Source organism: Pseudomonas palmensis, from assembly GCF_049942755.1.
GTDB classification, from domain to species: Bacteria; Pseudomonadota; Gammaproteobacteria; order Pseudomonadales; family Pseudomonadaceae; genus Aquipseudomonas; species Aquipseudomonas palmensis.
Genome location: NZ_CP187958.1, coordinates 1,829,288 through 1,885,710 on the forward strand (window position 1 = coordinate 1,829,288; position 56,423 = coordinate 1,885,710).

Below are 56,423 nucleotides of genomic sequence, written 5' to 3' on the forward strand. Positions count from 1 at the left end.
CACCTGCCCGCCGAATTTCTGCGCGTGCACTCCCCTTCCGCCGAGGTCCAGGGCCACGGCAATCCGATCTTACAATTTGGCAAGCTCGGCGTCGGCCTGAGCCAGCTCGAGCCCGCCGGGCAGTACGCGCTCAAGCTCACCTTCGACGACGGCCACGACAGCGGCCTGTTCACCTGGGAATACCTCGAACAGCTGTGCCTGCGCCAGGACCAGCTGTGGGCCGAGTACCTCGACGAGCTGGCCAAGGCCGGTAAATCCCGCGACCCTTCCGAGTCGATCGTCAAGCTGATGCTCTAGCCCGGCACTCCGGCGTTTTAGAGCGCATTTTCTAATTCTATTTGCTTGAATGCCCGTGCGCCGGCCAGCGATTGGCCGGCTTGCGCATTCCATGAAAGTCGGGTAACCAATGGATATGGCAAGTACCCTGCATGGGCGGGTTGATGCAGGGTCTGGCCGGTATGCCGAGGTCGCGAGCGAAAGCAGGTTGTCTTCACACGCATAAACCCGCAGGGCTCATCACCGTCGCGCATCCGGTCGCAGGACCGCAGTTCGTTATCACTGGTCACCCGAGCAGTAGTACCGGGCATTCGTCTGTGCAACGCCCACAGCCCAGCCGGTACTCGTCTCAGGACAACGGAGCGTCGTAGATGAGTAACAAGAACAACGATGACCTGCAGCGCCAAGCCTCTGAAAACACCCTGGGCCTGAGCCCCATCATTGGCCTGCGCCGAAAGGATTTGCTGTCTTCGGCCCGGATGGTGCTGCGTCAGGCCATCAAGCAACCGCTGCACAGTGCCAAGCACGTCGCGCATTTCGGCCTGCAGCTCAAGGACGTGATCTTCGGCAAGTCCGGCCTGCAGCCGGAGGGCGACGACCGCCGCTTCAGCGACCCGGCCTGGAGCCAGAACCCGCTGTACCGCCGCTACCTGCAGACCTACCTGGCCTGGCGCAAGGAACTGCACGACTGGATCGGCAACAGCAACCTGTCGGAGCAGGACATCAGCCGCGCGCACTTCGTCATCAACCTGATGACCGAGGCCATGGCCCCCACCAACAGCGCGGCCAACCCGGCAGCGGTCAAGCGCTTCTTCGAAACCGGTGGCAAGAGCCTGCTCGACGGCCTGTCGCACCTGGCCAAGGACATGGTGCACAACGGCGGCATGCCCAGCCAGGTCAACATGGACGCCTTCGAGGTGGGCAAGAACCTGGCCACCACCGAGGGCGCCGTGGTATTTCGCAACGACGTGCTGGAGCTGATCCAGTACCGCCCGATCACCGAGCAGGTGCACGAAAAGCCGCTGCTGGTGGTACCGCCGCAGATCAACAAGTTCTACGTCTTCGACCTCAGCCCGGAAAAGAGCCTGGCGCGCTTCTGCCTGCGCTCCACGGTGCAGACCTTCATCGTGAGCTGGCGCAACCCCAACAAGTCCCAGCGCGAGTGGGGCCTGTCGACCTACATCGATGCGCTCAAGGAGGCCGTCGACGTGGTGCTGGCTATCACCGGCAGCAAGGACCTGAACATGCTCGGTGCCTGCTCCGGCGGCATCACCTGCACCGCGCTGGTGGGCCACTACGCGGCACTGGGCGAGAAGAAGGTCAATGCCCTGACCCTGCTGGTGAGCGTGCTCGACACCACCCTCGACACCCAGGTGGCGCTGTTCGTCGACGAGCAGACCCTGGAATCGGCCAAGCGCCATTCCTACCAGGCCGGTGTGCTCGAAGGCCGCGACATGGCCAAGGTGTTCGCCTGGATGCGCCCCAACGACCTGATCTGGAACTACTGGGTCAACAACTACCTGCTCGGCAACGAGCCGCCGGTGTTCGACATCCTGTTCTGGAACAACGACACCACGCGCCTGCCCGCCGCCTTCCACGGCGACCTGATCGAAATGTTCAAGAACAACCCGCTGGTGCGCCCCGGTGCACTGGAAGTGTGCGGCACGCCGATCGACCTGAGCCAGGTCACCACCGACATCTTCAGCGTGGCCGGCACCAACGATCACATCACCCCATGGAAGTCCTGCTACAAGTCGGCGCAGCTGTTCGGCGGCAAGGTCGAGTTCCTGCTGTCCAACAGCGGGCATATCCAGAGCATCCTCAACCCGCCGGGCAACCCCAAGTCGCGCTACATGACCAGCAGCGAGATGCCGGCCCAGGCCGACGACTGGCAGGAGAACTCCACCAAGCACACCGATTCCTGGTGGCTGTACTGGCAGGCGTGGCTGGCCGAGCGCTCCGGCGCACTCAAGCCGGCACCCGCCAAGCTGGGCAACAAGGCCTACCCGAGCGCCGAAGCGTCGCCCGGCACCTACGTCCACGAACGCTGAAAACACCCGGCGCCGCCGCAGGCAAGGCGGCGCTGCTACTCACGACAGGGCTCGCGCATGCCGCAACCGTATCTCTTCAGAACCGTCGAGCTCGATGGCCAGTCCATCCGCACGGCCGTTCGCCCCGGCAAGCCGCACCTCACGCCGCTGCTGATCTTCAACGGTATCGGCGCCAACCTGGAGCTGGTGTTCCCGTTCATCGATGCGCTGGACCCGGACCTTGAAGTGATCGCCTTCGACGTGCCCGGCGTGGGCGGTTCGTCGACACCGCGCCGGCCCTACCGCTTTCCCGGGCTGGCCAAGCTGACGGCGCGCATGCTCGACTACCTCGACTACGGGCAGGTCAATGCCATCGGCGTGTCGTGGGGCGGAGCGCTGGCCCAGCAGTTCGCCCACGATTACCCCGAGCGCTGCAAGAAGCTGGTGCTGGCGGCCACCGCCGCCGGTGCGGTGATGGTGCCGGGCAAGCCGCGGGTGCTGTGGCTGATGGCCAGCCCCAGGCGCTACATACAGCCGTCCCATGTGATCCGCATCGCCCCGGAAATCTACGGCGGGGCCTTTCGCCGCGACCCGAACCTGGCCGCGTCGCATGCGGCCAAGGTGCGTTCCTCGGGCAAGCTGGGCTATTACTGGCAGCTGTTCGCCGGCATGGGCTGGACCAGCATTCACTGGCTGCACAAGATCCAGCAGCCGACCCTGGTGCTGGCCGGCGACGACGACCCGCTGATCCCGCTGATCAATATGCGCCTGCTGGCCTGGCGAATTCCCAATGCCCAGCTACACATAATCGACGACGGTCACTTGTTCCTGATCACCCGGGCCGAAGCCGTTGCCCCGATCATCATGAAATTCCTGCAGCAGGAGCGCCAACGCGCCGTCATGCATCCACGGCCCGCCCCGAGCGCTTGAGCACCTCTATCGCTTGCACCCCCGGCAGGAGCGCCGGGGCATGTCAGCGCCAGTTCGGGTTGGTGTCGCTCTTGCATTGAAACATTGGTTGATGGCCTGACGACGGAGTGTTGCCTGGATGAAAGACAAGCCCGCGAAGCCCGGGGTACCGACCCCCGCTGCCTATCTCAACGTGCGCAGCGCCATCAGTGGCCTGCGCGGTCGCGACCTGCTGTCGACGGTGCACCAGCTGGGGCGCCACGGCCTGCGTCACCCGCTGCACACGGCGCGCCACCTGCTGGCGCTGGGTGGCCAGCTGGGGCGCGTGATGCTGGGCGATACCCCCTACCAGCCCTCGCCACGCGACACCCGCTTCAACGACCCGGCCTGGCAGCTCAACCCGCTGTACCGACGCGGCCTGCAGGCCTACCTGGCCTGGCAGCAGCAGACCTGCCAGTGGATCGACGAGAGCCAGCTGGACGACGATGACCGCGCCCGCGCACACTTCGTGTTCTCGCTGCTCAACGATGCAATGTCGCCCAGCAACACCCTGCTCAACCCGGCGGCGGTCAAGGAGCTGCTGAACTCCGGCGGGCTGAGCCTGGTGCGCGGCTTGAACCACCTGCTCGACGACCTGCGCCACAACGACGGCCTGCCACGCCAGGTCAACCCGGACGCCTTCGAGGTGGGCAGGAACCTGGCCAGCACCGCCGGCGCGGTGGTGTTTCGCAACGAGCTGCTGGAGCTGATCCAGTACCGCCCGATGAGCGAAAAACAGTACGCCCGGCCCCTGCTGGTGGTGCCGCCGCAGATCAACAAGTTCTACATCTTCGACCTCAGCCCGACCAACAGCTTTGTGCAGTACGCCCTCAAGAACGGCCTGCAGACCTTCATGATCAGCTGGCGCAACCCCGACGCCCGGCATCGCGAATGGGGCCTGTCGAGCTACGTGGCGGCGGTCGAGGAAGCCATGAACGTGTGCCGCTCGATCACCGGCAGCCGCGACGTCAACCTGCTTGGCGCCTGTGCCGGCGGGTTGACCATCGCGGCCCTGCAGGGTCACCTGCAGGCCAAGCGCCAGATGCGCCGGGTGCACAGCGCCACCTACCTGGTCAGCCTGCTCGACAGCCAGTTCGACAGCCCCGCCAGCCTGTTCGCCGACGAGCAGACCCTGGAGGCGGCCAAGCGCCGCTCCTACCAGCAGGGCGTGCTGGAGGGCCGCGAGATGGCACGGGTGTTCGCCTGGATGCGCCCCAACGACCTGATCTGGAACTACTTCGTCAACAACTACCTGCTGGGCAAGGCGCCCCCGGCATTCGACATCCTGTACTGGAACAACGACAACAGCCGCCTGCCGGCCGCGCTGCACGGCGATCTGCTGGACTTCTTCAAATTCAACCCGCTGACGCACGCCGACGGCCTCGATGTATGCGGCACGCCGATCGACCTGAACAAGGTCACGGTGGACAGCTTCCACGTGGCCGGCAGCAACGACCACATCACCCCGTGGGACGCGGTGTACCGCTCGGCCCTGCTGCTGGGCGGCGAGCGGCGCTTCGTGCTGGCCAACAGCGGGCATGTGCAGAGCATCCTCAACCCACCGGGCCACCCCAAGGCGCATTTTGTCGAGAACCCCAGGCTGAGCAGCGACCCGCGGGCCTGGTACCACGATGCGCAGAAGGTCGAGGGCAGCTGGTGGCCGCAGTGGCTCGACTGGATACAGGCGCGCTCCGGTGCGCAGCGCGAAACCCGCCTGTCGCTGGGCAGCGCCAATTACCCTCCCATGGACCCCGCACCCGGCACCTACGTGCTGGTGCGCTGAGCAAGAAGAACGGATGAAGACCCGCGACCGTATCCTGGAGTGCGCCCTGCACCTGTTCAATCGTCAGGGCGAGCCGAATGTCTCGACGCTGGAAATCGCCAACGAGATGGGCATCAGCCCGGGCAACCTGTACTACCACTTCCACGGCAAGGAGCCGCTGGTGCTGGGCCTGTTCGAGCGTTTCGAGGAGGAGCTGACGCCCCTGCTCGACCCGCCCCTGGAGGTGCGCCTGGATGCCGAGGACTACTGGCTGTTCCTGCACCTGATCGTGGAGCGCATGGCGCAGTACCGCTTTCTGTTCCAGGACCTGTCCAACCTTACCGGGCGCCTGCCCAAGCTGGCGCGGGGCATGCGCACCCTGCTCAATGCGCTCAAGCGCACGCTGGCGGCATTGCTGGCGAGCCTCAAGGCGCATGGGCAGGTGACCAGCGATACCCGCGCACTGGGGCAACTGGTGGAGCAGATCAGCATGACCTTGCTGTTCTCGCTGGACTACCAGCGGATTCTGGCGCGCGAGGGCGAGGTCGGGATCGTGGTGTACCAGGTGATGATGCTGGTGGCGCCGCACCTGGAGGTGGAGTCACGCCTGGCGGCGGAGCAACTGGCCCTGAGGTACCTGGAGGGCTGAGGGTCCCATCGCGGAACAAGCCCGCGCCTGCAAGGAAGGCAGTGATCCCTGTGGGAGCGGGCTTGACCCGCGATGAGGCCAGCACAGGCACCCCACATAAAAACGCCCGGCACACAGGCCGGGCGTTTTCTGTACAGCTACCTCGAGTCAGGCCTGGCTGGCCGGGCTCGAAGGTGCTGGTGCTGCCGACGCGGCTGGCGCCGCAGTGGCCGCCGGGCTTGGCGCCGGTGCCGCACTGGCACTTGGCGCTGCCGGTTTGGCCGCTGCGGGCTTGGCTGCAGCAGGCTTGGCCGGGGCTTTCTTCACCGCTGGCTTTTTCGCTGCTGCCGGCTTGGCGGCAGGTTTTGCGGCAGGTTTGGCCGCCGCTTTCGCTGCAGGCTTGGCGGCTGCGGTTTTCGCCGCGGCCGGCTTGGCTGCTGGCTTGGCTGCTGCCGGTTTGGCCGCCGCAGTTTTGGCCGCAGGCTTGGCCGCCGCTTTCGGTGCTGCCTTGGCCAGTGGCTTGGCCGGCGCCTTGGCCGAGACCGACTTGACCGAGGCACCGGTCAGTTTCTCGATCTGCTTGGTCAGGGTGTCGACCTGCTGGTGCAGTGCCTTGACCTCATTGCGGCTGGGCACGCCCAGGCGCGAGATGGCACTGTTCAGGCGCTTGTCGAAAGCCTCTTCGAGTTCGCTCCACTTGCCCAGTGCGCGGTCTTTCACGTCGCCTACGCGCGAGGTCGCAGACTTGGCACTGGCCTTGGCCGAGTTGACGCTGCCCTTGGCCTGCTTTTCAGCTTTCTCACCGTCCTTGACCAGGGTTTCGAAAAGCTTGCTGCCGTCCTGATCGATCTTGGAGTAGATACCCAAACCAGCCAGCCAGATCTTGCGGGAATACTTTTCGATCCCCCCGACCCAGGAGCTGCTCTCTTTCTCAGTTGTCTTTTTGCCAGCCATCCCGCTCTCCTTATTGTTTGCGTGCGACACGATCGAGCAACAGCGTCAGCTCTTCGAGCTTGGCAGAAAGTGCCTCCACGTCATGTTTAGACGGAATGCCGATGCGATTCAAGGCGCTGGCGACCCGTGTGTCGAAAGCCTTTTCGATTTTATCCAGCTGAACTTCGACCTTGCCCTTCACGCTGCCCAGTTCCTGCCTGGCGGACTGGATCTCGCTGTTGGCGGCATCGAGTTCGTGGTCGAGGCGTTTCTTGCCTTTTTTCTCCACGGTTTCGCCGGCCTTGACCAGCTCCTTCAGGTACTCGGCACCCTCCTGCCCGACCCGGGTGTAGGCCCCCAGGCCTGCCAGCCAGATCTTGCGCGCGTAGCCGCGCACCTCGCCCAGGGCCTTGCCCGGGGCGTCGTCGATTTTCTTCAGGGTCACTTTGGCCATGCTCTGCACCTCACGCTTGAACGGAAATGGAGTTACGCCCGTGAAAGTTGGGCTTGGGCACAAAGGTAGGGGGAAAAATTAGAATCCTCACCCTAAGGGCAGGATTTGCTGTGCAGCGAAGGCCCCTGTCGCGGGTCAAGCCCGCGCCCACAGGGCCTGCAGTGAACCTGCGGAAGCCGCTTGACCCGCTACAGCGGTTTCAGGCCAGGGCCTTGTCCAGGGCCCGCTCGATCTCGGCCTTGATCGTGCCGCCCATCATCGACAGCATCATCCCGAGCTTCAACTCCACCCGGATGCTGTCGTCGCCGATATCGATGCTGCCATTGGCACCGCTGCGCCTGACCTCGACCCGGTCACCGTTCCACTGCGCCTTGAGGTCGTACTCGCGGGTCAGCTTGTCCACCAGGGCTTCGGCCTTTTCCCGGGCCGCTGCGCGCCCCAGGCTGTGTTTGCGTTCGACGCTGATCTGGGTCATTCAATCAATCCTGGCTAGAAGGGCATACTCCCATTATGCCCCTGCCTCCGCCTGCGACACACCCCGCCAAGACAAATGCAGCCGCACGCCCTAGAATGGCCAGTAATTTTTTCCGGTGAAGCGATATGAACGACCAGCGCAAAGGCGAACACGCCGAACCCACCACCCACTTCGGCTACAAGGATGTCCCCGAAAGCCAGAAGGCCGAGAAAGTCGCCGAAGTCTTTCACTCGGTGGCCGCCAAGTACGACCTGATGAACGATGTGCTCTCCGGCGGCATGCACCGCCTGTGGAAGCGCTTCACCATCGAGCTGTCGGGCGTGCGCCCTGGCAACCGCGTGCTCGACATCGCCGGCGGCACCGGCGACCTGGCGCGCAAGTTCTCGCAGCTGGTCGGCCCCACCGGCCAGGTGGTACTGGCCGACATCAACGCCTCGATGCTCAAGGTCGGTCGTGACCGCCTGCTCGACAAGGGCGTGGCCGGCAACATCGAGTTCGTCCAGGCCGACGCCGAGAAGCTGCCCTTCCCCGACAACCATTTCGACTGCGTGACCATCGCCTTCGGCCTGCGCAACGTGACCCACAAGGACGACGCGATCCGCTCGATGCTGCGCGTGCTCAAGCCGGGCGGCCGCCTGCTGGTGCTGGAGTTCTCCAAGCCGACCAACAAGCTGATGTCCAAGGTCTACGATGCCTACTCGTTCGCCTTCATGCCGCTGGCCGGCAAGCTGATCACCAACGACGCGGACAGCTACCGCTACCTCGCCGAATCGATCCGCATGCACCCCGACCAGGAAACCCTCAAGGCCATGATGGTCGACGCCGGTTTCGACCGCGTCACCTACCACAACATGACCAGCGGTATCGTGGCCCTGCACCGCGGTATCAAACCCTGATGTTGCTGGCCGGGCTGCTCGCCAGCGTCGAACACGGTCTCAACCGTGTGTTGCGCATGGACAGCACTGCGCTGCCGCGCCTGGCTGCGCTCGAGGGCAAGATCATTGCCATCGACTGCCGCCAGCCGGCGCTGCAGTTGTACATCCTGCCCGGCGATGATGGCCTGATGCTCGCCAGCCACTGGGAAACCGAGGCCGACTGCACCCTGCGTGCACCGGCCAGCAGCCTGCTGCAACTGGCCCTGAGCCAGGACAAGCCGGCGGTGCTGCACAGCCCGCAGGTGGAACTCGAAGGCGACAGCGCGGTGCTGCTCGACCTGGTCGGCGTGCTGCAGGACCTGGAGCTGGACTGGGAGTACGAACTCTCGCGCTGGCTCGGCCCGGTCGCCACCCAGCTGATCGGCGGCCACCTGCGCAGCCGCGCGCGCTGGACCCGCCAGGGCCTGGCCAGCCTCAACCAGAACCTTGGCGAATACCTGGCCGAAGAGGCCCGCACCCTGGTCGGCCAGCGCGAGGCCGAAGCGCGCTTCGCCGAGCTCGATGCCCTGAAAATCGATGTAGAACGCCTCGAGGCACGCATTGCGCGCCTTGCCCGATCCCTTGAATCCAGCGATAACGCATGAAGCTGCTTGCCGTCCGCCGTCTGTTGCGCATCCAGCGCGTCGTGATCCGCTACCGTCTCGATGACCTGCTGTTCGACCTGCCCCTGCCCTGGTGGCTGATGACCCTGCGTTTCGCCATGCCCTGGCGCTGGCTGCCGCGCAAGCCGTCGCCCCTGAGCCGTGGCGCGCGCCTGCGCCTGGCGCTGCAGGACCTGGGCCCGATCTTCATCAAGTTCGGCCAGCTGCTCTCCACCCGCCGTGACCTGCTGCCCGCCGACATCGCCGACGAGCTGATGCTGTTGCAGGACCGCGTGCCGCCCTTCGACCCGCAAAAGGCCGTGGCGCTGATCGAATCGCAGCTCGGCGCCAAGGTGGGCGAGATCTTCAGCCGCTTCGACGTCGAACCGCTGGCCTCGGCCTCGGTGGCCCAGGTGCACGCGGCGCGCCTCAAGAGCGGCGAGGAGGTGGTGGTCAAGGTGGTGCGCCCAGGCCTCAAGCCGATCATCGCGCAGGACCTGGCCTGGCTGTTCCTGATCGCCCGCGGCGCCGAGCGGGTGTCGGCCGATGCCCGCCTGCTGCACCCGGTCGAGGTGGTCAACGATTACGAGAAGACCATCTACGACGAGCTCGACCTGCTGCGCGAGGCGGCCAACGCCAGCCAGCTGCGACGCAACTTCGAAGGCTCGGAGATGATGTACGTGCCCCAGGTGTACTGGGACCTGTGCCGGCCCAAGGTGCTGGTGATGGAGCGCATCTATGGCGTGCAGGTCACTGACCTTGCCACCCTGGCCGACCAGCGCACCGACATGAAGCTGCTGGCCGAGCGCGGCGTCGAGATCTTCTTCACCCAGGTGTTTCGCGACAGCTTCTTCCACGCCGACATGCACCCGGGCAACATCTTCGTCAGCACCGTCAAGCCGTGGAGCCCGCAGTACATCGCGATCGACTGCGGCATCGTGGGCAGCCTCACCCCCGAGGACCAGGACTACCTGGCACGCAACCTGTTCGCCTTCTTCAAGCGTGACTACCGCCGCGTGGCCCAGTTGCACATCGACTCGGGCTGGGTACCGGCGCAGACCAAGCTCAACGAATTCGAGGCGGCGATCCGCACCGTGTGCGAGCCGATCTTCGAAAAACCGTTAAAGGATATTTCCTTCGGCCAGGTGCTGATGCGCCTGTTCCAGACCGCGCGACGCTTCAACATGGAAGTGCAGCCGCAACTGGTGCTGCTGCAGAAGACCCTGCTCAACATCGAGGGCCTGGGCCGTCAGCTGTACCCTGACCTGGACCTGTGGAGCACCGCCCAGCCGTTTCTGGAGCGCTGGATGCGCGAGCGGGTCAGCCCGAAAAACGTGCTGCAGAACCTGCACAGCCAGGTCGAGCAACTGCCGCACCTGGCCGGCATGACCCGCGACCTGCTCGAACGCATGTCGCAACCGCACCTGAACGACCCGCCGCCACCCTGGCAGCAGCGCGATCGCTGGGCCCTGCGCCTGCTCGGTGCCGGCCTGCTGGCGGGCGGCGCAACCCTCGCCGCAGGCGCCGTGAGCCTCAGCGCCCCGGCAGCCTGGCCGGCCTGGCTGATGCTGGCCGGGGGCCTTTACCTGATTGTGCGCCGATAGCCAGCCTGCTGCGTGGCTGGCACACTAGCAGGTGGCATCGGTGCGGGACCGTGGCCTATTTTGGAGTCGAACATGAAAGACTGGCTGGACGAGATCAACTGGAACAGCGATGGCCTGGTACCGGCGATCGCCCAGGACCACAAGACCGGGCGCGTGCTGATGATGGCCTGGATGAACCGCGAGGCCCTGAGCCTGACTGCCGCCGAGCAGCGCGCCATCTACTGGTCGCGTTCGCGTGGCAAACTGTGGCGCAAGGGCGAAGAGTCCGGCCACGTGCAGAAACTGCATGAAATGCGCCTGGACTGCGACGCCGACGTGATCATCCTGATGGTCGAGCAACTGGGCCACATCGCCTGCCATACCGGCCGTGAAAGCTGCTTCTACCGCGTGTACGAGAACGGCGCGTGGAAGACCGTCGACCCGGTACTCAAAGACCCGCATGCCATCTACAGCGCAGGACACTGACATGAGCGACACCCTGATCCGCCTGGCCGAAGTGCTCGAATCGCGCAAGGGCGCGGCCCCCGACACCTCGTACGTGGCCAGCCTGTACCACAAGGGCCTGAACAAGATCCTGGAAAAGGTCGGCGAGGAATCGGTCGAGACCATCATCGCCGCCAAGGACGCCGCCGTCAGTGGCGAATGCAGCGATGTCATCTACGAGACCGCCGACCTGTGGTTCCATAGCATGGTCATGCTCGCCGCCCTGGGCCAGCACCCGCAGGCCGTGCTGGACGAACTGGACCGCCGCTTCGGCCTGTCCGGGCACGACGAGAAGGCCGCCCGCCAGCCGTCGGCCTAACGAATTCAATCGAGGATTGCACCATGGGTATTTTTGACTGGAAACACTGGATCGTCCTGCTGGTGGTGGTAGTACTGGTGTTCGGTACCAAGAAACTGAAGAACCTGGGCAGCGACCTGGGCGAATCGATCAAGGGCTTCAAGAAGGCCATGAACGAAGAGGAAGACAAGCCGGAGCAGCCCACCGTACAGCCTGCCCAGCCGACCCCGCCGCCCGCCGCTGCACCGCTGAACCAGCCACAGACCTTCGATGGCCAGGCGCACAAGGTCGAAGAGCCGACCAGGAAAGAGTGAACACATGTTCGGGATCAGCTTCAGTGAGTTGTTGCTTGTCGGCCTGGTGGCCCTGCTGGTGCTCGGCCCCGAGCGCCTGCCGGGCGCTGCACGTACCGCCGGGCTGTGGATCGGCCGACTGAAACGCAGCTTCAACGCGATCAAGAACGAGGTGGAGCGCGAGATCGGTGCCGACGATATCCGGCGCCAGCTGCACAACGAGCACATCCTCTCCATGGAGCAGGAAGCCCGGCGCATCCTCAACCCGCAATCGGTACAGCCCGATCCGGCGCATACCCCCGGCGCGGAGCCAGCCGCCACCGCCACCGAGGCTGCGCCGGCGCCTGCACCAGAACCTGTGACTGCACCGACACCTGCACCTGCACCTGCCGTCGAAGCAGCACCGCCCACCGAACCGACACAGCCGCCGCGAGCCCCATGAGCGAAATCCCGGAAAACGACCAGCCGATGCCGCTGGTCTCGCACCTTACCGAGCTGCGCACGCGCCTGTTGCGCTGCGTCGCGGTCATCTTCGTGATCTTCGCCGGCCTGTTCGCCTTCGCCCAGCAGATCTACACCCTGGTTTCGGCACCGTTGCGAGCCCACCTGCCGGCCAACGCCACGATGATCGCCACCGACGTGGCCTCGCCGTTCCTCACGCCATTCAAGCTGACCATGATCGTCTCGCTGTTCCTGGCGATCCCGGTGATCCTGCACCAGATCTGGGGGTTCATCGCCCCCGGCCTGTACCGCCATGAAAAACGCATCGCAGTGCCGTTGCTGGTGTCGAGCATCTTCCTGTTCTATGCCGGCATGGCCTTCGCGTACTTCCTGGTGTTCCCGCTGATCTTCGGTTTCTTCGCCAGCGCCACGCCCGAAGGCGTGTCGATGATGACCGACATCGCCAGCTACCTCGACTTCGTCATGACCCTGTTCTTCGCCTTCGGCGTGGCCTTCGAGATCCCGGTGGCGGTGATCCTGCTGGTGTGGATCGGCGTGGTCGACGTGAAGTACCTGAAGAAGATCCGCCCCTACGTCATCATCGGCTGCTTCGTGGTCGGCATGGTGCTGACCCCGCCGGACATCTTCTCGCAGACCCTGCTGGCCGTGCCGATGTGGTTGCTGTTCGAAGTCGGCGTGCTGTTCGGCGGGCTGATCCGCAAGCGCAGTGCCCCGGTGCAGGCCGACGAGCCTGACGACCAGCCGCCAGCCACCCAGCCGTGAACCTGCTGCTGCTCGAGGAGGCCGACTTCGTCGCGGCCGACCGTGTGGTGCTGGGCGACCGGCGCTTTACCCACATGCAGGAGATCCACCGCGTGGCGGTGGGCGACACCCTGCGCGTGGGACGCCTGGGGGGGCTGATGGGGCAGGCCGTGGTGCTGCGCCTGGAGGGCCATGAAGCCGAACTGTCGGTCGAGTTCACCCAGCCGCCGCCGGCCAAGCTGCCGCTGACCCTGGTGCTGGCCCTGCCGCGCCCGAAGATGCTGCGCCGGGTGTTCCAGACCGTGGCCACCATGGGCGTGGGCAAGCTCATCCTGGTCAACAGTTACCGGGTCGAGAAGAGCTTCTGGCAAACCCCCTTCCTGGAGCCTGCGGCAATACGCGAGCAACTGGTGCTGGGCCTGGAGCAGGCGCGCGACACCGTGCTGCCCGAGGTGGTGATCGAGAAGCGCTTCAAGCCCTTCGTCGAAGATCGCCTGCCAGCGATTGCCGAGGGTACCCTGGGCCTGGTCGGCCACCCTGGCAACCACCCGCCCTGCCCGCGCGCATTGACCGAGCCAGTGACCCTGGCGATCGGCCCGGAAGGTGGCTGGATCCCGTATGAGGTCGAGCTGCTGGGCAAGGCCGGGCTGAATCCGGTACAGCTGGGCGAGCGCATCCTGCGCGTGGAGACGGCGGTCACCGCCCTGCTGGCGCGGTTGTTCTAGCACCGCGCCCACCGCTGTGCGTAGGAGCCGGCCTTGCCGGCGACGCCTTTCATACACACCTTCAGTTTTGTGACCCCAGGCCGATGCATTGGCCACAGACCACGCATCCGCCCCCGCCTGACCGCAATGGAGTCACCCCATGTACCGTTGGTTCGCCCACCATCTGGGCAATTTTAGCGTCACGCTCAAACTCGGCATCGGCTTCGGCACCGTGTTGCTGCTGACCCTGCTGATCGCACTCACCGGCTGGCAGGGGCTCAACGGTGTCACCCAGCGCGGCGACACCCTGGGCGAGATTTCCCGGATTCACCAGATCACCCAGGACCTGCGCATCGCCCGCCAGACCTATGAGCACAAACGCGATGCCGCCAGCGCCGACGCGGTAGAGAACGCCCTGGTAGAGCTGGATCGCCAGCTCAAGAACGTGGAACAGCACATACCGCCCAGCGAAAACGGCGACCGCCTGCAACGCCAGAACGAGGCGGTTACCCAGTACCAGCGCGCCTTCGCCGACCTCAAGCAGGCGGCCCAGGCCCGCGAGGCCAGCCGTGCGACCATGAGCAGCAGCGCGGAAAAGACCGCCGCATCGCTGGATCAAGTAGAGCGCGGGCTGCTGCAAGGCGGCGATATCCAGACCTTCAACAGCGCCGTGCAGGCCAAGGCGCTGATGCTGCAGGCCCGCTTCCACGTGCGTGGCTACATCTTCAGCGGGCAGGCCGAACTGCAGCAGACCGCCCTGCAGGCCATCGACCAGGCCCTGAGCGTCATCCGCAGCCTGCCGGCCAAGGTGCCGGCCGAGCATGCCGATGCCCTGGCCGCCGCCACCCAGGCGCTGGCCACCTACCGCAACGCGGTGGAGCAGTTCAGCCAGTCCCAGGCCGCCAATGACGCGGCCCTGCAGCACATGGCCGAACAGGGCACGCTGCTGATCGACCTGAGCCAGCAGATGAGCCGCAGCCTCACCCAGCTGCGCGACGACGAATCGCAGCACGCCCAATCGATGCTGGCCCTGGCCACGGCGCTGGCACTGTTCTTCGGCATCCTCGCCTCGTGGGCCATCACCCGCCAGATCGTCGTGCCCCTGCGCCACACCCTCGGCGCCGTGGACCGCATCGCCAGCGGCGACCTGCGCCACGACCTGCGCGTGGAGCGCAGCGACGAACTCGGCCAGTTGCAGCACAGCATGCAGCGCATGACCGTGAACCTGCGCCAGCTGATCGGCGGTATCGGCGATGGTGTCACCCAGATCGCCAGCGCCGCCGAGCAGCTCTCGGCCGTCACCGAGCAGACCAGCGCCGGGGTCAACAATCAAAAGGTCGAGACCGACCAGGTGGCCACGGCCATGAACGAGATGGCCGCCACCGTGCAGGAAGTGGCGCGCAACGCCGAAGAGGCCTCGGAGGCGGCGCAGATGGCCGACCAGCAGGCCCGCGAAGGCGACCGCGTGGTGGGCGAGGCCATCGACCAGATCGAGCGCCTGGCCGCCGAGGTGGAACACTCCAGCGAAGCCATGGGTCAGCTCAAGGCCGAAAGCGCCAAGATCGGCAGCGTGCTCGACGTGATCAAGTCGGTGGCCCAGCAGACCAACCTGCTGGCCCTCAACGCCGCCATCGAGGCCGCTCGTGCCGGTGAGGCCGGGCGCGGTTTCGCGGTGGTTGCCGATGAAGTGCGCAGCCTGGCCCAGCGCACACAGCAATCGACCGAAGAGATCGAGGAGCTGATCGCCGGCCTGCAGAATGGCACCCAGCAGGTCGCCACGGTGATGGACAACAGCCGCAGCCTGACCGGCAGCAGCGTCGAGCTGACCCGCCGCGCCGGCACCTCGCTGGAAACCATTACCCGCACCGTGTCCTCGATCCAGGCCATGAACCAGCAGATCGCCGCCGCTGCCGAGCAGCAGAGCGCAGTGGCCGAAGAGATCAACCGCAGCGTGATGACGGTGCGTGATGTGTCCGACCAGACCAGCGCCGCCAGCGAAGAGACCGCCGCCTCCAGCGTCGAGCTGGCGCGCCTGGGCACCCACCTGCAGACCCTGGTCGCCCGCTTCAGCCTGTAACTCCCCGCCCTGCCGGCAGCGGCGTTGATCGCTGCCGGTGTCCGGCCCCCTGTGGCCGTCGAACAAATAGCGAAAAGTCCTACAGCGTTTGCAGGTCCAGACCTTGGCGCTCCAGCCGATGCGTTCGCATTGGCGCACCCACGGGTGCGTCTGAACCTCGTACCTGGAGAGCCACCATGCTTGTGACGATGAATCGGATGCTGGGCAACCTGAGCATTCAACTGAAACTGGCCCTGGGCTTTGCCCTGGTTCTGTTGCTGACGCTGGGCATCGCCCTGATCGGCTGGACCACCCTGGAAGACCTTGCCGACCGCAGCGACAAGCTCACCGACATCGGGGCGGTGAACAAGGAGATCCAGGATGTGCGCAACCAGCGGCTGGTCTACGAGCGCAACCTTGAGCCTGCCGTCGGCCAGCAGATGGACAAGGAGCTGGACGACGTGGCCGAGCGCCTGGCCTACCTGCAGCGGCGCCTCAACGTGCCGGCCAACCTTGCCCGGGTACAACGCCAGGAAAACACCCTCGACCAGTACCGGCGCACCTTCGCCGAGCTGCAGACCACGGTGCAGGCGCGCCAGCAGGCACGCGACGCCCTGGGCAGCAGCGCCGAACGCGCGGTGGTGCTGCTGGCGCCAGTCGGCCAGGCCCTGCGCGAGCGTGCCGACTTCAGCGCCTACGCCAGCCTGGTGACGGTGGACCAGCAGATCCAGCAGGCCCGCTTTCACCTGCGCGGCTACACCTACAGCGGCCGCGCCGAATTCGAGGCACCGGCACTGGCCGCCATCGACCAGGCGGCCAGCCAGCTTGACGCACTGCCCGACAGGCTACCGAGCACCTATCGCGACACCTTGCGTGCCGCCGCGGGGGCACTGGCCGACTACCGCGCTGCCGTGCTCGACTTCAGCGCGGCGCGCAGCGCCAGCGACTCGGCCCTGCAGCACCTGGCACAGCTGGGCGACAGCCTGCTGGCGGTGAGCGACGAGCTGACCCAGTCGCAGACCGAGCTGGTCGACCAGCAGGCCCTGCAGGCACGCTACAACCTGGGCCTGGCGATCGCCGTTGCGCTGCTGCTGGGCATCGCGGCCGCGTGGGTGATCACTCGCCAGATCACCACGCCCCTGCAGCAGACCCTGCGCCTGGTCGAACGGGTGGCCGGCGGCGACCTGAGCCAGACCCTGGTGGCCGAGCGACGCGACGAGCTGGGCGAGCTGCAGCGTGCGATGCAGCGCATGACCGTGAGCCTGCGCGAGCTGGTCGGTGGCATCGGCGAGGGCGTGACCCAGATCGCCAGCGCCGCCGAGCAGCTCTCGGCCGTGACCGAGCAGACCAGCAGCGGGGTCAGCACGCAGAAGGTCGAAACCGACCAGGTGGCCACTGCCATGCATGAAATGGCCGCTACCGTGCAGGATGTGGCGCGCAATGCCGAGCAGGCCAGCGAGGCCGCCACCCTGGCCGACCAGCAGGCCGGCGAAGGCGATCGGGTGGTCAGCGAGGCCATCGACGAGATCGAGCGCCTGGCGGCGGCGGTCGACCACTCCGGCGAAGCCATGGCCCACCTCAAGGCCGAAAGCGACAAGATCGGCAGCGTGCTCGACGTGATCAAGTCGGTAGCCCAGCAGACCAACCTGCTGGCGCTCAACGCGGCCATCGAGGCCGCCCGCGCCGGCGAGGCCGGGCGCGGCTTCGCCGTGGTCGCCGACGAGGTACGCGGCCTGGCCCGACGCACCCAGCAATCCACCGAAGAGATCGAAGGCCTGATCGCCGGCCTGCACCGCGGCACCTCCGAGGTCGCCGGGATTCTGGACAACAGCCGCGAGCTGACCCTGAGCAGCGTCGAGCTGACCCGGCGCGCCGGCACCTCGCTGGCCACCATCAGTACCACGGTGTCGTCGATCCAGGCGATGAACCAGCAGATTGCGGCCGCGGCCGAACAGCAAAGTGCAGTGGCCGAGGAAATCAACCGCAGCGTGATCAACGTGCGCGACGTGTCCGACCAGACCAGCGCCGCCAGCGAAGAGACCGCGGCCTCCAGCATCGAGCTGGCACGCCTGGGGGTTCAATTGCAGGCGCTGGTCGGGCGCTTCCAGCTCTAGGTGGAATTTTCCGCCTGCAAGATGGGAATTTTCCTACAGCATTTGCAGGTCCAGCTTGGCCTCCAGTGGCCGATGAGCACAGGTAGCTGCGCCCGACCCTATCCAGGCGCTACATCCCTCATTTCACTGGAGAACCGTCATGTTCGCACCTTTGTACCGGATGCTTGGCAACCTGAGCGTCAGGCTCAAGCTGGCCCTGGGATTTGCCAGCGTCCTGCTGCTGACGCTGGCGACCACCCTGGGCGGCTGGCATGCACTGAACGAATCCATCGACAGCTCGCAGCGCCTCACCCAGATTGCCGCGATCAACGACCTGAGCAAGGACCTGCGTGCCGAGCGCATCACCTACCGGGTGCTGGCGGACGACGAGAGCAAGCGCAGGATCAGCGCGACCCTGACCGAACTGGAGCGCCTGCTGCAGAGCATGCTGGGGCAGTTCGACGATGCGGCCGACCGCCAGGTGATCACGGCCAATCAGCAGGTGGTCGGCCAGTTCGTGCGCGACTTCGACACCTTGCAGCAGGCCGTCGGCACGCGCCATACGCACGAAACCGCCCTGCGTGAACAGGAGCAGCGCCTGCTCGACGGCATCGACACGCTGGAGCAGAAGACCCTGCTGGGCGAGCGCCAGGGCAGCGAACGGCAGGCCTCGGAGCAGCGCCTGTTCGCAACGCTTGCACGACACATCGAGACCGCCGGCCAGCAAAGCCGCGCCCCGGCCTATACCTTCAGCCCGCTGAGTGCCTTCGAGCAGGTGGGTGCCAGCGCGCTCGGCGCCGCCCAGGCCAGCCTGGCCGATCTGAGGCGCAACCTGCCGCCCAGCGACCTGCAGGCCACTACCGCCGCGCTCGCCAGCTATGTGCAGTTGCTGGACCGCTACCGCCAGGCCGCCATTGCGGTAGAGCAGCTTCAGGGCGGGCTGGAGACCATGGGCAACCAGCTGCGCGATGCCAGTCGCGTACTGACCCGACACCAGATCCAGCTGCGCGACGAAGAAGCCCTCGAGGCACGCAGCATGCTCAGCGTCATCGCCTTGCTGGCGCTGGTACTCGGCAGCCTGGCCGCGTGGCTGATCACGCGCCAGATCACCGAACCGCTCAGACGCACCCTGCAAGCGGCGCAATGCATCGCCAAGGGCGACCTGCGCAGCGACCTTCGGGTATCACGCCAGGATGAGCTGGGGCAGTTGCAGAACAGCATGCAGCAGATGGCCCTGAGCCTGCGCGAGCTGATCGGTGGCATCGGCCAGGGCACCGGCCAGTTGACCGCTGCGGTGGGCGAGCTGTCGAGTGTCGCCGAGCGCACCCAGGTGATGACCGGCAACCAGAAGGACGAGACCGACCAGGTGGCCACCGCGATGAACGAGATGGCCGCCACGGTACTGGAGGTGGCGCGCAACGCCGAGTTCGCCTCGGCGGCAGCCACTGCCGCAGACAGCCAGGCGCGCGAAGGCAACCAGGTGGTCAACGACGCCATCGGGCAGATCGAGCAATTGGCCAGGCAGGTGGAGGAGTCGATCCTGGCCATGCAGCAGCTGGCCCAGGAGAGCGAGCGTATCGGCAGCATCCTGGATGTGATTAAGTCGGTTTCGTCGCAGACCAACCTGCTGGCGCTCAATGCCGCCATCGAGGCTGCGCGGGCGGGCGAGGCCGGGCGTGGTTTTGCGGTGGTGGCCGATGAAGTGCGCGGCCTGGCCCAGCGTACCCAGCAGTCCACCGAGGAGATCGAGGAGCTGATCGGCAACCTGCACAGTGGTACGGCGCAGGTGGTGCACCTGCTCGACAGCAGCCGCGACCTGAGCCGCGACAGCGTCGAACTGAGCCGGCGGGCGGGCGCGGCGCTGGGGCAGATCACCGAGACAGTGTCGAGCATCCAGGGCATGAACCAGCAGATCGCCACGGCCAGTGAAGAGCAGAGCTCGGTGGCCGAGGAGATCAACCGCAATGTGATGACGGTGAGAGATATTGCCGATCAGACGACCACGGCGAGCCAGCAGACTGCGGCGTCGAGCGTGGAGCTGGCGCGGCTGGGGGGGCAATTGCAGACGTTGGTCGGGCGGTTCAGCCTGTAACGGCCTCTTCGCCAGCAAGGCTGGCTCCTGCAGGTGCGGCGAAACCCTGCAGGAGCCAGCCTTGGTGGCGAAGGCCACGCTGCGGTTACAGCACCTGGCGCAGGAACGCCTGGGCTCGTGGGTCCTTCGGCGCAGTGAAGAACGCCTCCGGTGGCGAATCTTCCAGCAACTTGCCGTGGTCGAAGAACAGCACGCGGTCCGCCACTTCCCGGGCAAAGCCCATTTCGTGGGTCACACAGACCATGGTCATGCCTTCCAGGGCCAGGGTCTTCATCACGTCCAGCACCTCGCCAACCATCTCCGGGTCCAGCGCCGAGGTCGGCTCGTCGAACAGCATCACCTTCGGCTCCATCGCCAGCGCACGGGCAATCGCCACACGCTGCTGCTGGCCACCAGACAGGCGCGAGGGAAACTCGTTGGCCTTCTGCGCAATGCCCACCTTCTCCAGCAACGCACGCGCCTTGGCCTCACGCTCGGCCTTGCCACGCTTGCGCACCACCTTCTGCGCCAGGCACAGGTTCTCCAGCACGGTCATGTGCGGGAACAGGTTGAAGTGCTGGAACACCATGCCGACTTCACGCCGGTAGGCATTCACGTCGGTCTTCGGGTCGGCCAGTTGCAGGCCGTCGATGGCCACGGTGCCCTCGTCGAAGGTTTCCAGGCCGTTGAGGCAGCGCAGGAAGGTCGATTTGCCCGAGCCCGACGGGCCCAGCACCACCAGCACTTCGCCCTTGGCCACGTCGGTACTGACGTGATCCACCGCACGCACTACCTGCCCACGGGTGTCGAAGACTTTTACCAGGTCACGGACTTCAATCACTTTGCGCAAGCCTCCGCTCGAGCCGGCTGGCGAAATGCGACAGCGGCAGGTTGATCAGCAGGTACAGCCCGGCGACGCAGAACCAGATCTCGAACGTGGAGAACGAGGTGGTGATCGCCTCGCGGCCACTCTTGGTCAGTTCGGTGATGGCGATCACCGACACCAGCGAGGTGTCCTTGACCAGGCTGATGAACTGCCCGGCCAGCGGCGGCAGCACGCGCTTGAATGCCTGCGGCAATACCACGTGGCGCATCGACTGGCCGGCGCTCAGGCCCAGCGAACGGGCCGCCTCGCCCTGGCCTCGGGCAATCGACTGCACCCCGGCGCGCACGATCTCGGCGACATAGGCGCCGGTGAACAGCGCCAGTGCCGCCACCCCGGCAAACTCGCGGGACAGGTTGAGCACGGTGCCGATGAAGAAGTAGAAGATGAAGATCTGCACCAGCAGCGGCGTGCCGCGCACCAGCTCCACATACACCGTCGACAGGTCGCGCAGGGTCGGGTTGCTGGACAGCCGGCACAGGCCGGCGAACAGGCCGATCACCAACCCCAGCACCCCCGCCGCCACCGAGATCCACAAGGTGGTGAACAGGCCCCAGGCCAGCGGCCCGGCGGCCCACTGGTGAGTCACGCCGATCAGGTCGCCCTCGGCCACGTCGTCGCCACGGTCCATCTGCAGGCTGGCCTGCTCGACGTTCAGCACCTGTTCGGCGCCGCTCTCGTCACGCAAGGTGACGCGGGCCATGTCGCCCTTGCGCTCGATCGCCTCGATCACGCCGTTTTCGGCGGCGCGCTGGGCAACTTCGGCCTGATAGGCAAAGTACTGCGGCACACGGTTCCAGCGCCACTCGTAGGAGATCACCGAGGTTGCGTAATACAGGCTCAGCGCCAGGCCGATCAGGACCAGCGCCGTCAGCCCATGCCAGGGCCACTGGGCTTTCTTGTGTTTGATCACGGGGGTACTTCCGTAAAAGCGAACGCGCAGGGCCAGCCTGCGCGTCGGGTTTCGAACCGGGCGTGGGGCCGCGGCCTTATTCCATGTCCTTCAGCCAGGCGGTGTCCTTGAACCACTTGTCGTGGATTCGATCGTAGGTGCCGTCGTGCTTGATCTGGTGCAGGAAGTTGTTGATGAAGTTCAGGCTGTCGTAGTCGCCCTTCTTCAGGCCGAAGGCCAGCGGTTCGAAGGTGAACGGCTCGTCGAGGAACAGCAGCTTGCCGGCGCCGGCCTTGTTCACTGCCACCACGTTGTACGGGGCGTCGTAGACGAAGGCGTCGGCCTTGCCGTTGACCACGTCCATCACCGCTTCCTGCTCGTTGTCGTAGCCGTGGTACTTGGCCTTGCCGATCAGCTTCTTGGCGACCATTTCACCGGTGGTGCCGAGCTTGGAGGTCAGGCGGTACTTCTCGTTGTTCAGGTCCTTGTAGGTCTTGATCTCGCCGGCCAGCTCCTTGCGGATCAGCAGGGTCTGACCGACCACGATGAAGGGTTCGCTGAAGTTGAGCTTGAGGTTGCGCTCCTGGGTCAGGGTCATGCCGCTGCCGATCATGTCGAACTTGTCGGTCATCAGGGCCGGGATGATGCCGTCGTAGGCGGTGGAGACGGTTTCCAGCTTGACGCCCATGGACTTGGCCATGGCCTTGAGGATATCGACTTCGAAGCCGATGATCTCGCCACGCTTGTTGGTCATCTGGAACGGCATGTAGGTAGGGTCCATGCCTACGCGCAAGGTGCCGCGCTTGACCGCGTCATCGATGGCGCCGGCTGCCTGTGCAGCGTTCACCGTCATCAGTGCCGCGACGCCGATCATCAGCATCGACAGATACTTTTTCATCATCACCAGATCCCCCAGCAGGAAAACTTCGAGTTTTATTATCGGGGGGGATGCTAACGCATGGGGGGCGTTGTTGGTATCAGAAAAAGGAGTGAAACATCGCCGGCAAAGCCGACTCCTACAACGGCACGGATGACCTGTAGGAGCCAGCGTTGCTGACGAAGGGGCCCGCAGATCAGGCCCCGGCGAGTGCTGCCTGCCCCTCGTGCTGCGGGTGCAGCGGCAACAGCGGCGAGTGCGGGTCGTTGGCAATCGACTCACGCCACACATCCAGCCAGGCGCGGTTGTCTTCGGCCCACACGCGGCTGTGCAGCCGTGCCAGGGCGACCGGGTCGCTGAGCAGCGCCAGGCGCGTGGCGCCATCCAGCGCGGCCGGGCCGACTTCCAGGGCCTTGGCGATGCGCTCGGCGCGGTTGCGCTCGACCACCTCCGCCACGCCATGGCGCGCGGTCGCCAGGGCACAGGCCAGGGCGTTCTGTTGCGGGTCGACCACGGCCCGCACAAAACCGTCCTTCAGCGCATGCCAGCGGTTTTCGTGGGTGTACTGGTCGGTGGCCAGCAGTTCCTGCGGCGTGGCGTATTCCTCAGGGATCAGGAACAGCTTCTCGTCCTTGGCGCGCAGGCCCAGGTTGGTGCGGCTGGAAATCACCGACACCGGGATCGACAGCATCAGCGAGCCCACGATCGGCACCAGCCACCACAGGAAGCTCGGGTTCAGCCACGCCACCAGCAGCGCCCAGCCCACGCCCAGCAGGGTCTGCGGGCCATGCCGGCGCACCGCTTCGCTCCACGGGGTGGAGTCGTCGTCACGCTGTGGCGAGTTCCAGGTCGCGGCCCAGCCCAGGAACGCGGCCAGCACGAAGCGGGTGTGGAAGATCATGCGTACCGGCGCCAGCAGCATGGAGAACAGCATCTCCAGCAGCATCGACAGGGTGACCTTGATGCGCCCGCCGAACTCCTTGGCGCCCTTGGCCCAGATCAGGATGATGCTCAGCAGCTTGGGCAGGAACAGCAGCACGATGGTGGTGGAGAACAGCGCGATGGCTTTTTCCGGGTGCCACTGCGGCCACAGCGGGTAGAGCTGACGCGGTTCGAGGAAGTACTGCGGCTCCATCAGGGTGTTGGTCGCCAGCAGCGCGGTCGACAGCACCAGGAAGAAGAACCACAGCGGCGCCGACAGGTACGACATCACCCCGGTGAGGAACACCGCACGGTGCACCGGGTGCATGCCCTTGACCAGGAACAGGCGGAAGTTCATCAGGTTGCCGTGGCACCAGCGCCGATCGCGCTTGAGCTCGTCGAGCAGGTTGGGCGGCAACTCTTCATAGCTGCCCGGCAGGTCATAGGCGATCCACACGCCCCAGCCGGCACGGCGCATCAGTGCGGCTTCGACGAAGTCGTGGGACAGGATCGCACCGGCGAAGGCGCCCTTGCCCGGCAACGGCGCCAGGGCGCAGTGCTCGATGAAGGGTTTCATGCGGATGATCGCGTTGTGGCCCCAGTAGTGCGACTCGCCCAGCTGCCAGAAGTGCAGGCCGGCGGTGAACAGCGGGCCGTACACCCGGGTGGCGAACTGCTGCATGCGCGCATACAGGGTATCCATGCCCGACGCCTTGGGCGCGGTCTGGATGATCCCGGCGTCGGGGTTGGCTTCCATCAGCCGCACCAGGCTGGTGAGGCATTCGCCGCTCATCACGCTGTCGGCGTCGAGTACCACCATGTAGCGGTAGTCCGCGCCCCAGCGACGGCAGAAGTCGTCGAGGTTGCCGCTCTTGCGTTTGACCCGGCGACGACGGCGACGGTAGAAGATGCGCCCGAAGCCCTTGGCCTCGCGGCATACGTCCAGCCAGGCCTGCTGTTCGGCCACGGCGATGTCGGTGTCGTTGGTGTCGCTGAGCACGAAGAAGTCGAAGCGGTCCAGGTTGCCCGTGGCCGCCACCGACTCGAAGGTCGCACGCAGGCCGGCGAACACCCGGGCCACGTCTTCGTTGCAGATCGGCATCACCAGTGCGGTGCGCGCCCCGGCCTCGATCGGCTCGTTGCCGGCGCTGCTGCCCGAAATCCGGTACTTGTCACGCCCGGTGAGCAGTTCCAGAAAGCCCATCAGCGCGGTCCAGAAACCGGCCGACACCCAGCAGAACAGAATGCCGAACAGGATCAGGATGCTGGTCTGCAGCGCATACGGCCACACCTGGGTGACGGTCTGCATGAACGACTGGTGCATGATTTCGTCGAGGTCGACGAACGACCAGCCCTGGTACGGCAGGATGCCCTTCATGTACCAGCCGGCGACCACGGTCTGGCCGAGCATCAACGCCAGCAGGATGTAGCGGCGCATCGAACCCACCCAGCGCCAGCGCGCCTTGGGCAGCTCGCGCTGTTCAGGCGCCGGCGCGTTGGTACGTCCGGTGACCCGGCGCCAGGCGCGCACCAGGATGTTGGTGCGCCATGGCTCGGGGATCACCCGGGTGCGGTGGATCGGCGGGGTGGCCTTCAGGCACACCCGGCCACTGGCGTCGAGGGCGAGCATCTCGGCCTCTTCCAGTTCCGCGGCGCTGTCCAGGGTCAGGCGGCTGCCCACCGAACCCTGTACCGAACCGTTTTCACCCACCGGCGGCTGCGCCGACAGGCGTCGGTGCAGCTCGCTGAACGAATTGCAGCTGGCCAGTTCGGCGCGCTGCTCGTCGCTCAGGGGCAGATGGGCCAGGTACTCGCCAAGCGATTCCGGCCTTTGTGAAGAGTTACTCATCGGCAGGCAACTGATAGCTCCAGGTCTCGGTCAACACCTGTTCGGTGGTGGCCGGTGCCCCGGTGGTGGTCGCCGCATCGGCGGCTGGCGGCTGGGCAGGTTTTTCCTGCTTGGCGTGCTTGGCAGCGGCCTTGTCCTGCTTGGCAGGCTTGGCCGGCTTGGGCTGTTCGACCGGCACGTCGCGCAGCAGCGCGGCGCGCATTTCGGTGGCCTTGCTCGGGTCTTTGACCTTCAGGCGCAGGGTCAGGCGCCAGCCCTTGATCTCGGGGTTGTAGCGCAGGTTGTTCTCGACCACTTCGGCGTTGTCGTCGGTGGTCACCTGGCTGCGCACGTTGGCATCTTCCGGCAGGGCGGCCAGCACCGGGCCCTCGAAGTCGACCAGGAAGGCGATGCTGCCATCGGGCTGGCGGATCAGGTTGGACTGCTTGACGTCACCGGTGGAACGCAGGGTCTGCTTGACCCAGCCCAGGTTCGGCGAGTGGAACTCGGACTCGTCGATGGTCCAGTGCAGGCGGTAGTTGAACTCGGATGCCACACCGGGCTCAGGCAGTTTTTCCGGGCTCCAGAAGGCCACGATGTTGTCGTTGGTCTCGTCGGCGGTCGGGATCTCGACCAGGTCGACGGTGCCCTTGCCCCAGTCGCCGCTCGGCTCGATCCAGGCGCTCGGGCGCTTCTGGTAGTTGTCGTCGAGGTCTTCGAACTGGCTGAACTCGCGCTGGCGCTGCAGCAGGCCGAAACCACGCGGGTTCTCGACGCTGAAGTTGCTCACGGCCAGGTGCTTGGGGTTGTTGAGCGGGCGCCACAGCCATTCGCCGTTGGCCGCATGGATCGACAGGCCTTCGGAGTCGTGCAGCGCAGGGCGGTAGTTGGGCACCTTGGACGGCTGGTTGCCGCCGAACAGGAACATGCTGGTCAGCGGGGCGATGCCCAGGCGGCTGACGTGGTCACGCAGGTACACCCTGGACTTGACGTCGACAATGGTGTCGGTGCCCGGGCGCAGGGTCAGCTTGTAGGCGCCGGTGGAGCGCGGCGAATCGAGCAGCGCGTAGATCACCAGGTGCTTGTCGGTCGGCTTGGGCTTCTCGACCCAGAACTCGGTGAAGCGCGGGAACTCCTCGCCTGACGGCAGCGCGGTGTCGATGGCCAGGCCACGGGCCGACAGGCCATACACATGGCCCTTGCCGACCACGCGGAAATAGCTGGCGCCAAGCAGGGTCATGATTTCATCCTGCTTGTCGGCCTTGTTGATCGGGTACAGCACGCGAAAGCCGGCGTAGCCGAGCTTGTCGGTGGCCTTGGGGTCGAACTGCACGTCGCCGAAGTCGAAGCGGCTCGGGTCGTACTTGATCTCCTGCACCTTGTTGGCGGTGACTTCGTTGATGCGCACCGGCGTGTCGAAGTGCATGCCCTGGTGGTAGAACGACAGCTTGAACGGGGTCTTGTCCTGGGCCCACTCGGCCTTGTCCTGCAGGAAGCGGATCTTCTGGTAGTCGCCGTACTTCATGTCACGGAACACGGCCGGCAGGTTGCTCTTGGGTGCTTCGTACTTCTGCCCGGCCAGGTCTTTGGCCTTGGCTGCCACGTCGTCGAGGTTGAACGCCCAGAGCTGGCCCGCGCTGAGCAGGCAGACCAGTGCAGAGGCTGCCACGAAGGCCTTGCGCAGCCGATTGGCGGAAGTTCTTGGTGCATTACAGGGACTTACAATCACGAGCAACCCTCGCCGAAAACAGATCAAAGAACCAACGGCCAGCGACGTATGCCGGGTTGGCGAGCACTGTTCGGACTCCGAAAGGGCACAATGATTCCCCAAACGGTTCCGGACGATGCTCAAGTCAGAGTAAAACGGGCCTGCGAACGCAGGCCCACATTTCGCGCGATTATCCAGCAGGCCGCGTTACAACGCATCAGGGCCAAGCAACTATTTATGCTGAAAAGCCGCTGTTTTCATGCAAGCAGCGGCCTTTTCACCTTCATATTTGTAGCATAAATGTCACAGGGCCATCATTGACCAGGTGAACCTGCATGTCCGCACCGAAACGCCCGCTCGCCACCGTGGGGTGCTTGAGCCTCGCCTGGGCCAGCAGGTAATCGAACAGTTCGGCACCGAGTGCCGGTGGCGCGGCGGTGGAAAAGCTCGGGCGCAGGCCGCTCTGGGTGTCGGCAGCCAGGGTGAACTGCGATACCAGCAGCAGGCCGCCGTCGATGTCCTTGAGCGACAGGTTCATCTTGCCCTGGGGGTCGCTGAACACCCGGTAGTTGAGCAGCTTGTGCAGCAGCTTGTCGGCGTGGGCCGGGGTGTCGCCGGGCTCGACGGCGACCAGCACCAGCAGGCCCTGGTCGATGGACCCGACGATCTCGCCGTCGACCTCTACCCGCGCGCCACGCGCGCGTTGCAGCAGGCCCTTCACGCTTCTTCCAGCGGCAGGTCGAGCAGGCGCCGGGCCATCTGGTCGGCGGCGCGCACCAATGCATCGGTGATGCCGGGCTCGGAGGCGGCGTGGCCGGCGTCGCGAATCACTTTCAGCTCGCTGTTGGGCCAGGCCTGGTGCAGCGCCCAGGCGTTGTCCAGCGGGCAGATCACGTCATAGCGACCGTGCACGATCACCGCCGGCAGGTGGGCGATACGCGGCATGTCGCGGATCAGCTGGTCGGGCTCCAGGAACGCGTTGTTCATGAAGTAGTGGCATTCGATGCGGGCAATCGACAGGGCGCGTTGCGGCTCGGAGAAGCGGTCGACCACCAGCGGGTTGGGACGCAGCGTCGCGGTGCGGCCCTCCCAGGTGGACCAGGCCTTGGCCGCATGCATCTGGGCGATCTGGTCGTTGCCGGTAAGGCGCTTGTGGAAGGCCTTGACCAGGTCGTCGCGCTCGTCGGCGGGGATCGGCGCGATGTAATCCTGCCAGTAGTCGGGGAACAGTCGGCTGGCACCTGCCTGGTAGAACCATTCGATTTCCTGCGGGCGGCACAGGAAGATGCCGCGCAGGATCAGCCCGTGCACGCGCTCGGGGTGGGTCTGGGCGTAGGCCAGGGCCAGGGTCGACCCCCAGGAACCACCGAACAGCACCCATTTTTCGATGTTCAGGTGCTCGCGGATACGCTCGATGTCTTCGATCAGGGCCTGGGTGGTGTTGTTTTCCAGGCTCGCGTGCGGGGTGGAGCGACCGCAGCCGCGCTGGTCGAAGGTGACGATGCGGTACAGGTTGGGGTCGAAATAGCAGCGGCTTTGCGCATCGCAGCCGGCGCCCGGGCCGCCATGAATGAACAGCACGGGCAGACCTTCCGGGGAACCGCTTTCATCGACGTACAGTACATGCGGTGCTTCCACGGCCAGATCGTGCCGGGCGTAGGGTTTGATCTGCGGGTACAAGGTCTGCATTACGCACTCCGTGTGGGGAAATAGGCTGCCGTTGGGCATCATAAACCCGAAATGCGCTTTGAGCATGTACCTGTGTTCGGCTTTCGGGCCCCTTCGCCGGCAAGGCCGGCTCCTACCGGTTCGCAACCGTCTGCAGGAGCCGGCCTTGCCGGCGAAGGCAGCGCCGCGGTCCTATGCCGGGTAACGCTCGCGCCCCCACCCCAGCATCGCCACCAGCATCTGCTCCAGCACCCGCTGGGTCGGCTGCGCCAGATCGTCGCGGTAGGTGAACGGCGCCACCTCCTCCATGTAGTTGCACTGCGCCAGTTCCATCTGCACCGCATGCACGTTGTTGGCCGGGGCGCCATAGTGACGGGTGATGTGCCCGCCCTTGAAGCGCCCGTTGAGCACATGGCTGTAGCCCTGCGCGCCGGCCGCCACCGCCCTGACCCGCTCGGCCAGCGCCGCGTCGCAGCTCGCGCCATTGAAGGTGCCGATGTTGAAGTCCGGCAACGTGCCGTCGAACAGGTGAGGGATCACCGAGCGGATCGAGTGTGCATCCCACAGCAACGCGTAGCCGAACTGCTCGCGCAGGCGCGCCAGCTCGCCGGTGAGGGTGTCGTGATACGGCCGCCAGATGGCCTCCAGGTAGCCCGCCCGCTCGGCCGCACTCGGCTCCAGCCCCGCCTTGAACAGCGGCTGCCCTTCGAACAGCGTGGCCGGGAACAGCCCGGTGGTGGCGCCGGCATACAGTGGCTGGTCATCCTCGGGCCGGTTCAGGTCGATGACGAAGCGCGAATACTCGCCCACCACCACGCTGGCGCCCAGCTCACGGGCAAAGGCGTACAGGCGCGGAATGTGCCAGTCGGTGTCCGGCAGGCCCCTGGCCTCGTCCACCAGCCCGGCCTCGACCGCCGGGGTCAGCCTGAGCCCGGCATGGGGAATGCTGACCAGCAGCGGCAGCGTACCCTGGTGAAAACTCACGACCTTGTCCATGCAGCCTCCCCTTTATCGGTCAGTTCAACGCCGTGGCGCACCACCCGCTTGTGCAGGTCGCCGCCCAGCCAGTAGGCCAGGTCTGCCGGCCGTTCGATGTCCCAGGCCACGAAGTCGGCCACCTTGCCGACCTCCAGCGAGCCATGGCTGTCGCCCAGCCCCAACGCCGTGGCGGCATGCACGGTGACACCGGCCAGGGCTTCTTCGGGGGTCATGCGAAACAGGGTGCAGGCCATGTTCAGCATCAGGCGCAGCGACAAGGCCGGCGAGGTGCCGGGGTTGAGGTCGCTGGCAATCGCGATCTTCACGCCGTGCCTGCGCAGCGCGTCCATCGGCGGCAGCTGGGTTTCGCGCAAGAAGTAGAAAGCCCCCGGCAGCAGCACCGCCACCGTACCGGCCTGGGCCATGGCGATGGCATCGGCCTCGTCCATGAACTCCAGGTGATCGGCCGACAGTGCCTGGTAGCGCGCCGCCAGGCTCGAACCGTGCAGCGACGACAGCTGCTCGGCATGCAGCTTGACCGGCAGGCCCAGCTCGCGGGCCTTGAGAAACACCCGCTCGACCTGCGCCGGCGAAAACGCCAGGTATTCGCAGAACGCATCCACCGCGTCCACCAGCCCTTCGCCAGCCAGCGCCGGAAGCATCTGCTCGCAGATGTGAGTGATGTAGTCGTCGGCGCGCTCGGCGTACTCGGGCGGCAAGGCATGCGCCGCCAGGCAGGTGCTGCGCACGGTCAGCGGCAGCGTTTCGCCGAGCCGGCGCGCCACCTTGAGCATCTTGCGCTCGTTGTCCAGGTCCAGGCCGTAGCCGGACTTGATCTCCAGGGTGGTCACACCATCGCGCATCAGGGCCTGCACCCGGCGCAGGGCGCTGGCATACAGCTCGTCTTCGCTGGCGGCGCGGGTGGCGCGCACGGTGCTGGCGATGCCCCCCCCCTGGGCGGCGATCTCGGCGTAGCTCACGCCCTGCAGGCGCTGTTCGAACTCGCCGCTGCGGTTGCCGCCGAACACCGCGTGGGTGTGGCAGTCGATCAGCCCGGGGGTGACCCAGGCGCCGCCCAGGTCGACCGTGCTGTCAGGCACAGGGCCTGCCAGCGCCTGGCGCGGGCCGATCCATTCGATGCGCCCGGCGCAGGTGACGATGGCCGCGTCCTCGATGATCGAGTAGGCGCCGTGCGCCATGCTTGCCACATGGCAGTGCTGCCAGAGGGTTTTCATGCACAGTCTCCGTAACTATTGAGGCGTCGACACCGGCTGCGTGGCCGTGCCACGCGGCTTGCACCACAGCCAGTAGGCGGCCACCAGGAACACCACCCACACCACGCCGACGATCAACGCCGCCTGGGTGTCGGGGAAGTAGCCCAGCACGCCGAACACGAACAGCATGAAGGCGATGGCTGCGGCCGGCCCATACGGCCAGAACGGTACCGGGAACTTCAGTTGCGCGACCTCTTCGCGGCTCATGCTGCGGCGCATGGCCACCTGGGTCACCAGGATCATCAGCCACACCCATACCGTAGCAAAGGTGGCAATGGAGGCGATCAGCAGGAACACGTTTTCCGGAATCAGGTAGTTGAGCACCACGCCACCGAGCAGCGCAGCGCCCATCACCAGCACGGTCATCCACGGCACGCCGTGGCGCGAGATCTTCGAGAAGCCCTTGGGCGCGTGGCCCTGCTCGGCCAGGCCATACATCATGCGCCCGGCGCCGAAGATATCGCTGTTGATGGCCGACACCGCCGCCGAGATCACCACGATGTTGAGCACCGTGGCCGCCGAGCCGATCCCCAGGTTGCTGAAGATCTGCACGAACGGGCTGCCCTGGCTGCCGATCTGCGGCCAGGGGTACAGGCACATCAGTACGAACAGGGTGAGCACATAGAACAGCAGGATGCGCAGCGGCACGGCGTTGATCGCCTTGGGGATCACGCGCTGCGGGTCCTTGGCTTCACCGGCGGTGATACCGATGATCTCGATGCCGCCGAAGGCGAACATCACCACCGCGAACGAGGCGATCAGGCCACCGACACCGTTGGGCATGAAGCCGCCGTGATCGAACAGGTTGCCGATGCCCACCGTGTTGCCCGCCTCGGCATTGGCCAGGCCGAAGGCCATGATGCCGAAACCGGCCAGGATCATCGCCACGATCGCGCCGACCTTGAGCAGCGACAGCCAGAACTCCATCTCGCCGAACACCTTGACGTTGCACAGGTTGAGCCCGCCGATCAGGAACACGATGCCCAGCACCCACACCCAGCGCGCCACCTCGGGAAACCAGAAGCCCATGTAGATGCCGAAGGCCGTGACGTCGGCCAGGCACACGATGATCATTTCAAAGGCATAGGTCCAGCCCAGCACGAAGCCGGCCATGGGCCCCAGGTAGGTGCTGGCGTATTTGCCGAACGAGCCGGACACCGGGTTGTGCACGGCCATTTCACCCAGTGCACGCATCACCATGAACACTGCCGCGCCGCCGATCAGGTAGGCCAGCAACACCGCCGGGCCGGCCATCTGGATGGCCGCGGCCGAACCGTAGAACAGCCCGGTGCCGATGGCCGAGCCCAGTGCCATGAATCGAATGTGCCGGGCCGTAAGCCCGCGCTTGAGACCTTGTGCTTGAGATTGCATTTCGCGTTCCTGTTTTTTTTGTAGGCGAAAAGCAGCGCGAACCCGCCAGGGTTCGCGCGGCAGACGGCTGGCCTGCACGGCCAGCCGGTGGCGTCAGAGGCTGGGCAGCACCTTGGCCGGCAGCAGGCCGGTCAGCGTGCCCGCGGCCAGCAGGGCGATGGCCGCCTCGATGTCGGGGGCGAAGAAACGGTCCTTGTCGTAGTGCGCGACCTGGCCGCGCAGGGCCTGGCGCGCCTGCTCCAGCTTGGGCGAGGTCTTGAGGCCGGTGCGCAGGTCCAGGCCCTGGCAGGCGGCCAGCCATTCCACGGCCAGCACGCCGCGGGTGTTCTCGGCCATTTCCCACAGGCGCTTGCCGGCAGCCGGGGCCATCGACACGTGGTCTTCCTGGTTGGCCGAGGTGGGAATGCTGTCGACACTGTGCGGGTGCGCCAGCGCCTTGTTCTCGCTGGCCAGCGCGGCGGCGGTGACCTGAGCGATCATGAAGCCGGAGTTGACCCCGCCATTGGCCACCAGGAACGGCGGCAACTGCGACATGTGCTTGTCCATCATCAGCGAGATGCGCCGCTCGCTCAGCGAACCGATTTCGGCGATGGCCAGGGCCATGTTGTCGGCGGCCATGGCCACCGGCTCGGCGTGGAAGTTGCCACCGGAGATCACGTCACCCTCCTTGGCGAATACCAGCGGGTTGTCGGACACCGCGTTGGCCTCCACCACCAGTACCTCGGCGGCCTGGCGCAACTGGGTCAGGCAGGCGCCCATCACCTGTGGCTGGCAACGCAGGGAGTACGGGTCCTGCACCTTGCCGCAGTTCTGGTGCGAGGCCGACACTTCGCTGCCGTCGCCCAGCAGGTCGCGGTAGCAGGCGGCCGAGTCTATCTGGCCACGCTGGCCGCGGGCCTGATGAATGCGGTCATCGAAGGGCGAGCGCGAGCCCAGCACCGCTTCGACGGTGAGGCTGCCGCAAGCGACGGCGGCAGCGAACAGGTCTTCGCCTTCGAACAGCCCGCGCAGCGCATAGGCGGTGGACGCCTGGGTGCCGTTGAGCAGGGCCAGGCCCTCCTTGGCGGCCAGGGTCAGCGGCTCGAGGCCGGCCACCGCCAGCGCTTCTGTGGCCGGCAGCCATTGGCCCTTGTGGCGGGCCTTGCCTTCGCCCAGCAGCACCAGCGACATGTGCGCCAGCGGTGCGAGGTCGCCGGAGGCGCCCACCGAGCCCTTGAGTGGAATGTGCGGGTAGACCTCGGCGTTGATCAGGGCGATCAGCGCGTCGATCACCTTGCGCCGGATGCCGGAAAAACCACGGCTCAGGCTGTTGACCTTGAGCACCATGATCAGGCGCACCAGGGCGTCGTCCAGCGGCGCGCCGACGCCGGCGGCGTGGGACAGCACCAGCGAGCGCTGCAGGTTCTCCAGGTCGTGGCTGGCGATGCGGGTCGAGGCCAGCAGGCCGAAACCGGTGTTGATGCCGTAGGCGGTGCGGTCCTCGGCAAGGATCTGCTCGACGCAGGCCACGCTGTCTTCGATCTGCTGGTCGGCGCTGGCGTCCAGTTGCAGGGTCAGCGGTTGCTGGTAGATCGCACGCAGCTGAGCCAAGGTCAGGGTGCCAGGCTTCAGGGTCAGTTGGGTCACGTTATTGCTCCGTCTCGAAAGGCGTTCACGCCCGTCATGAATTCAGTATCGACCAGGGCGCCGCTCAGCGCGTGATCATCGGCAGGTTCAGGCCCTGCTCTTTCGCACAGTCGATGGCGATCTGATAACCGGCATCGGCATGGCGCATCACGCCGGTGGCCGGGTCGTTGTGCAGGACGCGGGCAATACGCTCGGCGGCTTCGTCGGTGCCGTCGCACACGATGACCATGCCCGAGTGCTGCGAGAAGCCCATGCCCACCCCGCCGCCGTGGTGCAGCGAGACCCAGGTCGCGCCGCTGGCGGTGTTGAGCAGGGCATTGAGCAGCGGCCAGTCGGACACGGCGTCGGAGCCGTCCTGCATGGCTTCGGTTTCACGGTTGGGGCTGGAGACGGAGCCGGAGTCCAGGTGGTCGCGGCCGATCACGATCGGTGCCGACAGCTCGCCGCTGCGCACCATTTCGTTGAACGCCAGGCCCAGCTTGGCGCGCAGGCCCAGGCCGACCCAGCAGATACGTGCCGGCAGGCCCTGGAAGCTGATGCGCTCGCGGGCCATGTCCAGCCAGTTGTGCAGGTGCGCGTCGTCGGGGATCAGTTCCTTGACCTTGGCGTCGGTCTTGTAGATGTCCTGGGCGTCGCCCGACAGCGCGGCCCAGCGGAACGGGCCCACGCCGCGGCAGAACAGCGGGCGGATATAGGCAGGTACGAAGCCGGGGAAGTCGAAGGCGTTGGTCACACCCTCTTCCTTGGCCATCTGACGAATGTTGTTGCCGTAGTCGAAGGTCGGGATGCCCTGCTTCTGGAAGTCGAGCATGGCCTGCACGTGCACGGCCATCGACTGCCTGGCAGCCTTGACCACCGCCGCCGGTTCGGTCTGCGCGCGGTCGCGGTACTGCTCCCAGGTCCAGCCGGCCGGCAGGTAGCCATTGAGCGGGTCGTGGGCGCTGGTCTGGTCGGTGACCATGTCGGGGCGCACGCCGCGCTTGACCAGCTCGGGCAGGATTTCGGCGGCATTGCCCAGCAGGGCGATGGAGATGGCCTTGCCTTCGCCCGTGTATCTGGCGATGCGCGCCAGGGCGTCGTCCAGGTCGGTGGCCTGTTCATCCACGTAGCGGCTGCTCAGGCGGAAGTCGATGCGGCTCTGCTGGCATTCGATGTTCAGCGAGCAGGCGCCGGCCAGGGTCGCGGCCAGTGGCTGCGCGCCGCCCATGCCGCCCAGGCCCGCGGTGAGCACCCACTTGCCCTTGAGGCTGCCGTTGTAGTGCTGGCGGCCGGCTTCGACGAAGGTTTCGTAGGTGCCCTGCACGATGCCCTGGCTGCCGATGTAGATCCAGCTGCCGGCGGTCATCTGGCCGTACATGGCCAGGCCCTTGGCATCGAGTTCGTTGAAATGTTCCCAGTTGGCCCAGTGCGGCACCAGGTTGGAGTTGGCGATCAGTACGCGCGGGGCGTTGCTGTGGGTCTTGAACACGCCGACCGGCTTGCCGGATTGCACCAGCAGGGTCTCGTCGTCATTCAGGTGGGTGAGGCTCTCGACGATCTTGTCGTAGCACTCCCAGTTGCGCGCGGCGCGGCCGATGCCGCCGTACACCACCAGCTCCTTGGGGTTCTCGGCAACTTGCGGGTCGAGGTTGTTCATCAGCATGCGCAGCGGCGCTTCGGTCAGCCAGCTCTTGGCGGTGAGCTGGGTGCCGCGCGGGGCGCGAATTTCGACGTCACGGAATTTATTGTGCTTGTTCGTCACGTAAGGGCTCCTCGAGCGAAAGGCGAATTCGGGATGGCACTGCCATGGATGCAATACAAACATATATTTACTTGTATGTACAAGTACAGGCAACCAAAAAACAGTGTCGTCCGCTTCGCCGGCAAGGCCGGCTCCCACACGCAAAAAAAGAATGGAACCTGCAGGAGCCAGCCTTGCTGGCGAAGCCCTTAACGTTCGGTCAGCTCGATCAGGCAGATCTGCCCACTGACCTCGAACTCCAGCAACCCGTGATTGCCGTCCAGCCGCAGGCAGTCATAGCGACCCAGCCACTGCTCGGCATGCCCTGCGACCTTGACCCGCACCCGCTCGTGCGCCGCGAACACCAGCAGCGTCTGGGCCGAGCTGTACACCCGGCTTTCACCCGACAGCCACTGCAGCCGCGCGGCAAACCGCTGCGGCGCGTAGATCAGGTTGAAGTCGCGAATCGGTCCGCCCAGCAGGTTGCAGCTCACTGCACTTTCGCCGCTGAAGGCGAAGGCATCGAACGCCAGCAGCTCGCGGCTGGCCTGGCCATCCACCATCAGGCGCATGCCATCGCCCTGCAGCACGCTGATCACGCGCTGATACCCGGCAAAGCTGGAGAACCCGCCCGACTCGGCGATGTCGGCAATCGACAGGCGCCAGCCAAAGCCCTCCAGGCCGGCCCCGCCATCGCGGGTGATCTCTTCGGTACTGCCGCCGCCGTTCTTCCACGGCATGCGCGGGTAGTCGGCGGCACGTAACAGGGTCAACGAACTCATTTGCTGAAGCGTCCTTCCAGGCGGTGACGGGAACCGGGGTGAATCAGGCGCGCCGCCGTGACCGGCTGGCGACCCGACCAGGTGCGCCGGCGGATCAGCAGGCACGGCTCGCCCGGCTCGATCTGCAGCAGGCGGCATTCCTCGGGTTCGGCCAGGATCGCCTCGACCACGTGCTCGCCTTCGGTCAGCGGCGCCACCTGGGACAGGTAGGCGTAGGGGGTCTGGCGGGTGAAGTCCTGCTTGAGGTAGTCCGGGGCGACCTGGGCGTTGACGAAGCGGTCCTCGATCTGCACCGGGATGCCGTTTTCGTAGTGCACGATCAGCGAATGGAACACCCGCTGCCCTTCGCGCATGTCCAGCGCCAGCGCCCGCTCAGAGCCTGCCGCCTCTTCGGTCAGGGTGATCACCTTGCAGCTGTGCTGGTGGCCGCGCGCGGCGATCTCGTCGGCGATGTTGTTGACCTCGAACAGCGCCGAGCGACTCTTGGGCTCGGCGACGAAGGTACCGACGCCCTGCATGCGCACCAGCAGGCCTTCGGCGGTCAGCTCGCGCAAGGCGCGGTTGATGGTCATGCGGCTGAAGCCCAGCTCGGTGACCAGTTCGCTCTCGGACGGTACGCGGTGATGCGGCGGCCAGCTGCCGTTCTGGATCTGCTGGGCGATCATCTGCTTGACCCGCGCATACAGCGGCGCCGGGCCCTCGCCCATGTGGGCAACCAACGCGGAGACAGGAGGTGTCGACACGGCAAAAATCCTTGGTGATGAGTATGACCGGTAGAGTGCCGCAGTTTACCGGGCAGGCAAACGTCTGTATATGTATATACAAATAACCAGAAAAGGGTGGCGTACCGATGTCCGTGTTCTTTGCCGAACGTGCTTTGTTGCCTACAGGCTGGGCAGAAAACGTGCGAATCGAGACAGGCCCCGACGGCCTGTTGAATAGCGTACAGCCAGGCGCCTCGGCCGATGGCGCCGAGCGCCTGGCCGGGCCGTTGCTGCCGGGCATGCCGAACCTGCACTCGCACGCCTTCCAGCGCGCCATGGCCGGCCTGGCGGAAGTGGCCGGCAACCCCAACGACAGCTTCTGGACCTGGCGCGAGCTGATGTACCGGCTGGTGGGCCGGATCAGCCCCGAGCAACTGGGCATCATCGCGCGCCAGCTGTACATCGAGATGCTCAAGGCCGGCTACACCTCGGTGGCCGAATTCCATTACGTGCACCATGACGCCCAGGGCAAGGCCTATGCCGACCCGGCCGAACTGTCGCTGCGCATCAGCCAGGCCGCCGCCGACACCGGCATCGGCCTGACCTTGCTGCCGGTGCTCTACAGCCACTCGGGTTTCGGCGGGCAGGCGCCCAATGACGGGCAACGTCGCTTCATCAACGGCACCGAGCAGTACCTGCACCTGCACACGCAACTGGCGCCGCTGCTCGCCCAGCAACCGGCGCAGCGCCTGGGGCTGTGCTTTCACTCCCTGCGCGCGGTCACCCCGCAGCAGATCGCCCAGGTCATGGCTGCCGGTGACAAGGCCTGCCCGGTGCATATCCACATTGCCGAACAGCAGAAGGAAGTCGACGACTGCCTGGCCTGGAGTGGCCGCCGGCCATTGCAGTGGCTGTATGAAAACGTCGATGTCGACCAGCGCTGGTGCCTGGTGCACGCCACCCACGCCGAGCCCGACGAAGTCAGCGCCATGGCGCGCAGCAAGGCGGTGGCCGGCCTGTGCCTGACCACCGAGGCCAACCTGGGCGACGGCATCTTCCCTGCCGTCGACTACCTGGCCCAGGGCGGGCGCATGGGCATCGGCTCGGACAGCCATGTGTCGCTGAGCGTGGTGGAGGAATTGCGCTGGCTCGAATATGGCCAGCGCCTGCGCGACCAGCGGCGCAACCGGTTGCATGGGGCCGATCAGCCGATGGTGGGGCGCACCCTGTTCGATGCGGCCCTGGCCGGTGGTGCGCAGGCGCTGGGGCAGCCGGTTGGCGAACTGGCGGTGGGCAGGCGGGCCGACTGGATCGTGCTGGATGGGGCCGATCCGTACATCGCTACGGCGAGCGGGGACGGGGTTCTCAATCGCTGGTTGTTTGCCGGCGGCGACCGGCAGGTGCGCGATGTGATGGTCAATGGCAAGTGGGTGGTCAAGCAGGGTCGGCATGCGGGTGATGAGGTGAGCGCGCGGGCGTTTGCCGGGGTGCTTCGCGAAGTGCTGGGCTGAGCCAGAACCACGCCGTGATTATCGCGGGTCAAGCCCGCTCCCACAGGGTTTATGCTGATCCTGTGGGAGCGGGCTTGACCCGCGAAGAGGCCCTCACTGACTGTGCGCGATGTCCCTGTCCGAAACCCGCCAGATCAGCCGCGTGGTGTCATACCCCTGCTGACGCGCCCGCGCCAGCAGGCTCTCGCGCTCCAGCGCCGGAATCGTCGGCGTGCGTGACAGTATCCACAGGTACTTGCGGTCCGGGTTGCCCACCAGTGCCGTCTGGTAGTCCTTGTCCACGTACAGCACCCAGTAATCGCCCTTCGTCACCCCCGGCAGCAACCGCGAGAACCAGTTGTCGAACTCCACCCACAGCTTGTCGGTCTTGCCCTGCACCTGTGGCGTCGCCGTACCACTGGCCTCCTCCCACTCGCCCTCGAGCGTGATGCAGCGGTTGAGCACGCCCACCGTGCCGTCCGGCTTGAGGTTGTAATGCGCTTCGCTCTGCGCGCAATTGCGCTGGAAGAACATCGGCAGCCGCGCCAGTTCGAACCACTTGCCCTGGTAACGCTTGAGGTCGACGCTGTCGACGGTCTTGGGCGGCAACGGCCCGTCGTCGCGCGAATGCGCACAACCGGTCAGCAGCAGGCCGGCGCACAGGCTCAACAGCAGGGGCAGGCGTTTCATTTGAGACCCTGCCCCGAGTACATCAGCACCTTGTCGGCGGCGTACTGCACGCTGATGAAGGCTTTCTGGTCGCCCCAGGTACAACTGGTCATGCCCAGCGCGCCGGAACACTCGGTGGGGCTGCCCAGCAGTCGCTCGACCTCGGCCTTGGGCATGCCGGCCTGGAGCTTGGAATAGTTTTCCTGGTTGATCTTGCTGCATGCGGCCAGCAACACGCACAACGACAACAGGGCGAGGGAACGCAACGACATGGGGTCACTCCTGAACATGAGGGTGCAAGCACGGGGCCTGACTCGAGCTTAGAAGCAAAAACCCCTAGCCGGTTCCCGGCAACCCCATTTACCTGCACGGTTATCGTTGCCATTTGTCGACTAGTCGCACATCCGCCTCATTTTTTGCCCGGCGCGGACGACACAGGAGGGCGCTGCGACGTTTCGCCGCGCCCTCCCCGTTGACCGCCTTGTGCAGACAGACCTCGCAATGACCAAAAACCTGAAGTTCAGCCACAAGATCCTGCTGGCCGCCGCCCTTGTGGTCGCGGTGGCGTTTACCTGTTTCATCCTGTTCAACGATTACCGCCAGCGCCAGTCGCTGCGCAGCAACACCGAGGCCACGATGCAGGAGCTCGGCAGCCTTACCACCAGCAACATCCAGACCTGGCTGCAGAGCCGCATCCAGCTGCAGCATTCGTTTGCCCAGCAGGTGGCCGTGGATGGCCCCGGCAAGCCGAGCCTGGACCGGCTGATGGCGTTGCCGGTGTATGCCAGCAACTTCACCCTGACCTACTTCGGCGGCCAGGACGGCAGCATGCAATCGGTGCCCACGGGCAACCGCGCCGCCGACTACGACCCGCGGGTACGCGGCTGGTACAAGGGCGCCAGCGAGGCCGGGCGCAGCATCGTTACCGAACCCTACGTCTCGGCCTCCTCGGGCAAGCTGGTGATCACCATTGCCACCCCGGTGCAGCAGGCTGGCCGCCTGATCGGTGTCAGCGGTGCCGACACCGACCTGGACACCATCAGCAGCATCATCAACTCGCTGAACTTCGACGGCCACGGTCTGGCGTTCATCGTCAATGCCGAGGGCAAGATCCTGATCCACCCGGACAGCTCGCTGACCCTCAAGCGCCTGGCCGATGCCTACCCGCAGGGCACGCCGCAGCCGGGTAGCGGCCTCAAGGAAGTCGAGCAGGACGGGCGCCGGCAGTTCATCAGCTTCACCCGCGTCAACGGCGTGCCTTCGGCCGACTGGTACGTAGCGATGGTGGTCGACCAGGACTACGCCTTTGCCATGCTCGGCGAGTTTCGGACCTCGGCCATCGTGGCCACGGCCATCGCCGTGCTGATCATCATCGCCTTGCTCGGCGTGCTGATCCGCGTCCTGATGGAGCCGCTGCATGTGATGGGCCGCGCCATGCACGATATCGCCGAAGGCGAAGGCGACCTGACCCGGCGCCTGCGCATTCATGCCCATGACGAGTTCGGCGCGCTGGGCTCCTCGTTCAACCGCTTCGTGGAACGTATCCACAACTCGATCAGCGAAGTGTCCTCGGCCACCGGTCGGGTCAATGAAGTGGCCCTGCGCGTGGTCAGCGCCTCGAACGCGTCGATCCACAATGCCGACCAGCAGTCGGGCCGCACCAGCAGCGTGGCGGCGGCGATCAACCAGCTGGGCGCCGCCGCCCATGAGATCGCCCACAACGCCGCCCTTGCCTCACAGCATTCCAGCGAAGCACGCAACCTGGCCGAGGACGGCCAGCAGGTGGTCGACCAGACCATTGCGGTGATGAACCAGCTGTCGAGCAAGATCAGCGACGCCAGCACCCATATCGAGACGCTCAACGCCAACACGGTGAACATCGGTCAGATTCTCGAGGTGATCAGCGGCATTTCCCAGCAGACCAACCTGCTGGCACTGAACGCGGCCATCGAGGCGGCACGTGCCGGCGAGGCCGGTCGCGGGTTTGCGGTGGTGGCCGACGAGGTGCGCAACCTGGCCCACCGTACCCAGGACTCGGCGCAACAGGTGCAGAAGATCATCGAGCAGTTGCAGGCCGGCGCACAGGTGGCGGTGGGCACCATGACCGAGAGTCAGCGCCAGAGCGAGCACAGCGTGGGCATTGCCAACCAGGCCGGCGAGCGCCTGGGCAGCGTGACCGTGCGCATTGGCGAAATCGACGGGATGAACCAGTCGGTGGCCACCGCCACCGAAGAGCAGACGGCCGTGGTGGAATCGATCAATGTCGACATCACCGAGATCAATACGCTGAATCAGGAAGGGGTGGAGAATTTGCAGGCGACGCTGCGGGCCTGCAATGACCTGCAGAGCCAGGTGGACAGGTTGAAGCAACTGGTGGGCAGCTTCAGGATCTAGGGTGAAACAATCGCGGGTCAAGCCCGCTCCCACAAGGACAGCGATAGTCCTAGTGGGAGCGGGCTTGACCCGCGATTGGGTTCAGCTCAGAACCGCGAGCCCGGCTCCAGCAGAAAGTCCATCTCTTCATCGGTGCTCGGGCGCCCCAGCACCAGGTTGCGGTGCGGGAAGCGGCCAAACCGCGCAATCACCCGCTGGTGCTGCTCGGCATAGTCCAGGAAACCTTCAAACAGGCGCCGGTCACTGTCCGGCTGCGCATCCAGCAGCAACTGATAGCGCTCGATGCTGATGTTCTGCCAGTCCAGCACCTCGGCATGCTCCAGCACCAGCAGGATGAACACCCGCTGGATAGGCAGCAGCTGGTAGTCCCAGGCCTTGTCCAGGCCCTGCATCACCAGCACCTGCGCGCGCCGGTCGCCATCGAAGGCGTGCTGCGTGTCGCGGTGGATCATGCGGGGCAGCTGGTCCAGCAGCAGCACCAGGCCCAGCCAGCCCTGGGGGCTTGCCAGCCATTCGTCCAGCTCGCCGGCCAGCGCCTGCGCGGCCAGCTCGCCGAAGCGCTCGCGCGCCTCGTCGTCGTGGTGCTTGCCGAACCACAGCGTACTCTTCTCGTCAGCCACGGCCTGGGGGCTGGTGCCCCAGCCGAACCACCACTCCAGCAACGGCTGCCAAGGTGCGAGCATGATTTACTCCTGGTGATAACCGGTGACGCGCTCGACTTCCTGCTTCGAACCCAGGAACACCGCCACACGCTGGTGCAGGCTCTCGGGCTGGATGTCGAGGATGCGCTGGCGACCGTCGGTGGAAGCACCGCCGGCCTGTTCGATGATGAACGACATCGGGTTGGCTTCGTACATCAGGCGCAGCTTGCCCGGCTTGGATGGCTCGCGCGCATCGCGCGGGTACATGAACAGGCCGCCACGGGTCAGGATGCGGTGCACGTCGGCAACCATCGAGGCGATCCAGCGCATGTTGTAGTTCTTTTTCAGCGGGCCGGTCTCGCCAGCCAGCAGTTCGCCCACATAGCGGGTCACCGGGGCTTCCCAGTGGCGCTGGTTGGACATGTTGATGGCGAACTCGGCGGTGGTTTCCGGCACCTGGATGTTCTCGTGGGTCAGCACGAAACTGCCCAGCTCGCGGTCCAGGGTGAAGCCCTTGACGCCGTTGCCCAGGGTCAGGATCAGCATGGTCTGCGGGCCGTAGATCGCGTAACCGGCGGCCACCTGCTTGGTGCCCGGCTGCAGGAAGGCCTGTTCGTTGAGGCTTTCGTTCTGGCTCAGGTACTCGTTGGGGCAGCGCAGTACCGAGAAGATGGTGCCGACCGAGACGTTGACGTCGATGTTCGACGAACCGTCCAGCGGGTCGAATACCAGCAGGTAGGCACCCTTGGGGTACTTGCCCGGGATCTGGTAGGCATTGTCCATCTCTTCGGACGCCATGCCGGCCAGGTGGCCGCCCCACTCGTTGGCTTCGAGCAGGATGTCGTTGGAAATCACGTCCAGTTTCTTCTGGACTTCGCCCTGCACGTTTTCAGTGCCCATGCTGCCCAGCACGCCGCCAAGGGCGCCCTTGGACACGTTGTGGCTGATTTCCTTGCACGCACGCGCCACCACTTCGATAAGGAAGCGCAGATCGGCAGGGGTGCTGTTGCTGCGGGTCTGCTCAATCAGATAGCGACTCAGGGTAACGCGGGACATGTAAGGCTCCGGAGGATGGGGTAGAAAAAACCCACGCAGTTTACAGGGAGAGTGAAGCGCTAGCGAGCAATAGGACATGCTCGCCCGATCAGACGACACATCGGCCCGAAGGTTCACGCCCCCGGGCCCGATGCCAGGTGCCTACTCCAGCGCGTTCCAGATCTCCCCGGCGTATTCGCGAATGGTGCGGTCCGACGAGAACCAGCCCATGCGCGCGGTATTGAGCACGGCCGAGCGCCACCACTGCTGGGGGTCGTGCCACAGCTCCTCGACGCGGCGCTGGGCCTCCCAGTAGGCATCGAAGTCGGCGCACACCAGGAAGCGGTCATACGGCACCAGTGAATCGATCAGCCCCACGTAGCGCGCCGGGTCGTCCGGCGAGAACACCCCGCCGCGGATCGCCTGGAGCACGTCGTTGAGCCGGTACGAGGCGCCGATGGCGGAGCTGGCACCGAAATCGCCGCTGCGCTTGCGCGCCTCCACCTGCTGGGAGGTCAGGCCGAAGATGAACATGTGCTCGGCCCCCACCTGCTCGCACATCTCGACGTTGGCGCCGTCCAGGGTGCCGATGGTCAGCGCGCCATTGAGGCCGAACTTCATGTTGCTGGTGCCCGAGGCCTCGTAGCCGGCGGTGGAGATCTGCTCGGACAGGTCCGCCGCCGGGATGATGCTCTCGGCCAGGCTCACGTTGTAGTTGGGCAGGAACACCACCTTGAGCAGCCCGCGCACGGTCGGGTCGTTGTTGACCACCCTGGCGATGTCGTTGGCCAGCTTGATGATCAGCTTGGCCTGGTGATAGCTGGCGGCGGCCTTGCCGGCGAAGATCTTCACCCGCGGCGCCCAGTGCGTGCCCGGCTCGGCGCGGATCGCCTGGTACAGCGCCACGGTATGCAGCAGGTTGAGCAGCTGGCGCTTGTATTCGTGGATACGCTTGACCTGCACATCGAACATCGCCTCGGGGTCGACCGTGATGCCCAGGCGCTCCTGGATCAGGTTGGCCAGGGCCTTCTTGCTGTGCAGGCGCTGCTGGGCGAAGGCCTTGCGAAACGCCGGCTTGTCGGCGAACGGTTCGAGGCGCCGCAGGTGCTTCTCGGGGTCGTCCAGCACCTCGGGCCCCAGCGCCTCCACCAGCATGCGGGTGAGCGGCGGGTTGGCCTGGTACAGCCAGCGGCGGAAGGTGATGCCGTTGGTCTTGTTGTTGATCCGCTCGGGGTAGAGCTTGTGCAGTTCGGCGAACACGGTGCTGCGCATCAGCTTGGTGTGCAGCCCCGACACGCCGTTGACGCTGTGCGACCCGAGGAACGCCAGGTTGCCCATGCGCACCCGCCGGCCGTTGTCCTCCTCGATCAGCGACACCGCGCGCAGCACGTCGAAGTCATGGATGCCCTTGGCCCGCAGCGCGTCGATATGAAAGGCGTTGATCAGGTAGATGATCTGCATGTGGCGCGGCAGCATGCGCTCCATCAGGCCCACCGACCAGGTTTCCAGCGCCTCGGGCAGCAGGGTGTGGTTGGTGTAGGCCAGGGTATCGACGGTGAGCTGCCAGGCGGTGTCCCACGGCAGTTCGTGCTGGTCCACCAGCAGGCGCATCAGCTCGGCCACGGCAATCGAGGGGTGGGTGTCGTTGAGCTGGATGGCGGCCTTTTCGTGCAGGTTGAGCAGCGTGGGGTTCATGTTCAGGTGGCGGCGCAGCAGGTCCTGCAGCGAGGCCGAGACGAAGAAGTACTCCTGGCGCAGGCGCAGCTCCTGGCCGGCCTCAGTGCTGTCGGCCGGGTACAGTACCCGCGAGATGCTCTCGGCGCGGGCCACTTCAGCCACCGCGCCCAGGTGGTCGCCGGCATTGAAACGCTCCAGGTGCAGCTCTTCCAGGGCCCGTGCGCGCCACAGGCGCAGGGTATTGACGCTGGCACCACGCCAGCCCACCACGGGCGTGTCGTAGGCCACCGCGCGCACCGTTTCGGCCGGCCACCACACCTGGCGCGGCTGGCCGGATTCGTCGTGCCGGGTCTCGACGCTGCCGCCGAAACTGATCGGGTAGATCACCTCGGCACGCTCGAACTCCCAGGGGTTGCCGAAATCCAGCCAGTTTTCGGTCTGCTCCTGCTGCCAGCCGTCGACCACGGCCTGGCGAAACAGCCCGTGCTCATAGCGGATACCGTAGCCGTGGGCGGCAATGCCCAGGGTCGACATGCTCTCCATGAAGCACGCCGCCAGGCGCCCGAGGCCGCCGTTGCCCAGCGCCGCATCGGGTTCGAGCAGGCGGATGCGCTCCAGGTCCACGTCCAGCCCGGTCATTGCTTCACGGGCGATGTCCAGCAGGCCGAGGTTGCTCAGGCTGTCGTACAGCAGGCGGCCGATGAGAAATTCGAGGGAGAGGTAATAGACGCGCTTCTGGCTCTTGCGGTAGATCTGCCGCGTGTGGTCCATCCAGTGGTCGACCATGTGGTCGCGGGCGGCCAGGGCAATGGCCTCGAACCAGTCGTGGTCGAAGGCGTGCTCGGGGTCCTTGCCGACGGCATAGGTCAGTTTTTCCAGTACAGCGGTGCGAAAGGCAGCCACCTGTGCGTCACGTGCGAGTGGTTCCTGAGACATACGACGTCCTCGGGCAAGTTGACGAATGCGGATGGGGATTTCTCAGCCTAGACGGTTCGACCGGGCGCGGTAGCGCGGGTTCGTTTGTTTCTGTGCAAAAGCGGTACCGGGTTGGCACGAACCCGGCAAATGGTTGTTCACATTTTGACCAACTCCGGTATGATCGCGCGCCCACCCGACCATCTGAAAAACCGAACCTGATGAAACCGACCCTGATTGCCGCCGCCGAACTCGACCGCCTGGATACCTGGCAGAGGTATTCCAGCCACATGTGCGGGGGCTGCATGTCCAGTTGCTGCACCTTGCCGGTGGAGGTCAAGCTCACGGATCTGATCCGCATTGGCGTGGTGGACGAATTCGAACGGGGCGAGCCGCCCAAGAACATCGCCAAGCGCCTGCAGAAGGATGGGATCGTCGAGCGCTTCAACCAGAAGTCCGGGATCTTCACCTTGCAGCGCATGAGCAACGACGATTGCTTGTACCTGGACCGCAAGACGCGGTTCTGCACCATTTACGACAAGCGCCCCGACACCTGCCGCAACCACCCAAGGATCGGCCCGCGGCCGGGGTACTGCGCGTACAAGCCAAAGCCCGTGGCCCGCTGAAAAGCATCGCGGGTCAAGCCCGCTCCCACAAGGTTGTGCATTTACCTGTGGGAGCGGGCTTGACCCGCGATTCGGCCAGCGCAAGTTTCAGGCCTTGCACAAACAAAAACGCCCCCGGCCTTTCGACCGGGGGCGTTTTCATTCAGCCTGAGCTAACTCAGTTCTTGGCTTTCTTGGCAGCGCGGGTACGCTCGCCTTCGTCCAGGATCTTCTTGCGCAGACGGATCGACTTGGGCGTGACTTCGCACAGCTCGTCGTCCTGGATGAATTCCAGGGCCTGTTCCAGGGTGAAGCGAACAGGTGGCACCAGAGCGATGGTTTCGTCTTTGCCCGAAGCACGCATGTTGTCGAGCTTCTTGCCCTTGGTAGGGTTGACGCCCAGGTCGTTGTCACGGCTGTTCAGACCGACGATCTGACCGTTGTAGATCTCCTGGCCGTGCTCGACGAACAGCTTGCCGCGCGCCTGCAGGGTTTCCAGCGAGTAGGTCAGCGCCTTGCCGGTCTCTACCGATACCAGTACGCCGTTCTGACGGCCGGACATGTGGCCGGACTTCATTGGCGCGTAGCGATCGAAGATCGAGGTCAGGATGCCTGCACCGTTGGTCAGGGTCAGGAACTGGTTGCGGAAACCGATCAGACCACGGGCTGGAATGTTGTATTCCAGACGTACACGGCCCTTGCCATCCGGCACCATGTTGGTCAGGTCGCCTTTACGCAGGCCCATTTCTTCCATGACCTTGCCCTGCGAATCTTCAGGGATGTCGATGGTGACGTTCTCGAACGGCTCGTGCTTGGCACCGTCGATTTCGCGGATGATCACTTCCGGACGACCAACACCCATTTCGAAGCCTTCGCGACGCATGGTTTCGATCAGTACCGACAGGTGCAGCTCACCACGGCCCGATACCTTGAACTTGTCGGCCGAGTCGCCTTCTTCAACGCGCAGTGCAACGTTGTACAGCAGCTCCTTGTCCAGACGCTCCTTGATGTTGCGGCTGGTGACGAACTTGCCTTCCTTACCGCAGAACGGCGAGTCGTTGACCTGGAAGGTCATCGAAACGGTCGGCTCGTCGACGGTCAGCGGCTTCATCGCCTCGACTGCGTCCGGGGAGCACAGGGTGTCGGAGATGAACAGCTCGTCGAAACCGCTGATGCAGACGATGTCGCCAGCCTGGGCTTCTTCGACGTCGACGCGGTGCAGGCCGTGGTGACCCATCAGCTTGAGGATACGACCGTTGCGGCGCTTGCCGTCAACGTCGATGGCCACAACCGGGGTGTTCGGCTTGACGCGACCACGGGCGATGCGGCCAACACCGATCACGCCCAGGAAGCTGTTGTAGTCCAGTGCCGAGATCTGCATCTGGAACGGACCGTCGCGGTCGACGCTTGGCGCTGGCACGTTGTCGACGATCGACTGGTACAGCGGGGTCATGTCTTCGGCCATTTCGGTGTGGTCCAGACCGGCAATGCCGTTCAGGGCCGAGGCGTAGACGACCTTGAAGTCCAGCTGTTCGTCGGTGGCACCCAGGTTGTCGAACAGGTCGAAGATCTGGTCCAGAACCCAGTCAGGACGCGCGCCCGGACGGTCGACCTTGTTGATCACCACGATCGGACGCAGGCCGGCTTCGAAAGCCTTCTTGGTCACGAAACGGGTTTGCGGCATAGGGCCGTCCTGGGCGTCTACCAGCAGCAGCACGGAGTCGACCATCGACATCACGCGCTCTACTTCACCACCGAAGTCGGCGTGGCCCGGGGTGTCCACGATGTTGATGTGGTAGCCGTTCCAGTTGATGGCGGTGTTTTTCGCCAGAATGGTAATGCCGCGCTCTTTTTCCTGGTCGTTGGAGTCCATCACGCGCTCGTCGTTGAGCTCGTTGCGCTCCAGGGTGCCGGACTGACGCAGCAGTTTGTCTACCAGGGTGGTCTTGCCATGGTCAACGTGGGCGATGATGGCGATGTTGCGTAGATTTTCGATCACTTGTGTATCTCGATCAGAGGATTCGGGTTGCCGCCCAGTCTAGGCGGCGAATGTGAATGAACGGCGCTCAACGGGCTCGTCGGTCGGGAGGGCGATGGCGGATACTGCCGCCATACAACCCCGGCATCTTATGTCGGACGATAAACGCGCACATTGGCATGCCCCTCACTCAGTAGATGGTGGGCATGCAGGCGACTCATCACTCCCTTGTCGCAATACAGCAAGTACTGGCGCGTGGGGTCCAGCTCCTTGAAGCGACTGTTGAGGGCGTAGAACGGCAAGGCCTTGACCTCGATGCCGTCCAGTTCCAGAGGCTGGTCTTCCTGGGCGTCGGGGTGACGAATGTCGATCACCACCTGCCCGGCCAGCGCCTGGCTGACTTCTTCGATCTGGATATCCTGGCCCAGTTCATCGATCACGTGGTCGATGGACACCAGGCGGGCGCGTTCCAGGGCGCGCTCGAGCACGGCCATGTCGAACTGCTTCTCTTCATGGTCGACGCGGTGACGCTTGGCACAGGTGGTCGGGTTCACCGAGATCACGCCGCAGTACTCTGGCATGTGCTTGGCGAACTCGGCGGTGCCGATTTCATTGGCCTGGTCGATGATGTCCTGCTTGTGGCTGGCCAGCAGCGGGCGCAGCACCAGCTTCTCGGTGGCCGAGTCGATCACCGCCAGGTTGGGCAATGTCTGGCTGGACACCTGGGAAATCGCCTCGCCGGTGACCAGCGCGTCGATCTGCAGGCGGTCGGCGATGTTGGTGGCGGCGCGCAGCATCATGCGCTTGAGGGTCACGCCCATGTAGCTGTTGTCGACCTTGCCGAGGATCTCGCCCACCACCTCTTCGAACGGCACGCTGACGAACAGCACGCGCTGGCTGCTGCCGTACTTCTTCCACAGGTAGTGCGCGACTTCCATCACGCCCAGCTCGTGGGCACGGCCGCCCAGGTTGAAGAAGCAGAAGTGGGTCATCAGGCCGCGGCGCATCATCTGGTAGGCCGCCACGGTGGAGTCGAAGCCGCCGGACATCAGCACCAGGGTCTGCTCCAGCGCGCCCAGCGGGTAGCCGCCGATGCCCTTGTGCTGGTTGTGGATCACGTACAGGCGCTTGTCGCGGATCTCGATGCGCACTTCCACTTCGGGGTTGCGCAGGTCGATGCCGGCGGCGCCGCACTGCTGGCGCAGCTGGCTGCCGACATAGCGGTCGACGTCCATCGAGCTGAAATCATGGTGGCCGCCGCGCTTGCAGCGCACGGCAAAGTGCTTGCCGGCCAGCAGGTGGCCGAAATGCGTCTTGCACTTGGCGACGATATCGTCGAAGTCGCCCAGCGGGTACTCATCGACCTGGAGGAAATGCGCGATGCCCGGCATGCAGCTCAGGCGCTCGGTCATTTCGCGCAGCACTTTCTCGTCGTCCAGGCGGGTGACCACCTCCAGATTGTCCCAGACACCATCGACCGCGAGCGCAGGATCCAGGTCCTTGAGCACGGTGCGGATGTTGCGGCCCAGTTGACGGATGAAGCGCTTTCGAACCGGGCGGCTCTTGATGGTGATCTCTGGAAAGACTTTGACGATTAGTTTCATGAAAACAGCGCGCGCGTGGCCAGCCGAAAAAGAAGGGGCGCGGATTATAGCGGAATTCGCTCAAGCTTTGAGCAACTTTTGTACAGAAGGTTTCACGCGCACCATTTTGGGTCACTCAAACGAAAAAACGCCTCCTAAGGGTGCAGGAAAAACCCCTGAAGCGCCGTTGGCACCCGTAAACGCGTGAGAATGGGGCGAAAAACCCAACTCGGGGCACTGGCATGCAATTTGCTCCCTTGTGAGGCAGGTTGCCTTGGCCGACTATTCGCGCCCGGCATCACCCAAATTACAAGGGCTGCACAGGCACGCTCTACCCCACCCGGAGGACACCATGTCGAAGTCGGTTCAACTCATCAAAGATCATGACGTTAAATGGATTGATCTGCGCTTCACTGACACCAAGGGCACCCAGCACCACGTCACCATGCCAGCCCGTGACGCGCTGGAAGACGACTTCTTCGAAGCCGGCAAGATGTTCGACGGTTCCTCCATCGCTGGCTGGAAAGGCATCGAAGCCTCCGACATGATCCTGATGCCGGACGACTCCACCGCCGTGCTCGACCCGTTCACCGAAGAGCCGACCCTGATCCTGGTCTGCGACATCATCGAACCGTCGACCATGCAAGGCTACGACCGCGACCCGCGCGCCATCGCCAAGCAGGCCGAAGAGTTCCTGCGCTCCACCGGCATCGGCGACACCGTATTCGCAGGCCCTGAGCCTGAGTTCTTCATCTTCGACGAAGTGAAGTTCAAGTCCGACATTTCGGGCTCGATGTTCAAGATCTACTCCGAGCAGGGCTCGTGGATGTCCGACCAGGACGTGGAAGGTGGCAACAAGGGCCACCGTCCAGGCGTCAAGGGCGGCTACTTCCCGGTTCCGCCGTTCGACCACGACCACGAGATCCGTACTGCCATGTGCAACGCACTGGAAGAAATGGGCCAGGTCGTCGAAGTGCACCACCACGAAGTGGCGACTGCCGGTCAGAACGAAATCGGCGTCAAGTTCAACACCCTGGTGAAAAAAGCTGACGAAGTTCAGACCCTGAAATACGTCGTGCACAACGTTGCCGACGCCTATGGCCGCACCGCTACCTTCATGCCAAAACCGCTATACGGCGACAACGGCTCGGGCATGCACGTGCACATGTCGATCTGGAAAGACGGCAAGAACACCTTCGCCGGCGAAGGCTATGCCGGCCTGTCCGATACCGCCCTGTACTTCATCGGCGGCATCATCAAGCACGGCAAGGCCCTGAACGGCTTCACCAACCCGTCGACCAACTCCTACAAGCGTCTGGTCCCGGGCTTCGAAGCCCCGGTCATGCTGGCCTACTCGGCACGCAACCGTTCTGCCTCGATCCGCATTCCTTACGTGTCGAGCCCCAAGGCCCGCCGTATCGAAGCGCGCTTCCCGGACCCGGCGGCCAACCCGTACCTGGCCTTCGCTGCGCTGCTGATGGCCGGCCTGGACGGCATCCAGAACAAGATCCACCCAGGCGATGCCGCCGACAAGAACCTGTACGACCTGCCGCCTGAAGAGGCCAAAGAGATCCCGCAGGTCTGTGGCAGCCTGAAGGAAGCCCTGGAAGAGCTGGACAAGGGCCGTGCGTTCCTGACCAAGGGCGGCGTGTTCTCCGACGAGTTCATCGATGCCTACATCGCCCTGAAAAGCGAAGAAGAAATCAAGGTGCGCACCTTCGTACACCCACTGGAATACGAGCTGTACTACAGCTGCTAAGCCAGTGACGCTCGCTCACGCGGCGTAACGAGAGAGGCCTCCCATTCGGGAGGCCTTTTTTTTGCGCTGACTTCATCGCGGGTCAAGCCGCTGCTACAAACCAGTGGGAACGGGCTTGACCCGCGATGAAGTCAGCAGTGCTCTACAATGGTGCACAAGGCAGCGCTACCCCTGCACCAACAGCCCATTTTGGTTCAAAAACAGCCTGCAACCTGTTAACCCAGTCATTTTTTGCGCAGCCAAGGCCCGGTTTCAGGGAATTGCGCTTCTTTTCGGAGCCTTGGTTTGGTTCTTGCATTTTCCTGGCATCAGCCGATTACCAGCGCGCGCCACCCTGGCCCCGATCAGGGCGGTACTGTGCCAAAAGAGGTCAACGACGCCCCATGACCATCAGCGATGCACTGCACCGACTGCTACTGGACAACCTGACCACTGCCACCATTCTGCTCAATGCCGAATTGCGCCTGGAGTACATGAACCCGGCAGCGGAAATGCTCCTGGCCATCAGCGGCCAGCGCAGCCACGGGCAGTTCATCAGCGAGCTGTTCACCGAATCGACCGAAGCGCTCAACTCGCTGCGCCAGGCCGTGGAGCACGCGCACCCGTTCACCAAGCGCGAAGCCATGCTCACCGCCCTCACCGGCCAGACCCTGACCGTCGACTACGCCGTCACCCCGATCCTCAACCACGGCCGCACCCTGCTGCTGCTCGAAGTGCACCCGCGCGACCGCCTGCTGCGCATCACCAAGGAAGAGGCGCAGCTGTCCAAGCAGGAAACCACCAAGATGCTGGTGCGCGGCATGGCCCACGAAATCAAGAACCCGCTGGGCGGCATCCGTGGCGCCGCGCAGCTGCTGGCCCGCGAACTGCCCGACAACGGCCTCAAGGACTACACCAACGTCATCATCGAAGAGGCCGACCGCCTGCGTAACCTGGTCGACCGCATGCTCGGCTCCAACAAACTGCCGTCGCTGGCCATGACCAACATCCACGAAGTGCTCGAGCGCGTGTGCAGCCTGGTGGAGGCCGAAAGCCAGGGCGGCATCACCCTGGTGCGCGACTACGACCCGAGCCTGCCCGACGTGCTGGTGGACCGCGAGCAGATGATCCAGGCCGTGCTCAACATCGTGCGCAACGCCATGCAGGCCATCAGCGGGCAGAACGAGCTGCGCCTGGGCCGCATCACCCTGCGCAGCCGCGCCATGCGCCAGTTCACCATCGGCCACACCCGCCACCGCCTGGTGGCGCGCATCGAAATCATCGACAACGGCCCGGGTATACCCGCGGAACTGCAGGACACCCTCTTCTATCCCATGGTCAGCGGTCGCCCGGACGGTACCGGGCTGGGCCTGGCCATCACCCAGAACATCATCAGCCAGCACCAGGGCCTGATCGAATGTGACAGCCACCCTGGCCACACCACCTTCTCGATCTTCCTGCCGCTGGAACAAGGAGCCACTTCTTCATGAGCCGAAGCGAAACCGTCTGGATCGTCGACGACGACCGCTCCATCCGTTGGGTCCTGGAAAAAGCCCTGCAACAGGAAGGCATGACCACCCAGAGCTTCGACAGTGCCGATGGGGTCATGAGCCGCCTGGCCCGCCAGCAGCCGGACGTGATCATCTCCGACATTCGCATGCCCGGTGCCAGCGGCCTGGACCTGCTGGCGCAGATCCGCGAGCAGCACCCGCGTCTGCCGGTGATCATCATGACCGCGCACTCGGACCTGGACAGCGCCGTGGCCTCGTACCAGGGCGGCGCGTTCGAGTACCTGCCCAAGCCATTCGACGTGGACGAGGCGGTGTCGCTGGTCAAGCGCGCCAACCAGCACGCCCAGGAACAGCAGGGCATGGCCGAGCCCCAGGCGCTGACCCGCACCCCGGAAATCATCGGCGAAGCGCCGGCCATGCAGGAGGTGTTTCGCGCCATCGGCCGGCTCAGCCATTCCAACATCACCGTGCTGATCAACGGCGAATCGGGCACCGGCAAGGAGTTGGTGGCCCACGCCCTGCACCGTCACAGCCCGCGCGCCGCCTCGCCGTTCATCGCGCTGAACATGGCGGCGATCCCCAAGGACCTGATGGAATCCGAGCTGTTCGGCCATGAAAAGGGCGCGTTCACCGGCGCGGCCAACCTGCGCCGCGGGCGTTTCGAGCAGGCCGACGGCGGCACGCTGTTTCTCGACGAGATCGGCGACATGCCGGCCGACACCCAGACCCGCCTGCTGCGCGTGCTGGCCGATGGCGAATTCTACCGGGTGGGCGGGCATGTGCCGGTGAAGGTGGACGTGCGCATCATTGCCGCCACCCACCAGAACCTGGAAACCCTGGTGCAGGCCGGCAAGTTCCGTGAAGACCTGTTCCACCGCCTGAACGTGATCCGCATCCACATCCCGCGCCTGGCCGACCGCCGCGAAGACATCCCGACCCTGGCCCGGCACTTTCTGGGGCGTGCGGCGCAGGAGCTGTCGGTGGAGCCCAAGCTGCTCAAGCCCGAGACCGAGGAGTTCATGCGCAACCTGCCGTGGCCGGGCAACGTGCGCCAGCTGGAGAACACCTGCCGCTGGATCACGGTGATGGCCTCGGGGCGCGAGGTGCATATCGGCGACTTGCCGCCGGAGCTGCTGAACCTGCCGCAGGACGCGGCGCCGGTGACCAACTGGGAGCAGGCGCTGCGCCAGTGGGCCGACCAGGCGCTGAGCCGTGGCCAGTCGAACCTGCTGGACAGCGCAGTGCCGAGTTTCGAGCGGATCATGATCGAGACGGCGCTCAAGCACACCGCCGGGCGGCGGCGCGATGCAGCGGTGCTGCTGGGCTGGGGGCGCAACACCCTGACGCGCAAGATCAAGGAACTGGGCATGAAGGTCGACGGCGGGGACGACGAGGGCGACGACGAGGCCTGACTCAGGGGCCTCTTCGCCGGCAAGGCCGGTTCCTACAAACGCCGCCGTACCTGTAGGAGCCGGCCTTGCCGGCGAACGGCTTGCCCCATTGCTGCACCATGCCTGCCCCCGCTGCACCGCCTGAAGGCAAAAACACCCCTCACAACCGCATCAAACCCTGCAAAACCCCTGGTTCCATTGCCCCAGGCCAACTTGGCACACCCCCTGCATATACCTAAGCACAACCCAGTTTTGGGGACCTTGGTACAGGCAGGCCGGGGAATCCCCTCTTTTATTCGTGCAGTTTCACCTGCACCCTCCAGCGGCCCTGCACCGGCTCGCCGGCCCAGTCGCCGCGCAGCGGCCGGGCCGCCACCAGGCTCAGCAACAGGCCCTGGTCGCTGTTCTGCAGGCGCCAGCTCACGGGCTTGCCCGCCAACTGCAACTGACCCTTCTGGCTCCGCCCGCTGGCCTGGAACACCAGCGCCAGCGTGCCCTCGACCTCCTCGCCATGCAGTTGCGGCTCTTCGTTGAACCACAGGTTCAGGCCATCGGCCACCACCTCCACCCGCTCCAGTACCCGTGGTTCAGGCGCGGTGAGGCGGCCGATCATCAGGCCCACCAGCATGCCGAACAGGGCCATGGAGAACAGCACCCGCGGCCACAGTTTCGAACGCGGGTCCGGTTCGGGGGTAGAATGCTCGTCATCTTTATGCTCGGAGCCGTGCATGTTTCACGTCATCCTTTTTCAACCGGAAATTCCACCGAATACCGGCAACATTATACGGCTGTGCGCCAACAGCGGCTGCCAGCTGCACCTGATCGACCCGATCGGCTTCGAACTGGACGACAAGCGCCTGCGCCGTGCGGGCCTGGATTACCACGAGTACGCCACCCTCAAGCGCCACAGCGACCTGCCCAGCTGCCTCGAGAGCCTGGGCAACCCGCGCCTGTTCGCCTTCACCACCAAGGGCTCGCGGCCGTTTCACGACGTGGCCTTCGCCCCCGGCGACGCCTTTCTGTTCGGCCCCGAAAGCCGTGGCCTGCCGCCCGAAGTGCTCGACCCGCTGGGCAGCGACCAGCGCCTGCGCCTGCCCATGCGTGAAGGCTGCCGCAGCCTGAACCTGTCCAACACCGTGGCCGTGGCGGTGTACGAAGCCTGGCGCCAGCAAGGTTTTGCCTGAGGCATGAAAAAAGCGCCCCGAAGGGCGCTTTCAACGTACCGCAGTCAGCTTACTGCAGCGAAGGCGCTTCGCCTGCTTCCTGCATGCGCTGCATCTCTTGCGCGTACAGGGCATCGAAGTTCACCGGCGACAGCATCAGGGCCGGGAACGAACCACGGGTCACCAGGTTGTCCAGCGCTTCACGCGCATACGGGAACAGGATGTTCGGGCAGAACGCGCCCAGGGTGTGGCTCATCGAAGCCGGGTCGAGGTTCTTGATCAGGAAGATACCCGCCTGCTGAACTTCGGCGATGAAGGCAACCTCTTCACCGTTCTTGACCGTGACCGACAGGGTCAGCACGACCTCGTGGAAATCGCCTTCCAGGCCTTTCTGTTTGGTGTTCAGGTCCAGCGCGACGCTCGGTTCCCACTGCTGGCGGAAGATCGCCGGGCTTTTCGGCGCTTCGAACGACAGGTCACGCACATAGATGCGCTGCAGGGAGAATTGCGGGGAGCTTTCGTCGGCTGCCGCAGCGCCGTTGTTCTGTTCTTCAGTCATGACAGATCCTTCTTT

The 56,423-nt window shown here is 65.1% G+C and carries 50 protein-coding genes and 3 pseudogenes (1 of these 53 cut by a window edge); 27 read left to right on the plus strand and 26 right to left on the minus strand.

Annotation, left to right across the window (positions count from 1 at the left end; all coding sequences use genetic code 11):
• The 5 genes from ACPRTJ_RS08300 to ACPRTJ_RS08320 all read left to right on the plus strand — a co-directional run.
• Positions 1–297, plus strand: the 3' portion of a protein-coding gene (locus ACPRTJ_RS08300) for a gamma-butyrobetaine hydroxylase-like domain-containing protein (protein WP_043862150.1). The gene continues 81 nt to the left of window position 1, outside the view; only the last 297 of its 378 coding nucleotides appear in the window; the start codon falls outside the window, past its left edge; the stop codon is at positions 295–297.
• A 350-nt stretch (positions 298–647) separates the two neighbouring features.
• Positions 648–2,327: a class II poly(R)-hydroxyalkanoic acid synthase gene (gene phaC / locus ACPRTJ_RS08305; protein ID WP_043862151.1), complete on the plus strand. Its 1,680-nt coding sequence runs from the start codon at positions 648–650 to the stop codon at positions 2,325–2,327.
• Between the two features lie 57 nt (positions 2,328–2,384).
• On the plus strand, positions 2,385–3,236 hold the full coding sequence (gene phaZ, locus ACPRTJ_RS08310; protein WP_043862152.1) for a poly(3-hydroxyalkanoate) depolymerase: 852 nt from the start codon (positions 2,385–2,387) through the stop codon (positions 3,234–3,236).
• A 118-nt stretch (positions 3,237–3,354) separates the two neighbouring features.
• The gene (gene phaC, locus ACPRTJ_RS08315; protein WP_426428558.1) at positions 3,355–5,037 is read left to right on the plus strand and encodes a class II poly(R)-hydroxyalkanoic acid synthase; all 1,683 of its coding nucleotides are present in this window, start codon (positions 3,355–3,357) and stop codon (positions 5,035–5,037) included.
• 13 nt (positions 5,038–5,050) lie between these two features.
• The gene (locus ACPRTJ_RS08320) at positions 5,051–5,665 is read left to right on the plus strand and encodes a TetR/AcrR family transcriptional regulator (RefSeq protein WP_043862154.1); all 615 of its coding nucleotides are present in this window, start codon (positions 5,051–5,053) and stop codon (positions 5,663–5,665) included.
• A gap of 147 nt (positions 5,666–5,812) precedes the next feature.
• On the opposite strand, the gene ACPRTJ_RS08325 is transcribed toward ACPRTJ_RS08320, so the two are convergent.
• The 3 genes from ACPRTJ_RS08325 to ACPRTJ_RS08335 all read right to left on the minus strand — a co-directional run bounded on the left by ACPRTJ_RS08325 (position 5,813) and on the right by ACPRTJ_RS08335 (position 7,506).
• The gene (locus ACPRTJ_RS08325) at positions 5,813–6,598 is read right to left on the minus strand and encodes a phasin family protein (RefSeq protein ID WP_054915768.1); all 786 of its coding nucleotides are present in this window, start codon (positions 6,596–6,598) and stop codon (positions 5,813–5,815) included.
• Between the two features lie 10 nt (positions 6,599–6,608).
• On the minus strand, positions 6,609–7,031 hold the full coding sequence (locus ACPRTJ_RS08330) for a phasin family protein (RefSeq protein WP_043862156.1): 423 nt from the start codon (positions 7,029–7,031) through the stop codon (positions 6,609–6,611).
• Between the two features lie 199 nt (positions 7,032–7,230).
• Positions 7,231–7,506: a polyhydroxyalkanoic acid system family protein gene (locus tag ACPRTJ_RS08335; RefSeq protein WP_043862157.1), complete on the minus strand. Its 276-nt coding sequence runs from the start codon at positions 7,504–7,506 to the stop codon at positions 7,231–7,233.
• A 125-nt stretch (positions 7,507–7,631) separates the two neighbouring features.
• Between ACPRTJ_RS08335 and ubiE the strand changes: the two genes are divergently transcribed.
• The 14 genes and pseudogenes from ubiE to ACPRTJ_RS08405 all read left to right on the plus strand — a co-directional run bounded on the left by ubiE (position 7,632) and on the right by ACPRTJ_RS08405 (position 19,848).
• A complete protein-coding gene (gene ubiE, locus ACPRTJ_RS08340) occupies positions 7,632–8,402 on the plus strand; it encodes a bifunctional demethylmenaquinone methyltransferase/2-methoxy-6-polyprenyl-1,4-benzoquinol methylase UbiE (RefSeq protein WP_043862158.1) in 771 nt (256 codons plus the stop codon).
• Complete coding sequence (locus tag ACPRTJ_RS08345; protein ID WP_058541637.1) at positions 8,402–9,025, plus strand: ubiquinone biosynthesis accessory factor UbiJ; 624 nt, start codon at positions 8,402–8,404, stop codon at positions 9,023–9,025. Before ubiE ends, ACPRTJ_RS08345 begins: the two co-directional genes overlap by 1 nt.
• Positions 9,022–10,626, plus strand: coding sequence for a ubiquinone biosynthesis regulatory protein kinase UbiB (ubiB, locus tag ACPRTJ_RS08350; RefSeq protein ID WP_043862160.1), 1,605 nt, complete (start codon positions 9,022–9,024; stop codon positions 10,624–10,626). Before ACPRTJ_RS08345 ends, ubiB begins: the two co-directional genes overlap by 4 nt.
• Before the next feature lie 72 nt (positions 10,627–10,698).
• On the plus strand, positions 10,699–11,091 hold the full coding sequence (gene hisI, locus ACPRTJ_RS08355) for a phosphoribosyl-AMP cyclohydrolase (RefSeq protein WP_043862161.1): 393 nt from the start codon (positions 10,699–10,701) through the stop codon (positions 11,089–11,091).
• Position 11,092: 1 nt separating this feature from the next.
• The gene (locus ACPRTJ_RS08360) at positions 11,093–11,428 is read left to right on the plus strand and encodes a phosphoribosyl-ATP diphosphatase (RefSeq protein WP_043862162.1); all 336 of its coding nucleotides are present in this window, start codon (positions 11,093–11,095) and stop codon (positions 11,426–11,428) included.
• A gap of 23 nt (positions 11,429–11,451) precedes the next feature.
• Positions 11,452–11,721: a twin-arginine translocase TatA/TatE family subunit gene (locus tag ACPRTJ_RS08365; protein WP_043862163.1), complete on the plus strand. Its 270-nt coding sequence runs from the start codon at positions 11,452–11,454 to the stop codon at positions 11,719–11,721.
• A 4-nt stretch (positions 11,722–11,725) separates the two neighbouring features.
• Positions 11,726–12,142, plus strand: a complete 417-nt coding sequence (gene tatB, locus ACPRTJ_RS08370; RefSeq protein ID WP_043862164.1) for a Sec-independent protein translocase protein TatB — start codon at positions 11,726–11,728, stop codon at positions 12,140–12,142.
• Entirely contained in the window at positions 12,139–12,924 is a 786-nt protein-coding gene (gene tatC / locus ACPRTJ_RS08375; protein ID WP_043862165.1) for a twin-arginine translocase subunit TatC, read from the plus strand. The genes tatB and tatC overlap by 4 nt, the downstream gene beginning before the upstream one ends.
• Positions 12,921–13,628, plus strand: a complete 708-nt coding sequence (locus tag ACPRTJ_RS08380) for a 16S rRNA (uracil(1498)-N(3))-methyltransferase (protein ID WP_043862166.1) — start codon at positions 12,921–12,923, stop codon at positions 13,626–13,628. The genes tatC and ACPRTJ_RS08380 overlap by 4 nt, the downstream gene beginning before the upstream one ends.
• Positions 13,629–13,767: 139 nt before the next feature.
• Positions 13,768–14,781: pseudogene (locus ACPRTJ_RS08385) on the plus strand (methyl-accepting chemotaxis protein); the annotation flags it as partial.
• 198 nt (positions 14,782–14,979) lie between these two features.
• Positions 14,980–15,684, plus strand: a complete 705-nt coding sequence (locus tag ACPRTJ_RS08390) for a methyl-accepting chemotaxis protein (RefSeq protein ID WP_412547295.1) — start codon at positions 14,980–14,982, stop codon at positions 15,682–15,684.
• 176 nt (positions 15,685–15,860) lie between these two features.
• Entirely contained in the window at positions 15,861–17,777 is a 1,917-nt protein-coding gene (locus ACPRTJ_RS08395; RefSeq protein ID WP_426428564.1) for a methyl-accepting chemotaxis protein, read from the plus strand.
• Positions 17,778–17,937: 160 nt separating this feature from the next.
• Positions 17,938–18,945 (plus strand): annotated as a pseudogene (locus ACPRTJ_RS08400) (methyl-accepting chemotaxis protein); the annotation flags it as partial.
• 198 nt (positions 18,946–19,143) lie between these two features.
• Entirely contained in the window at positions 19,144–19,848 is a 705-nt protein-coding gene (locus ACPRTJ_RS08405) for a methyl-accepting chemotaxis protein (RefSeq protein WP_426429091.1), read from the plus strand.
• A gap of 85 nt (positions 19,849–19,933) precedes the next feature.
• Here the strand turns inward: ACPRTJ_RS08405 and ACPRTJ_RS08410 are convergent, their stop codons facing one another.
• From ACPRTJ_RS08410 to hutC, 14 genes are all read right to left on the minus strand, one after another.
• Positions 19,934–20,668: an amino acid ABC transporter ATP-binding protein gene (locus tag ACPRTJ_RS08410; protein WP_043862229.1), complete on the minus strand. Its 735-nt coding sequence runs from the start codon at positions 20,666–20,668 to the stop codon at positions 19,934–19,936.
• Positions 20,661–21,623: an amino acid ABC transporter permease gene (locus ACPRTJ_RS08415; protein ID WP_043862170.1), complete on the minus strand. Its 963-nt coding sequence runs from the start codon at positions 21,621–21,623 to the stop codon at positions 20,661–20,663. The genes ACPRTJ_RS08410 and ACPRTJ_RS08415 overlap by 8 nt, the downstream gene beginning before the upstream one ends.
• Positions 21,624–21,699: 76 nt before the next feature.
• A complete protein-coding gene (locus ACPRTJ_RS08420; RefSeq protein ID WP_043862230.1) occupies positions 21,700–22,500 on the minus strand; it encodes a transporter substrate-binding domain-containing protein in 801 nt (266 codons plus the stop codon).
• A 175-nt stretch (positions 22,501–22,675) separates the two neighbouring features.
• On the minus strand, positions 22,676–25,249 hold the full coding sequence (gene mdoH, locus ACPRTJ_RS08425; RefSeq protein ID WP_426428567.1) for a glucans biosynthesis glucosyltransferase MdoH: 2,574 nt from the start codon (positions 25,247–25,249) through the stop codon (positions 22,676–22,678).
• Positions 25,242–26,957 carry a glucan biosynthesis protein G gene (locus tag ACPRTJ_RS08430; RefSeq protein WP_080922881.1) on the minus strand — a complete coding sequence of 572 codons (1,716 nt, stop codon included), beginning with the start codon at positions 26,955–26,957 and terminating at the stop codon, positions 25,242–25,244. The genes mdoH and ACPRTJ_RS08430 overlap by 8 nt, the downstream gene beginning before the upstream one ends.
• Positions 26,958–27,219: 262 nt before the next feature.
• Complete coding sequence (gene dtd / locus ACPRTJ_RS08435) at positions 27,220–27,657, minus strand: D-aminoacyl-tRNA deacylase (protein WP_088514678.1); 438 nt, start codon at positions 27,655–27,657, stop codon at positions 27,220–27,222.
• Positions 27,654–28,625, minus strand: coding sequence for a prolyl aminopeptidase (gene pip, locus ACPRTJ_RS08440; protein WP_058541644.1), 972 nt, complete (start codon positions 28,623–28,625; stop codon positions 27,654–27,656). The genes dtd and pip overlap by 4 nt, the downstream gene beginning before the upstream one ends.
• A gap of 171 nt (positions 28,626–28,796) precedes the next feature.
• Positions 28,797–29,600 (minus strand): N-formylglutamate deformylase, encoded by an 804-nt coding sequence (gene hutG, locus ACPRTJ_RS08445; protein WP_054915776.1) that lies wholly within the window; start codon positions 29,598–29,600, stop codon positions 28,797–28,799.
• A complete protein-coding gene (hutI, locus tag ACPRTJ_RS08450; protein WP_058541645.1) occupies positions 29,585–30,817 on the minus strand; it encodes an imidazolonepropionase in 1,233 nt (410 codons plus the stop codon). The genes hutG and hutI overlap by 16 nt, the downstream gene beginning before the upstream one ends.
• A gap of 15 nt (positions 30,818–30,832) precedes the next feature.
• Positions 30,833–32,227 (minus strand): amino acid permease, encoded by a 1,395-nt coding sequence (locus ACPRTJ_RS08455; protein ID WP_043862177.1) that lies wholly within the window; start codon positions 32,225–32,227, stop codon positions 30,833–30,835.
• A 93-nt stretch (positions 32,228–32,320) separates the two neighbouring features.
• Positions 32,321–33,853: a histidine ammonia-lyase gene (gene hutH, locus ACPRTJ_RS08460; protein ID WP_088514675.1), complete on the minus strand. Its 1,533-nt coding sequence runs from the start codon at positions 33,851–33,853 to the stop codon at positions 32,321–32,323.
• A gap of 64 nt (positions 33,854–33,917) precedes the next feature.
• The gene (hutU, locus tag ACPRTJ_RS08465; protein ID WP_043862179.1) at positions 33,918–35,594 is read right to left on the minus strand and encodes a urocanate hydratase; all 1,677 of its coding nucleotides are present in this window, start codon (positions 35,592–35,594) and stop codon (positions 33,918–33,920) included.
• 188 nt (positions 35,595–35,782) lie between these two features.
• Positions 35,783–36,355 (minus strand): HutD/Ves family protein, encoded by a 573-nt coding sequence (locus ACPRTJ_RS08470; protein ID WP_088514674.1) that lies wholly within the window; start codon positions 36,353–36,355, stop codon positions 35,783–35,785.
• On the minus strand, positions 36,352–37,062 hold the full coding sequence (hutC, locus tag ACPRTJ_RS08475; RefSeq protein ID WP_162484873.1) for a histidine utilization repressor: 711 nt from the start codon (positions 37,060–37,062) through the stop codon (positions 36,352–36,354). The genes ACPRTJ_RS08470 and hutC overlap by 4 nt, the downstream gene beginning before the upstream one ends.
• 143 nt (positions 37,063–37,205) lie before the next feature.
• Here hutC and ACPRTJ_RS08480 point away from each other — a divergent pair, with 143 nt between their 5' ends.
• The gene (locus tag ACPRTJ_RS08480; protein ID WP_415377652.1) at positions 37,206–38,570 is read left to right on the plus strand and encodes a formimidoylglutamate deiminase; all 1,365 of its coding nucleotides are present in this window, start codon (positions 37,206–37,208) and stop codon (positions 38,568–38,570) included.
• Positions 38,571–38,663: 93 nt separating this feature from the next.
• On the opposite strand, the gene ACPRTJ_RS08485 is transcribed toward ACPRTJ_RS08480, so the two are convergent.
• Both ACPRTJ_RS08485 and bamE read right to left on the minus strand, forming a co-directional pair.
• The gene (locus ACPRTJ_RS08485; protein ID WP_043862183.1) at positions 38,664–39,239 is read right to left on the minus strand and encodes a lipocalin family protein; all 576 of its coding nucleotides are present in this window, start codon (positions 39,237–39,239) and stop codon (positions 38,664–38,666) included.
• Positions 39,236–39,490: an outer membrane protein assembly factor BamE domain-containing protein gene (gene bamE, locus ACPRTJ_RS08490; RefSeq protein ID WP_043862184.1), complete on the minus strand. Its 255-nt coding sequence runs from the start codon at positions 39,488–39,490 to the stop codon at positions 39,236–39,238. The genes ACPRTJ_RS08485 and bamE overlap by 4 nt, the downstream gene beginning before the upstream one ends.
• Before the next feature lie 364 nt (positions 39,491–39,854).
• Here bamE and ACPRTJ_RS08495 point away from each other — a divergent pair.
• Positions 39,855–40,706, plus strand: a pseudogene (locus tag ACPRTJ_RS08495) (cache domain-containing protein); the annotation flags it as partial.
• A gap of 180 nt (positions 40,707–40,886) precedes the next feature.
• Positions 40,887–41,612: a methyl-accepting chemotaxis protein gene (locus tag ACPRTJ_RS08500; RefSeq protein WP_374755530.1), complete on the plus strand. Its 726-nt coding sequence runs from the start codon at positions 40,887–40,889 to the stop codon at positions 41,610–41,612.
• An 86-nt stretch (positions 41,613–41,698) separates the two neighbouring features.
• Here ACPRTJ_RS08500 and ACPRTJ_RS08505 read toward each other — a convergent pair whose 3' ends face one another.
• The 3 genes from ACPRTJ_RS08505 to ACPRTJ_RS08515 form a co-directional block, all read right to left on the minus strand.
• On the minus strand, positions 41,699–42,295 hold the full coding sequence (locus tag ACPRTJ_RS08505; RefSeq protein ID WP_043862186.1) for a DUF924 family protein: 597 nt from the start codon (positions 42,293–42,295) through the stop codon (positions 41,699–41,701).
• A gap of 3 nt (positions 42,296–42,298) precedes the next feature.
• Complete coding sequence (locus ACPRTJ_RS08510; RefSeq protein ID WP_043862187.1) at positions 42,299–43,309, minus strand: class 1 fructose-bisphosphatase; 1,011 nt, start codon at positions 43,307–43,309, stop codon at positions 42,299–42,301.
• Between the two features lie 141 nt (positions 43,310–43,450).
• The gene (locus tag ACPRTJ_RS08515; protein WP_058541651.1) at positions 43,451–45,901 is read right to left on the minus strand and encodes a glycogen/starch/alpha-glucan phosphorylase; all 2,451 of its coding nucleotides are present in this window, start codon (positions 45,899–45,901) and stop codon (positions 43,451–43,453) included.
• Between the two features lie 200 nt (positions 45,902–46,101).
• Here ACPRTJ_RS08515 and ACPRTJ_RS08520 point away from each other — a divergent pair, with 200 nt between their 5' ends.
• Positions 46,102–46,506, plus strand: coding sequence for a YkgJ family cysteine cluster protein (locus ACPRTJ_RS08520; protein ID WP_043862189.1), 405 nt, complete (start codon positions 46,102–46,104; stop codon positions 46,504–46,506).
• Between the two features lie 157 nt (positions 46,507–46,663).
• Here ACPRTJ_RS08520 and typA read toward each other — a convergent pair whose 3' ends face one another.
• Positions 46,664–48,484, minus strand: coding sequence for a translational GTPase TypA (gene typA, locus ACPRTJ_RS08525; RefSeq protein ID WP_043862190.1), 1,821 nt, complete (start codon positions 48,482–48,484; stop codon positions 46,664–46,666).
• 128 nt (positions 48,485–48,612) lie between these two features.
• Entirely contained in the window at positions 48,613–50,067 is a 1,455-nt protein-coding gene (thiI, locus tag ACPRTJ_RS08530) for a tRNA uracil 4-sulfurtransferase ThiI (RefSeq protein ID WP_043862191.1), read from the minus strand.
• A 331-nt stretch (positions 50,068–50,398) separates the two neighbouring features.
• Here thiI and glnA point away from each other — a divergent pair, with 331 nt between their 5' ends.
• From glnA to ntrC, 3 genes are all read left to right on the plus strand, one after another.
• Entirely contained in the window at positions 50,399–51,805 is a 1,407-nt protein-coding gene (glnA, locus tag ACPRTJ_RS08535) for a glutamate--ammonia ligase (RefSeq protein ID WP_043862192.1), read from the plus strand.
• A 383-nt stretch (positions 51,806–52,188) separates the two neighbouring features.
• Entirely contained in the window at positions 52,189–53,274 is a 1,086-nt protein-coding gene (gene glnL, locus ACPRTJ_RS08540) for a nitrogen regulation protein NR(II) (RefSeq protein WP_043862193.1), read from the plus strand.
• A complete protein-coding gene (gene ntrC / locus ACPRTJ_RS08545) occupies positions 53,271–54,707 on the plus strand; it encodes a nitrogen regulation protein NR(I) (protein WP_043862194.1) in 1,437 nt (478 codons plus the stop codon). Before glnL ends, ntrC begins: the two co-directional genes overlap by 4 nt.
• Positions 54,708–54,978: 271 nt before the next feature.
• On the opposite strand, the gene ACPRTJ_RS08550 is transcribed toward ntrC, so the two are convergent.
• Positions 54,979–55,416 carry a hypothetical protein gene (locus ACPRTJ_RS08550; RefSeq protein WP_058541653.1) on the minus strand — a complete coding sequence of 146 codons (438 nt, stop codon included), beginning with the start codon at positions 55,414–55,416 and terminating at the stop codon, positions 54,979–54,981.
• On the opposite strand from ACPRTJ_RS08550, the gene ACPRTJ_RS08555 reads away from it, so the two are divergent.
• Positions 55,415–55,870: a tRNA (cytidine(34)-2'-O)-methyltransferase gene (locus tag ACPRTJ_RS08555; protein WP_043862196.1), complete on the plus strand. Its 456-nt coding sequence runs from the start codon at positions 55,415–55,417 to the stop codon at positions 55,868–55,870. The genes ACPRTJ_RS08550 and ACPRTJ_RS08555 overlap by 2 nt on opposite strands.
• 49 nt (positions 55,871–55,919) lie before the next feature.
• Here the strand turns inward: ACPRTJ_RS08555 and secB are convergent, their stop codons facing one another.
• Complete coding sequence (secB, locus tag ACPRTJ_RS08560) at positions 55,920–56,408, minus strand: protein-export chaperone SecB (protein ID WP_043862197.1); 489 nt, start codon at positions 56,406–56,408, stop codon at positions 55,920–55,922.
• Positions 56,409–56,423: the final 15 nt, after the last annotated feature.

Coding starts and splice junctions, on each gene's coding strand:
- ACPRTJ_RS08515 (WP_058541651.1), bottom strand. CDS start 45,901: ATGTCTCAGGAACCACTCGCACGTGACGCACAGGTGGCTGCCTTTCGC.
- ACPRTJ_RS08405 (WP_426429091.1), top strand. CDS start 19,144: ATGGCCGCCACGGTACTGGAGGTGGCGCGCAACGCCGAGTTCGCCTCG.
- hisI (WP_043862161.1), top strand. CDS start 10,699: ATGAAAGACTGGCTGGACGAGATCAACTGGAACAGCGATGGCCTGGTA.
- ACPRTJ_RS08520 (WP_043862189.1), top strand. CDS start 46,102: ATGAAACCGACCCTGATTGCCGCCGCCGAACTCGACCGCCTGGATACC.
- ACPRTJ_RS08550 (WP_058541653.1), bottom strand. CDS start 55,416: ATGCACGGCTCCGAGCATAAAGATGACGAGCATTCTACCCCCGAACCG.
- ACPRTJ_RS08480 (WP_415377652.1), top strand. CDS start 37,206: ATGTCCGTGTTCTTTGCCGAACGTGCTTTGTTGCCTACAGGCTGGGCA.
- ACPRTJ_RS08345 (WP_058541637.1), top strand. CDS start 8,402: ATGTTGCTGGCCGGGCTGCTCGCCAGCGTCGAACACGGTCTCAACCGT.
- phaC (WP_043862151.1), top strand. CDS start 648: ATGAGTAACAAGAACAACGATGACCTGCAGCGCCAAGCCTCTGAAAAC.
- ACPRTJ_RS08420 (WP_043862230.1), bottom strand. CDS start 22,500: ATGAAAAAGTATCTGTCGATGCTGATGATCGGCGTCGCGGCACTGATG.
- ACPRTJ_RS08470 (WP_088514674.1), bottom strand. CDS start 36,355: ATGAGTTCGTTGACCCTGTTACGTGCCGCCGACTACCCGCGCATGCCG.
- ACPRTJ_RS08335 (WP_043862157.1), bottom strand. CDS start 7,506: ATGACCCAGATCAGCGTCGAACGCAAACACAGCCTGGGGCGCGCAGCG.
- ACPRTJ_RS08455 (WP_043862177.1), bottom strand. CDS start 32,227: ATGCAATCTCAAGCACAAGGTCTCAAGCGCGGGCTTACGGCCCGGCAC.
- hutG (WP_054915776.1), bottom strand. CDS start 29,600: ATGGACAAGGTCGTGAGTTTTCACCAGGGTACGCTGCCGCTGCTGGTC.
- ACPRTJ_RS08505 (WP_043862186.1), bottom strand. CDS start 42,295: ATGCTCGCACCTTGGCAGCCGTTGCTGGAGTGGTGGTTCGGCTGGGGC.
- ubiB (WP_043862160.1), top strand. CDS start 9,022: ATGAAGCTGCTTGCCGTCCGCCGTCTGTTGCGCATCCAGCGCGTCGTG.
- ACPRTJ_RS08320 (WP_043862154.1), top strand. CDS start 5,051: ATGAAGACCCGCGACCGTATCCTGGAGTGCGCCCTGCACCTGTTCAAT.
- tatB (WP_043862164.1), top strand. CDS start 11,726: ATGTTCGGGATCAGCTTCAGTGAGTTGTTGCTTGTCGGCCTGGTGGCC.
- secB (WP_043862197.1), bottom strand. CDS start 56,408: ATGACTGAAGAACAGAACAACGGCGCTGCGGCAGCCGACGAAAGCTCC.
- thiI (WP_043862191.1), bottom strand. CDS start 50,067: ATGAAACTAATCGTCAAAGTCTTTCCAGAGATCACCATCAAGAGCCGC.
- bamE (WP_043862184.1), bottom strand. CDS start 39,490: ATGTCGTTGCGTTCCCTCGCCCTGTTGTCGTTGTGCGTGTTGCTGGCC.
- ntrC (WP_043862194.1), top strand. CDS start 53,271: ATGAGCCGAAGCGAAACCGTCTGGATCGTCGACGACGACCGCTCCATC.
- ACPRTJ_RS08360 (WP_043862162.1), top strand. CDS start 11,093: ATGAGCGACACCCTGATCCGCCTGGCCGAAGTGCTCGAATCGCGCAAG.
- glnL (WP_043862193.1), top strand. CDS start 52,189: ATGACCATCAGCGATGCACTGCACCGACTGCTACTGGACAACCTGACC.
- pip (WP_058541644.1), bottom strand. CDS start 28,625: ATGCAGACCTTGTACCCGCAGATCAAACCCTACGCCCGGCACGATCTG.
- ACPRTJ_RS08395 (WP_426428564.1), top strand. CDS start 15,861: ATGCTTGTGACGATGAATCGGATGCTGGGCAACCTGAGCATTCAACTG.
- ACPRTJ_RS08365 (WP_043862163.1), top strand. CDS start 11,452: ATGGGTATTTTTGACTGGAAACACTGGATCGTCCTGCTGGTGGTGGTA.
- glnA (WP_043862192.1), top strand. CDS start 50,399: ATGTCGAAGTCGGTTCAACTCATCAAAGATCATGACGTTAAATGGATT.
- phaZ (WP_043862152.1), top strand. CDS start 2,385: ATGCCGCAACCGTATCTCTTCAGAACCGTCGAGCTCGATGGCCAGTCC.
- ACPRTJ_RS08390 (WP_412547295.1), top strand. CDS start 14,980: ATGGCCGCCACCGTGCAGGAAGTGGCGCGCAACGCCGAAGAGGCCTCG.
- ACPRTJ_RS08555 (WP_043862196.1), top strand. CDS start 55,415: ATGTTTCACGTCATCCTTTTTCAACCGGAAATTCCACCGAATACCGGC.
- ACPRTJ_RS08330 (WP_043862156.1), bottom strand. CDS start 7,031: ATGGCCAAAGTGACCCTGAAGAAAATCGACGACGCCCCGGGCAAGGCC.
- hutI (WP_058541645.1), bottom strand. CDS start 30,817: ATGAAAACCCTCTGGCAGCACTGCCATGTGGCAAGCATGGCGCACGGC.
- ACPRTJ_RS08510 (WP_043862187.1), bottom strand. CDS start 43,309: ATGTCCCGCGTTACCCTGAGTCGCTATCTGATTGAGCAGACCCGCAGC.
- tatC (WP_043862165.1), top strand. CDS start 12,139: ATGAGCGAAATCCCGGAAAACGACCAGCCGATGCCGCTGGTCTCGCAC.
- ubiE (WP_043862158.1), top strand. CDS start 7,632: ATGAACGACCAGCGCAAAGGCGAACACGCCGAACCCACCACCCACTTC.
- ACPRTJ_RS08325 (WP_054915768.1), bottom strand. CDS start 6,598: ATGGCTGGCAAAAAGACAACTGAGAAAGAGAGCAGCTCCTGGGTCGGG.
- ACPRTJ_RS08485 (WP_043862183.1), bottom strand. CDS start 39,239: ATGAAACGCCTGCCCCTGCTGTTGAGCCTGTGCGCCGGCCTGCTGCTG.
- mdoH (WP_426428567.1), bottom strand. CDS start 25,249: ATGAGTAACTCTTCACAAAGGCCGGAATCGCTTGGCGAGTACCTGGCC.
- phaC (WP_426428558.1), top strand. CDS start 3,355: ATGAAAGACAAGCCCGCGAAGCCCGGGGTACCGACCCCCGCTGCCTAT.
- hutC (WP_162484873.1), bottom strand. CDS start 37,062: ATGGGCGAGGGCCCGGCGCCGCTGTATGCGCGGGTCAAGCAGATGATC.